Source organism: Citrobacter sp. RHBSTW-00859, assembly GCF_013729795.1.
GTDB classification, from domain to species: Bacteria; Pseudomonadota; Gammaproteobacteria; order Enterobacterales; family Enterobacteriaceae; genus Citrobacter; species Citrobacter braakii.
In genome coordinates this window covers 3146777-3204447 of record NZ_CP056284.1, presented here as the reverse complement: position 1 = coordinate 3204447, position 57671 = coordinate 3146777, and the positions used below count along the sequence as shown (strand labels likewise).

Annotated in this window: 51 protein-coding genes and 1 pseudogene (2 of these 52 running past the window's edge); 28 read left to right on the top strand and 24 right to left on the bottom strand. The window is 52.4% G+C overall.

The features are described from left to right. The 6 genes from msbA to HV302_RS16070 all read left to right on the top strand — a co-directional run. Nucleotides 1-1679, top strand: partial view of a lipid A ABC transporter ATP-binding protein/permease MsbA gene (gene msbA, locus HV302_RS16095; protein WP_047414130.1) — the 3' portion only. The gene continues 70 nt to the left of window position 1, outside the view; the window shows 1679 of its 1749 coding nt (coding positions 71-1749); its start codon lies beyond the left edge, outside the window; it ends in the stop codon at nucleotides 1677-1679. Continuing rightward, nucleotides 1676-2653: a tetraacyldisaccharide 4'-kinase gene (lpxK, locus tag HV302_RS16090; protein ID WP_181626274.1), complete on the top strand. Its 978-nt coding sequence runs from the start codon at nucleotides 1676-1678 to the stop codon at nucleotides 2651-2653. Before msbA ends, lpxK begins: the two co-directional genes overlap by 4 nt. Before the next feature lie 41 nt (nucleotides 2654-2694). After that, complete coding sequence (locus HV302_RS16085) at nucleotides 2695-3927, top strand: winged helix-turn-helix domain-containing protein (RefSeq protein ID WP_181626273.1); 1233 nt, start codon at nucleotides 2695-2697, stop codon at nucleotides 3925-3927. Between the two features lie 51 nt (nucleotides 3928-3978). After that, nucleotides 3979-4161: a protein YcaR gene (gene ycaR, locus HV302_RS16080; protein WP_003035793.1), complete on the top strand. Its 183-nt coding sequence runs from the start codon at nucleotides 3979-3981 to the stop codon at nucleotides 4159-4161. Beyond that, nucleotides 4158-4904, top strand: coding sequence for a 3-deoxy-manno-octulosonate cytidylyltransferase (kdsB, locus tag HV302_RS16075; RefSeq protein WP_016152452.1), 747 nt, complete (start codon nucleotides 4158-4160; stop codon nucleotides 4902-4904). The genes ycaR and kdsB overlap by 4 nt, the downstream gene beginning before the upstream one ends. A 163-nt stretch (nucleotides 4905-5067) precedes the next feature. Beyond that, the gene (locus HV302_RS16070; RefSeq protein WP_016156120.1) at nucleotides 5068-5961 is read left to right on the top strand and encodes a YcbJ family phosphotransferase; all 894 of its coding nucleotides are present in this window, start codon (nucleotides 5068-5070) and stop codon (nucleotides 5959-5961) included. Between the two features lie 35 nt (nucleotides 5962-5996). Here HV302_RS16070 and elyC read toward each other — a convergent pair whose 3' ends face one another. Next, nucleotides 5997-6761 (bottom strand): envelope biogenesis factor ElyC, encoded by a 765-nt coding sequence (elyC, locus tag HV302_RS16065; RefSeq protein WP_181626272.1) that lies wholly within the window; start codon nucleotides 6759-6761, stop codon nucleotides 5997-5999. 135 nt (nucleotides 6762-6896) lie between these two features. Between elyC and cmoM the strand changes: the two genes are divergently transcribed. The 7 genes from cmoM (at nucleotide 6897) to HV302_RS16030 (ending at nucleotide 17570) form a co-directional block, all read left to right on the top strand. Beyond that, a complete protein-coding gene (cmoM, locus tag HV302_RS16060) occupies nucleotides 6897-7700 on the top strand; it encodes a tRNA uridine 5-oxyacetic acid(34) methyltransferase CmoM (protein WP_181626271.1) in 804 nt (267 codons plus the stop codon). Continuing rightward, complete coding sequence (gene mukF, locus HV302_RS16055) at nucleotides 7693-9015, top strand: chromosome partition protein MukF (protein WP_016156123.1); 1323 nt, start codon at nucleotides 7693-7695, stop codon at nucleotides 9013-9015. The genes cmoM and mukF overlap by 8 nt, the downstream gene beginning before the upstream one ends. Beyond that, a complete protein-coding gene (gene mukE, locus HV302_RS16050; protein WP_016152457.1) occupies nucleotides 8996-9700 on the top strand; it encodes a chromosome partition protein MukE in 705 nt (234 codons plus the stop codon). The genes mukF and mukE overlap by 20 nt, the downstream gene beginning before the upstream one ends. Then, complete coding sequence (mukB, locus tag HV302_RS16045; RefSeq protein WP_181626270.1) at nucleotides 9700-14160, top strand: chromosome partition protein MukB; 4461 nt, start codon at nucleotides 9700-9702, stop codon at nucleotides 14158-14160. The genes mukE and mukB overlap by 1 nt, the downstream gene beginning before the upstream one ends. A 256-nt stretch (nucleotides 14161-14416) precedes the next feature. Next, nucleotides 14417-16168: a L,D-transpeptidase gene (gene ldtD, locus HV302_RS16040; protein WP_181626269.1), complete on the top strand. Its 1752-nt coding sequence runs from the start codon at nucleotides 14417-14419 to the stop codon at nucleotides 16166-16168. A 177-nt stretch (nucleotides 16169-16345) separates the two neighbouring features. Then, nucleotides 16346-16894 (top strand): YcbK family protein, encoded by a 549-nt coding sequence (locus HV302_RS16035; RefSeq protein WP_016152461.1) that lies wholly within the window; start codon nucleotides 16346-16348, stop codon nucleotides 16892-16894. Between the two features lie 28 nt (nucleotides 16895-16922). Next, nucleotides 16923-17570, top strand: a complete 648-nt coding sequence (locus HV302_RS16030; protein WP_003035823.1) for an MBL fold metallo-hydrolase — start codon at nucleotides 16923-16925, stop codon at nucleotides 17568-17570. Between the two features lie 54 nt (nucleotides 17571-17624). Here HV302_RS16030 and aspC read toward each other — a convergent pair whose 3' ends face one another. From aspC to pncB, 4 genes are all read right to left on the bottom strand, one after another. Further along, complete coding sequence (gene aspC, locus HV302_RS16025) at nucleotides 17625-18815, bottom strand: aspartate transaminase (RefSeq protein WP_181626268.1); 1191 nt, start codon at nucleotides 18813-18815, stop codon at nucleotides 17625-17627. A gap of 183 nt (nucleotides 18816-18998) precedes the next feature. Next, complete coding sequence (gene ompF / locus HV302_RS16020) at nucleotides 18999-20075, bottom strand: porin OmpF (RefSeq protein ID WP_016156126.1); 1077 nt, start codon at nucleotides 20073-20075, stop codon at nucleotides 18999-19001. Between the two features lie 600 nt (nucleotides 20076-20675). Further along, nucleotides 20676-22076 carry an asparagine--tRNA ligase gene (asnS, locus tag HV302_RS16015; protein WP_016152464.1) on the bottom strand — a complete coding sequence of 467 codons (1401 nt, stop codon included), beginning with the start codon at nucleotides 22074-22076 and terminating at the stop codon, nucleotides 20676-20678. A gap of 165 nt (nucleotides 22077-22241) precedes the next feature. Then, a complete protein-coding gene (gene pncB, locus HV302_RS16010; RefSeq protein WP_047414144.1) occupies nucleotides 22242-23444 on the bottom strand; it encodes a nicotinate phosphoribosyltransferase in 1203 nt (400 codons plus the stop codon). Between the two features lie 265 nt (nucleotides 23445-23709). Between pncB and pepN the strand changes: the two genes are divergently transcribed. Next, entirely contained in the window at nucleotides 23710-26322 is a 2613-nt protein-coding gene (gene pepN, locus HV302_RS16005; protein ID WP_181626267.1) for an aminopeptidase N, read from the top strand. A gap of 103 nt (nucleotides 26323-26425) precedes the next feature. On the opposite strand, the gene ssuB is transcribed toward pepN, so the two are convergent. Genes ssuB through ssuE form a run of 5 tightly spaced genes read right to left on the bottom strand, consistent with a single transcriptional unit; the run spans nucleotide 26426 to nucleotide 30677 of the window. After that, entirely contained in the window at nucleotides 26426-27193 is a 768-nt protein-coding gene (ssuB, locus tag HV302_RS16000; protein ID WP_016152467.1) for an aliphatic sulfonates ABC transporter ATP-binding protein, read from the bottom strand. Next, a complete protein-coding gene (gene ssuC, locus HV302_RS15995) occupies nucleotides 27190-27981 on the bottom strand; it encodes an aliphatic sulfonate ABC transporter permease SsuC (protein WP_181626266.1) in 792 nt (263 codons plus the stop codon). Before ssuC ends, ssuB begins: the two co-directional genes overlap by 4 nt. An 11-nt stretch (nucleotides 27982-27992) precedes the next feature. Beyond that, nucleotides 27993-29138, bottom strand: a complete 1146-nt coding sequence (ssuD, locus tag HV302_RS15990) for an FMNH2-dependent alkanesulfonate monooxygenase (RefSeq protein WP_016156131.1) — start codon at nucleotides 29136-29138, stop codon at nucleotides 27993-27995. Next, nucleotides 29135-30109: a sulfonate ABC transporter substrate-binding protein gene (locus tag HV302_RS15985; protein ID WP_181626265.1), complete on the bottom strand. Its 975-nt coding sequence runs from the start codon at nucleotides 30107-30109 to the stop codon at nucleotides 29135-29137. Before HV302_RS15985 ends, ssuD begins: the two co-directional genes overlap by 4 nt. Then, on the bottom strand, nucleotides 30102-30677 hold the full coding sequence (gene ssuE, locus HV302_RS15980) for an NADPH-dependent FMN reductase (RefSeq protein ID WP_016156133.1): 576 nt from the start codon (nucleotides 30675-30677) through the stop codon (nucleotides 30102-30104). Before ssuE ends, HV302_RS15985 begins: the two co-directional genes overlap by 8 nt. A 242-nt stretch (nucleotides 30678-30919) precedes the next feature. On the opposite strand from ssuE, the gene pyrD reads away from it, so the two are divergent. Continuing rightward, nucleotides 30920-31930, top strand: coding sequence for a quinone-dependent dihydroorotate dehydrogenase (gene pyrD / locus HV302_RS15975; RefSeq protein ID WP_016152472.1), 1011 nt, complete (start codon nucleotides 30920-30922; stop codon nucleotides 31928-31930). Between the two features lie 165 nt (nucleotides 31931-32095). Then, nucleotides 32096-32638: a cell division protein ZapC gene (gene zapC / locus HV302_RS15970; RefSeq protein WP_016152473.1), complete on the top strand. Its 543-nt coding sequence runs from the start codon at nucleotides 32096-32098 to the stop codon at nucleotides 32636-32638. On the opposite strand, the gene HV302_RS15965 is transcribed toward zapC, so the two are convergent. Beyond that, entirely contained in the window at nucleotides 32635-33741 is a 1107-nt protein-coding gene (locus HV302_RS15965; RefSeq protein ID WP_131405776.1) for a YcbX family protein, read from the bottom strand. The genes zapC and HV302_RS15965 overlap by 4 nt on opposite strands. Before the next feature lie 98 nt (nucleotides 33742-33839). Between HV302_RS15965 and rlmKL the strand changes: the two genes are divergently transcribed. The 6 genes from rlmKL (at nucleotide 33840) to rmf (ending at nucleotide 41762) form a co-directional block, all read left to right on the top strand. Beyond that, a complete protein-coding gene (gene rlmKL, locus HV302_RS15960; protein WP_181626264.1) occupies nucleotides 33840-35948 on the top strand; it encodes a bifunctional 23S rRNA (guanine(2069)-N(7))-methyltransferase RlmK/23S rRNA (guanine(2445)-N(2))-methyltransferase RlmL in 2109 nt (702 codons plus the stop codon). 12 nt (nucleotides 35949-35960) lie between these two features. Beyond that, a complete protein-coding gene (locus HV302_RS15955) occupies nucleotides 35961-37868 on the top strand; it encodes an ABC transporter ATP-binding protein (RefSeq protein ID WP_151222800.1) in 1908 nt (635 codons plus the stop codon). 15 nt (nucleotides 37869-37883) lie between these two features. After that, nucleotides 37884-39131 carry a membrane integrity-associated transporter subunit PqiA gene (gene pqiA / locus HV302_RS15950; protein ID WP_016152477.1) on the top strand — a complete coding sequence of 416 codons (1248 nt, stop codon included), beginning with the start codon at nucleotides 37884-37886 and terminating at the stop codon, nucleotides 39129-39131. Nucleotides 39132-39135: 4 nt separating this feature from the next. Continuing rightward, a complete protein-coding gene (pqiB, locus tag HV302_RS15945) occupies nucleotides 39136-40776 on the top strand; it encodes an intermembrane transport protein PqiB (protein WP_003836843.1) in 1641 nt (546 codons plus the stop codon). After that, entirely contained in the window at nucleotides 40773-41336 is a 564-nt protein-coding gene (pqiC, locus tag HV302_RS15940) for a membrane integrity-associated transporter subunit PqiC (protein WP_075847055.1), read from the top strand. Before pqiB ends, pqiC begins: the two co-directional genes overlap by 4 nt. A 258-nt stretch (nucleotides 41337-41594) precedes the next feature. Continuing rightward, a complete protein-coding gene (gene rmf, locus HV302_RS15935; RefSeq protein WP_003035871.1) occupies nucleotides 41595-41762 on the top strand; it encodes a ribosome modulation factor in 168 nt (55 codons plus the stop codon). Nucleotides 41763-41869: 107 nt separating this feature from the next. Here the strand turns inward: rmf and fabA are convergent, their stop codons facing one another. Both fabA and HV302_RS15925 read right to left on the bottom strand, forming a co-directional pair. Next, nucleotides 41870-42388: a bifunctional 3-hydroxydecanoyl-ACP dehydratase/trans-2-decenoyl-ACP isomerase gene (gene fabA / locus HV302_RS15930; protein ID WP_003035875.1), complete on the bottom strand. Its 519-nt coding sequence runs from the start codon at nucleotides 42386-42388 to the stop codon at nucleotides 41870-41872. A 68-nt stretch (nucleotides 42389-42456) separates the two neighbouring features. Continuing rightward, complete coding sequence (locus HV302_RS15925; RefSeq protein WP_080858512.1) at nucleotides 42457-44217, bottom strand: AAA family ATPase; 1761 nt, start codon at nucleotides 44215-44217, stop codon at nucleotides 42457-42459. A gap of 185 nt (nucleotides 44218-44402) precedes the next feature. Here HV302_RS15925 and matP point away from each other — a divergent pair, with 185 nt between their 5' ends. Beyond that, a complete protein-coding gene (matP, locus tag HV302_RS15920; protein ID WP_016152480.1) occupies nucleotides 44403-44855 on the top strand; it encodes a macrodomain Ter protein MatP in 453 nt (150 codons plus the stop codon). Nucleotides 44856-44952: 97 nt separating this feature from the next. Here matP and ompA read toward each other — a convergent pair whose 3' ends face one another. Both ompA and sulA read right to left on the bottom strand, forming a co-directional pair. After that, nucleotides 44953-46011, bottom strand: coding sequence for a porin OmpA (gene ompA / locus HV302_RS15915; RefSeq protein WP_016156137.1), 1059 nt, complete (start codon nucleotides 46009-46011; stop codon nucleotides 44953-44955). Nucleotides 46012-46368: 357 nt separating this feature from the next. Further along, the gene (gene sulA, locus HV302_RS15910; RefSeq protein WP_032931135.1) at nucleotides 46369-46878 is read right to left on the bottom strand and encodes an SOS-induced cell division inhibitor SulA; all 510 of its coding nucleotides are present in this window, start codon (nucleotides 46876-46878) and stop codon (nucleotides 46369-46371) included. Nucleotides 46879-47094: 216 nt separating this feature from the next. Between sulA and HV302_RS15905 the strand changes: the two genes are divergently transcribed. After that, nucleotides 47095-47709 carry a TfoX/Sxy family DNA transformation protein gene (locus HV302_RS15905; RefSeq protein ID WP_016152483.1) on the top strand — a complete coding sequence of 205 codons (615 nt, stop codon included), beginning with the start codon at nucleotides 47095-47097 and terminating at the stop codon, nucleotides 47707-47709. On the opposite strand, the gene yccS is transcribed toward HV302_RS15905, so the two are convergent. Both yccS and HV302_RS15895 read right to left on the bottom strand, forming a co-directional pair. Then, nucleotides 47687-49840, bottom strand: coding sequence for a YccS family putative transporter (gene yccS / locus HV302_RS15900; RefSeq protein WP_181626263.1), 2154 nt, complete (start codon nucleotides 49838-49840; stop codon nucleotides 47687-47689). The two genes, HV302_RS15905 and yccS, sit on opposite strands and share 23 nt — an antisense overlap. Before the next feature lie 18 nt (nucleotides 49841-49858). After that, the gene (locus HV302_RS15895; RefSeq protein ID WP_016152485.1) at nucleotides 49859-50305 is read right to left on the bottom strand and encodes a YccF domain-containing protein; all 447 of its coding nucleotides are present in this window, start codon (nucleotides 50303-50305) and stop codon (nucleotides 49859-49861) included. Nucleotides 50306-50430: 125 nt separating this feature from the next. Here HV302_RS15895 and helD point away from each other — a divergent pair, with 125 nt between their 5' ends. Then, nucleotides 50431-52485 carry a DNA helicase IV gene (gene helD, locus HV302_RS15890; RefSeq protein WP_181626262.1) on the top strand — a complete coding sequence of 685 codons (2055 nt, stop codon included), beginning with the start codon at nucleotides 50431-50433 and terminating at the stop codon, nucleotides 52483-52485. A 32-nt stretch (nucleotides 52486-52517) separates the two neighbouring features. Here helD and mgsA read toward each other — a convergent pair whose 3' ends face one another. Together mgsA and csgI are read right to left on the bottom strand one after the other, a co-directional pair. Further along, complete coding sequence (mgsA, locus tag HV302_RS15885) at nucleotides 52518-52976, bottom strand: methylglyoxal synthase (protein WP_016152487.1); 459 nt, start codon at nucleotides 52974-52976, stop codon at nucleotides 52518-52520. A 93-nt stretch (nucleotides 52977-53069) separates the two neighbouring features. Then, complete coding sequence (gene csgI / locus HV302_RS15880) at nucleotides 53070-53732, bottom strand: curli synthesis inhibitor (RefSeq protein ID WP_019076417.1); 663 nt, start codon at nucleotides 53730-53732, stop codon at nucleotides 53070-53072. Between the two features lie 171 nt (nucleotides 53733-53903). Here csgI and HV302_RS15875 point away from each other — a divergent pair, with 171 nt between their 5' ends. Continuing rightward, entirely contained in the window at nucleotides 53904-54317 is a 414-nt protein-coding gene (locus HV302_RS15875; protein ID WP_016152489.1) for a CoA-binding protein, read from the top strand. A gap of 67 nt (nucleotides 54318-54384) precedes the next feature. On the opposite strand, the gene hspQ is transcribed toward HV302_RS15875, so the two are convergent. Both hspQ and rlmI read right to left on the bottom strand, forming a co-directional pair. Then, nucleotides 54385-54702, bottom strand: a complete 318-nt coding sequence (gene hspQ, locus HV302_RS15870; RefSeq protein WP_016152490.1) for a heat shock protein HspQ — start codon at nucleotides 54700-54702, stop codon at nucleotides 54385-54387. A gap of 57 nt (nucleotides 54703-54759) precedes the next feature. Then, entirely contained in the window at nucleotides 54760-55971 is a 1212-nt protein-coding gene (gene rlmI, locus HV302_RS15865; RefSeq protein WP_049283229.1) for a 23S rRNA (cytosine(1962)-C(5))-methyltransferase RlmI, read from the bottom strand. Nucleotides 55972-56084: 113 nt separating this feature from the next. Between rlmI and HV302_RS28350 the strand changes: the two are divergent. Next, nucleotides 56085-56231, top strand: a pseudogene (locus tag HV302_RS28350) (AraC family transcriptional regulator); the annotation flags it as partial. A 34-nt stretch (nucleotides 56232-56265) separates the two neighbouring features. Next, nucleotides 56266-56547, top strand: a complete 282-nt coding sequence (gene yccX / locus HV302_RS15860; protein WP_003035911.1) for an acylphosphatase — start codon at nucleotides 56266-56268, stop codon at nucleotides 56545-56547. Here the strand turns inward: yccX and tusE are convergent. The 3 genes from tusE to HV302_RS15845 form a co-directional block, all read right to left on the bottom strand. Beyond that, the gene (gene tusE, locus HV302_RS15855) at nucleotides 56544-56873 is read right to left on the bottom strand and encodes a sulfurtransferase TusE (RefSeq protein WP_016152493.1); all 330 of its coding nucleotides are present in this window, start codon (nucleotides 56871-56873) and stop codon (nucleotides 56544-56546) included. The genes yccX and tusE overlap by 4 nt on opposite strands. A gap of 69 nt (nucleotides 56874-56942) precedes the next feature. After that, nucleotides 56943-57494 carry a LuxR C-terminal-related transcriptional regulator gene (locus HV302_RS15850; protein WP_181626261.1) on the bottom strand — a complete coding sequence of 184 codons (552 nt, stop codon included), beginning with the start codon at nucleotides 57492-57494 and terminating at the stop codon, nucleotides 56943-56945. Between the two features lie 10 nt (nucleotides 57495-57504). Continuing rightward, a protein-coding gene (locus tag HV302_RS15845; protein ID WP_181626260.1) for a CfaE/CblD family pilus tip adhesin crosses the window boundary here: on the bottom strand, nucleotides 57505-57671 show its final stretch. It continues 991 nt past the right edge of the window; 167 of the gene's 1158 nt are visible here — the last part of the coding sequence; its start codon lies beyond the right edge, outside the window; the stop codon is at nucleotides 57505-57507.

The window sequence follows — 57671 nt, the reverse complement described above, 5'->3', positions numbered from 1 at the left end:
AATCGGGTCTGATCGTGGCGGGTATAGCGTTAATCCTGAACGCGGCCAGCGATACCTTCATGCTATCGCTCCTTAAGCCATTACTGGATGATGGTTTTGGTAAAACGGATCGCTCGGTGCTGCAGTGGATGCCGCTGGTGGTCATTGGACTAATGGTTCTTCGCGGATTCACCAGCTATGTCTCCAGCTACTGCATCTCATGGGTATCAGGCAAAGTGGTCATGACCATGCGTCGCCGCCTGTTTGGCCATATGATGGGCATGCCGGTCTCCTATTTTGATAAACAGTCTACAGGTACGCTGTTGTCACGTATTACCTATGATTCAGAGCAGGTCGCGTCATCGTCCTCCGGCGCGCTGATCACCGTGGTACGTGAAGGGGCTTCAATTATTGGCCTGTTTATCATGATGTTCTATTACAGCTGGCAGCTGTCATTGATCCTGATTGTACTGGCGCCAATTGTTTCAGTGGCGATTCGTATAGTTTCCAAGCGTTTTCGTAGCATCAGTAAAAATATGCAAAACACCATGGGGCAGGTTACGACCAGTGCGGAGCAGATGCTAAAAGGCCACAAAGAAGTTCTGATTTTTGGTGGTCAGGAAGTCGAAACTAAACGCTTTGATAAAGTCAGCAATAAGATGCGTTTGCAGGGCATGAAGATGGTTTCCGCCTCTTCTATCTCCGATCCTATCATCCAACTGATTGCGTCTCTGGCTCTGGCCTTCGTGTTGTATGCAGCCAGTTTCCCAAGCGTAATGGAAAACCTGACTGCAGGGACAATTACGGTTGTCTTCTCGTCAATGATTGCGTTGATGCGTCCGTTGAAATCGCTGACCAACGTCAACGCACAGTTCCAGCGCGGTATGGCGGCCTGCCAGACCTTATTTACGATTCTGGATAGCGAGCAGGAAAAAGATGAAGGTACGCGCGAAATCGAACGCGCTACCGGCAATCTCGAGTTCCGCAACGTGACATTCACCTATCCGGGACGTGAAGTACCAGCGCTGCGCAACATCAACCTGAATATCCCAGCGGGGAAAACCGTTGCCCTGGTTGGCCGTTCAGGTTCAGGGAAATCCACCATCGCCAGCTTGATCACGCGCTTCTATGATATTGATGAAGGGCAGATTCTAATGGACGGACACGATCTACGTGAATATACCCTGGCATCCCTGCGCGATCAGGTCGCGTTGGTTTCGCAGAATGTGCACCTGTTTAACGATACGGTTGCCAACAACATCGCCTACGCGCGTACCGATTTGTACAGCCGTGAGCAGATCGAAAAAGCGGCGAAAATGGCTTACGCCATGGATTTCATCAATAAGATGGACAATGGCCTGGATACGGTGATTGGCGAAAACGGCGTCCTGCTATCTGGTGGTCAACGCCAGCGTATCGCTATTGCCCGCGCCTTGTTGCGTGACAGTCCGATTCTGATCCTTGATGAAGCAACGTCGGCACTCGATACCGAGTCTGAACGCGCGATTCAGGCTGCTCTGGATGAGCTTCAGAAAAACCGTACCTCCCTGGTGATTGCTCACCGCCTTTCTACCATTGAACAGGCGGATGAAATCATCGTGGTGGAAGACGGTATTATTGTTGAGCGCGGAACCCATAGTGAGCTGATTGAGCAGCGTGGGGTGTATGCACAATTACATAAAATGCAATTCGGTCAATGATCGCTCGAATCTGGTCTGGTGAGTCGCCGCTGTGGCGACTGTTACTCCCGCTCTCCTGGCTGTATGGCCTGGTGAGTGGGGGGATCCGCTTATGTTACAAGCTTGGGATTAAACGCGCGTGGCGTGCACCAGTCCCGGTTGTGGTGGTCGGAAACCTGACCGCGGGCGGCAATGGCAAAACACCAGTGGTGATTTGGCTGGTTGAACAACTGCGTCAACGTGGGATTCGCGTGGGCGTGGTGTCGCGTGGTTATGGCGGGAAAGCGGCTGCTTACCCGCTGTTACTGACCGCAGATACCACTACGGCAGAAGCGGGTGATGAACCTGTGCTGATCGCCCAACGTACCGGCGTGCCCGTAGCGGTATCCCCGGTAAGATCGGATGCGGTCAAAGCCATTTTGGCCCAACACGATGTGCAGATGATTGTGACGGACGATGGGCTACAGCACTACCGTCTGGCGCGAGATGTTGAAATCGTGGTTATTGACGGAGAACGTCGGTTTGGCAATGGCTGGTGGCTTCCCGCGGGTCCCATGCGGGAACGCGCAGGCCGGCTTAAATCGGTGGATGCGACTATCGTTAACGGTGGCGTTGCGCAGCCAGGGGAAATCCCTATGCGACTTGAACCGGGGCAGGCCGTTAATTTACGTACGGGTGAACGCCGCGATGTGTCGCAGCTGTCCAATATTGTCGCCATGGCGGGCATTGGCCATCCACCGCGTTTTTTTGCCACGCTGGAAGCATGCGGTGCCAGCGTGCAAAAAAGTATTGCGCTGGCAGACCATCAGTCTCTGACCTACAGTGACGTCAGTGCGTTTGCAGACGCCGGGCAAACGCTGGTGATGACGGAAAAAGATGCGGTTAAGTGCCGTGCATTTGCCGATGAAAACTGGTGGTATTTACCTGTTGACGCTCATTTGTCAGGCGATCGGCCTGATATGTTGCTGGATAGCTTAATCTCGCTGACTCGCTAACTGATTCACGCTGCGGCAGCGAATCATTTATGAGGCCATAAATGTCGTTGCCGCGTCTTTCTTTGACGGATGCCCGTCATCTTCACCTTGCCGCTCAAGGGCTGCTGAAAAAAACACGCCGTCGGGCAACCCCAGCAGATATTCTTGCTACCATTTCGCGCATGTCGTTACTGCAAATCGATACCATCAATATTGTGGCGCGCAGCCCTTACCTGGTGCTGTTTAGTCGGTTGGGTGATTATTCGCCCCAGTGGCTGGATGACGCATTGCAGCGGGGCGAACTGATGGAATACTGGGCGCACGAGGCCTGCTTTTTGCCGCGTAGCGACTTTATGCTGATACGTCACCGCATGCTGGCCCCGGAGAAAATGGGCTGGAAATATAAAGCGGAGTGGATGAAAGAACATGCGCATGAGATTGAGCAACTGCTCCAGCACATCCAGCATAACGGACCAGTACGCTCTGCCGATTTTGAGCATCTGCGCAAGGGGGCCAGCGGTTGGTGGGCATGGAAACCGCATAAGCGTCATCTTGAAGGCCTGTTCACCGCCGGGAAAGTGATGGTGGTGGAACGGCGTAATTTCCAGCGAGTGTATGATTTAACCCATCGCGTCATGCCGCACTGGGATGATGAACGCGACCGGCTTTCACAGGAAGAAGCAGAAAGCCTCATGCTGGATAACAGTGCCCGCAGTCTGGGGATTTTTCGCGAACAATGGCTGGCAGACTACTATCGCCTGAAGCGTCCGGCGCTAAAAAACTGGTGCAACGTACGTGCACAGCAGCAACAGATTATTCCTGTCGATGTCGAAGGGTTAGGAACCCTGTGGCTGCATAGCCACCTTCAGCCGCTGCTGGAGCAGGCATTGACGGGTAAATTAACGGCAACGCATAGCGCAGTATTATCACCCTTTGATCCGGTGGTCTGGGATCGTAAACGGGCAGAGCAGCTATTCGATTTTAGCTATCGGCTCGAATGTTACACGCCAGCACCGAAACGTCAGTATGGTTATTTCGTCTTGCCGCTGCTGCATCGCGGGCAGTTAGTTGGGCGGATGGATGCCAAAATGCACCGCAAAACGGGCGTACTGGAAGTGATTTCGCTCTGGTTACAGGATGGCGTCAAACCTGGGGTTACTTTGCAAAAAGGATTGTTTCAGGCGGTTGATGATTTTGCCCGCTGGCAGCAGGCAACACGTGTGACGCTGGGACGCTATCCTGAAGGTTTATTTGCTGATGCGCGCCATGGTTGGGAAATAGACCCAGCACGGTAAGCGATTATGTTAATATTTACGGATTCACAATCCGGTCCATCTGGAGGAACTATGGATCATCGTCTGCTTGAAATCATTGCCTGCCCGGTATGCAATGGCAAACTCTGGTTTAACCAGGAAAAACAGGAACTGATTTGTAAACTGGATAACCTTGCTTTCCCACTGCGTGATGGCATTCCCGTGTTACTGGAAACCGAAGCTCGCGTTCTGACTGCTGATGAGAGTAAATCATGAGTTTTGTGGTCATTATTCCTGCGCGTTATGCGTCCACACGTTTGCCGGGCAAGCCGCTACTGGATATCAATGGCAAGCCGATGATCGTGCATGTGCTGGAGCGTGCGCGTGAATCTGGCGCTGAACGTATTATTGTTGCGACCGATCACGAAGATGTCGCTCGCGCGGTAGAAGCGGTGGGGGGGGAAGTATGCATGACCCGCGCCGATCACCAGTCCGGTACGGAGCGTCTGGCGGAAGTCGTCGAGAAATGTGGCTTTAGCGATGATACCGTTATTGTGAACGTACAGGGTGATGAGCCGATGATCCCGGCGGTCATTATTCGCCAGGTCGCTGAGAATCTGGCACAGCGACAGGTCGGTATGGCGACCCTTGCTGCCCCGATTCACAGTGCGGAAGAGGCATTTAATCCGAATGCGGTGAAAGTCGTTCTGGACGCCGAAGGTTATGCGCTCTATTTTTCACGCGCGACCATTCCGTGGGATCGCGACCGTTTCGCTAAAAGCCTGGAAACGGTGGGTGACACCTTCCTGCGACATCTGGGTATTTACGGCTATCGCGCTGGTTTTATCCGCCGTTATGTTAACTGGCAGCCTAGCCCGCTTGAGCATATTGAAATGCTGGAGCAACTACGTGTGCTGTGGTACGGCGAAAAAATTCATGTTGCCGTCGCAAAAGAAGTACCCGGTACCGGCGTAGACACTGCCGAAGATCTTGAGCGCGTTCGCGCCGAAATGCGTTAGTTTTTCTCACGACACTCCCCCTGATGACGCGAATTTTTGGGAGGAGTGTCATATCGTTACGCTTTCCCGCCATTTTTCTTTTCATCAATTGATCTCATCCGGGTGACATCTGTCTGCACGACGCTCATTATGAAAGCAGTAGCATTTATGAGGGCAATCCGAAATGGAACAGTTGCGTGCCGAACTCAGTCATCTGTTGGGTGAAAAACTCAGTCGTATAGAATGCGTGAATGAAAAAGTGGATACGGCCCTGTGGTCACTGTACGACAGCCAGGGAAATCCGATGCCACTGATGGCGAGAAGTTTCACCACACCGGGTATGGCGCAGCAGTTGGCATGGAAAACCTCCATGCTGGCGCGCAGTGGTACGGTGCGTATGCCCGTCATTTATGGGGTCTTAACCCACGAGGAACATCCCGGTCCTGATGTGCTACTGCTTGAGCGTTTACGTGGAGTGCCGGTGGAAGCGCCTGCCCGAACGCCCGAACGTTGGGAACATTTAAAAGATCAGATCGTAGAAGGACTGCTGTCATGGCATCGGCAGGATAGTGCTGGCTGCGTGGGAATGGTGGATAACACGCAAGAGAATATCTGGCCATCCTGGTATCGTCAGCGGGTTGAGGTGCTGTGGACCACGTTAAATCAGTTCAACAATACCGGGCTAACGATGCAGGACAAGCGGATCCTGTTTCGCACGCGTGAGTGTTTGCCTGCCTTATTTGAAGGATTCAATGATAACTGCGTGCTGATCCACGGTAATTTCAGTTTACGTAGCATGCTCAAAGACGCCCGTAGCGATCAGCTTCTGGCTATGGTGGGACCGGGGTTGATGCTGTGGGCGCCAAGGGAATATGAACTGTTCCGCTTGATGGATAATGCGCTGGCGGAAAGCCTGCTTTGGCAATACCTGCAGCGCGCGCCAGTGGCGGAGTCATTCATCTGGCGGCGCTGGTTGTATGTGTTATGGGATGAAGTGACGCAATTGGTCAACACCGGACGCTTTAATCGTTCCAACTTTGACCTGGCAACGAAATCATTGCTGCCGTGGCTCGCATGATAAACATGTGAACACCTTATCAGGCAACATTCCTGTCAATGTTCCGATCCTTTCAGCCACTGCCAGATACGTCCCAGGGTTTCGTAACCAACGCGATCGCTGTGCATCAACCAGACGGGTGAGGGTATAGCGCGCTCCCACGGATTAAGCGGTGAATCAATTGCTAACTGATTGGCTGGCGCTGGCAGCGGATGCAAGCCGGCCTGCTGGAAGAAGATCATCGCCCGCGGTAAGTGGGAGGCAGAGGTTACCAGCAGGAACGGCGCATTGCCGATGGTCTTCTTTACCGCTGCGGCTTCTTCTTCGGTATCTTTGGGGTGATCCAGGGTGATGATTTCATCGGCTGGCACCCCCAGCGACTGCGCTACGCGGGCGCCAGCTTCTGCGGTACTGACGTTATTCGTCTTTGCAGCAGCGCCGGTAAAGATGAGCTTCGATCCCGGGTTTGCGCGCCATAGGCGAATACCTTCATTCAGACGTGGAAGGCTGTTGCTGATCAGATTTGAACTCGGCGCCCACAGCGGATTCCAGGTATACCCTCCGCCCAGCACCACAATATATTCCACTTTTTGCGAACCTTGCCACGTTGGATAACTGTCCTCAATCGGTTTCAACAGTCTGTCGGCGACGGGCTGTAAACTAAGGAGTAACAGTGCCAGCCAACTCAGGCTAATACACACTTTCCCTGTTTTTTGAAAGCGACTGAACCAGACCAGCGCCAGGCCAATACCCATCATAATTAGCATCAGTGGCAGCGGCAGCATCATACCGCCAATCACTTTCTTCAGCGTAAAAAGCATCCTTTTTGGTTCCTTTTTTAACCATACAGCAGGGGATCTGCAGGGATATTACACCAGGAAGGTTCATTCTCGGCGTGGGTGTGACAAAATAGCGGTTTTACTTAGTCACCCTAAAGCCAGTATGCGGAGAGCCCGATGCGGGATCGCAATTTTGATGACATTGCAGAGAAGTTTTCCCGTAACATTTACGGCACCACCAAAGGTCAATTAAGACAGGCTATCCTTTGGCAGGATCTGGATCGATTACTGGAAACGTTCGGTGAGCAAAAACTGCACATTCTGGATGCCGGTGGTGGTGAAGGGCAAACGGCCATCAAAATGGCGCAACGAGGACATTTCGTCACATTATGCGATCTGTCTGGCGAGATGATCGCCCGAGCGCAACAGGCGGCAGAGGCAAAAGGTGTGAGCGGGAACATGCATTTTATACAATGCGCCGCTCAGGATGTTGCTTCGCATTTGGAAAGCCCGGTTGATCTGATATTGTTTCATGCTGTGCTGGAGTGGGTGACAGATCCGGTCAGCGTGTTGCAGACTCTGTGGTCAGTATCGCGTCCAGGCGGCGCGCTGTCGTTAATGTTCTACAATGCTAACGGTCTGTTGATGCATAACATGGTCGCAGGGAACTTTGACTATGTGCAGGTGGGGATGCCGAAACGTAAAAAACGCACGCTTTCACCGGACTACCCACGCGATCCGGGGCAGGTCTACCAGTGGCTGGACGAGATCGGTTGGCAGATAACCGGTAAAACGGGCGTCCGTGTGTTTCATGATTATCTGCGAGATAAACATAAACAGCATGACGACTTTGAAATGTTACTTGAGTTAGAAACGCGTTATTGCCGCCAGGAACCGTATATCAGCCTTGGGCGCTATATTCATGTCACCGCGATTAAAAGTTCGGCCCGAGCCGCAGATGCAAGGATAATTTATGAGTGAATTTTCCCAGACAGTCCCCGAACTGGTTGCCTGGGCCAGAAAAAATGACTTCTCCATCTCTCTGCCGGTAGACAGACTTTCGTTCCTGCTGGCGGTCGCGACCCTGAACGGTGAGCGACTTGACGGCGAGATGAGTGAAGGTGAGTTGGTGGATGCGTTCCGCCATGTGAGTGATGCGTTTGAGCAAACCAGCGAAACCATCGGCGTACGCGCCAACAACGCGATCAACGATATGGTGCGTCAACGTCTGCTGAACCGCTTTACCAGCGAGCAGGCGGAAGGCAACGCTATATATCGTTTAACGCCATTGGGAATTGGCATCACGGATTACTACATTCGTCAGCGCGAATTCTCTACGCTGCGTCTTTCAATGCAGCTGTCGATTGTTGCTGGTGAACTAAAGCGCGCGGCGGATGCGGCAGCGGAAGGTGGCGATGAGTTCCACTGGCATCGCAACGTCTACGCGCCATTGAAATACTCGGTGGCGGAGATTTTCGACAGTATCGATCTGACCCAGCGCATCATGGATGAACAGCAGCAGCAGGTAAAAGACGACATCGCACAGTTGCTTAATAAAGACTGGCGGGCGGCGATCTCCAGCTGTGAACTGCTGCTCTCTGAAACGTCTGGTACGCTGCGTGAACTGCAGGATACGCTGGAAGCGGCGGGGGATAAGCTACAGGCTCACCTGTTACACATCCAGGACGCCACGATGACGCATGACGATTTGCATTTCGTCGATCGGCTGGTGTTTGACTTACAAAGTAAGCTCGACCGCATTATCAGTTGGGGTCAGCAGTCCATTGATTTATGGATCGGCTACGATCGTCACGTGCATAAGTTTATCCGTACCGCGATCGATATGGATAAAAACCGCGTCTTTGCCCAGCGTTTGCGCCAGTCCGTGCAGACATATTTTGACGATCCGTGGGCGCTAACCTATGCCAACGCCGATCGTCTGCTGGATATGCGTGACGAAGAGATGGTGCTGCGTGACGAAGAGGTCACCGGCGAGCTTCCGGAAGATCTGGAATATGAAGAATTTAACGAGATCCGTGAACAGTTGGCGGCGATCATCGAAGAACAGCTAGCTATCTACAAATCCAGACAAACACCACTGGATCTCGGTTTGGTCGTGCGCGAGTATCTGGCGCAATACCCACGTGCGCGTCATTTCGACGTCGCGCGCATAGTTATCGATCAGGCGGTACGCCTTGGCGTAGCGCAAGCAGACTTCACCGGACTGCCAGCCAAATGGCAGCCGATTAATGATTACGGAGCCAAGGTACAGGCGCATGTCATTGACAAATATTGAACAAGTGATGCCGGTAAAGCTGGCGCAGGCGCTGGCGAATCCGTTATTTCCGGCGCTGGACAGCGCCTTACGTTCGGGCCGCCATATCGGTCTGGATGAACTGGATAATCATGCCTTCCTGATGGATTTTCAGGAATATTTTGAAGAGTTTTACAGCCGCTATAACGTGGAATTGATCCGTGCGCCGGAAGGGTTCTTCTACCTTCGCCCGCGTTCAACGACGCTCATTCCCCGTTCGGTCCTGTCTGAACTGGACATGATGGTCGGTAAAATTCTTTGCTATCTCTATCTCAGCCCGGAACGCCTGGCGAACGAAGGGATTTTTACCCAGCAAGAGTTGTACGACGAGCTGCTAACGCTGGCTGATGAAGCGAAGCTGCTGAAACTGGTGAACAACCGTTCAACCGGTTCAGATGTTGATCGCCAGAAGCTACAGGAAAAAGTTCGTTCTTCGCTAAACCGTCTGCGCCGTTTAGGCATGGTGTGGTTTATGGGTCACGACAGCAGCAAATTCCGTATTACGGAATCAGTCTTCCGCTTTGGCGCGGACGTGCGCAGCGGTGACGATCCGCGCGAAGCGCAGCGTCGCTTAATTCGTGATGGCGAAGCGATGCCGGTCGAGAACCGCCTGCAGCTCAACGATGAGCCCGAAGAGAATCAGCCGGACAGTGGAGAAGAAGAATAATGATTGAACGCGGTAAATTTCGCTCACTTACGCTGATTAACTGGAATGGTTTTTTTGCCCGTACGTTCGACCTTGATGAACTGGTTACCACGCTGTCCGGCGGTAACGGTGCGGGTAAGTCCACCACCATGGCGGCATTTGTTACAGCGCTCATTCCGGACTTAACCCTGCTGCATTTCCGTAACACCACCGAAGCCGGTGCAACCAGTGGTTCACGTGATAAGGGCCTGCACGGTAAGTTGAAAGCGGGCGTCTGTTACTCAATGCTCGACGTCCTCAACTCGCGCCATCAGCGCGTGGTGGTGGGGGTGCGTTTGCAACAGGTTGCTGGTCGCGATCGTAAAGTGGATATCAAACCGTTTGCCATTCAGGGGCTGCCGATGTCGGTGCAGCCAACCCAACTGGTGACGGAAACGCTGAATGAACGCCAGGCGCGCGTGCTGTCCCTCTCTGAGCTGAAAGAGAAGCTTGATGAGATGGAAGGTGTGCAGTTTAAACAGTTCAACTCAATCACCGATTATCACTCACTGATGTTCGATCTGGGCATCATCGCCCGTCGTCTGCGTTCCGCGTCTGACCGTAGTAAATTCTATCGTCTGATTGAAGCCTCGCTGTACGGCGGGATCTCCAGTGCCATTACCCGTTCACTGCGTGACTACCTGCTGCCGGAAAACAGCGGCGTACGTAAAGCCTTCCAGGATATGGAAGCTGCGCTGCGTGAAAACCGCATGACGCTGGAAGCGATTCGCGTAACTCAGTCTGACCGCGATCTGTTTAAGCATTTGATCAGCGAAGCGACTAACTATGTGGCCGCGGATTATATGCGTCACGCCAACGAACGTCGTATCCATCTTGATAAAGCGCTGGAATATCGTCGTGAGCTGCATACTTCACGTAAGCAGCTGGCCGCGGAGCAGTATAAGCACGTGGATATGGCGCGCGAACTGGGCGAGCATAACGGCGCGGAAGGCGATCTGGAAGCTGATTACCAGGCCGCGAGCGATCACCTGAATCTGGTGCAAACCGCTCTGCGTCAGCAGGAAAAAATTGAACGCTACGAAGCGGATCTCGAAGAACTGCAGGTCCGTCTCGAAGAACAAAATGAGGTGGTCGCGGAAGCCGTTGACCGCCAGGATGAAAACGAAGCCCGCGCAGAAGCCGCGGAACTGGAAGTGGATGAGCTGAAAAGCCAGCTTGCCGATTATCAGCAAGCGCTGGACGTCCAGCAAACGCGAGCCATCCAATATACCCAGGCGATCCAGGCGCTGAATCGGGCGAAAGAGCTCTGCCACTTACCGGATCTGACCGCCGACAGCGCTGCTGAATGGCTGGAAACCTTCCAGGCTAAAGAGCAGGAAGCCACTGAAAAACTGCTGACGCTGGAACAAAAAATGAGCGTGGCGCAAACCGCGCACAGCCAGTTCGAACAGGCTTATCAGCTGGTGGCGGCTATCAATGGCCCGCTGGCGCGTGGTGAAGCCTGGAGCGTGGCGCGTGAACTGCTGCGGGAAGGCGTTGAACAGCGCCACCTGGCGGAACAGGTTCAGCCGTTGCGTATGCGACTCAGCGAACTGGAGCAGCGTCTGCGCGAACAGCAAGATGCCGAGCGTCTGCTGGCTGAATTCTGCAAGCGTCAGGGTAAACAGTTCGATATCGATGAGCTGGAAGCGCTGCACCAGGAACTGGAAGCACGCATCGCCGCCTTGTCGGACAGCGTCTCTTCTGCCAGCGAACAGCGTATGACGTTGCGTCAGGAGCAGGAACAACTGCAGTCTCGTATCCAGCACCTGATGAAACGTGCGCCTGTCTGGCTGGCCGCGCAGAATAGCCTGAATCAGCTTAGCGAGCAGTGTGGCGAAGAGTTTACCTCAAGCCAGGACGTGACTGAGTATCTGCAACAACTGCTGGAGCGCGAGCGTGAAGCCATTGTTGAGCGTGATGAAGTCGGTGCGCGCAAAAATGCAGTTGATGAAGAAATTGAACGTTTAAGTCAGCCGGGCGGGGCGGAAGATCAGCGTCTGAACGCGCTGGCGGAGCGCTTCGGTGGCGTTCTGCTGTCAGAAATCTATGACGACGTTAGCCTTGAAGATGCGCCGTACTTCTCTGCGCTGTACGGTCCTTCGCGTCATGCCATCGTGGTGCCGGATCTGTCGCTGATTACCGAGCAGCTTGAAGGGCTGACGGATTGTCCGGAAGATCTCTATTTCATCGAAGGGGATCCGCAGTCGTTTGATGACAGCGTTTTCAGCGTTGATGAGCTGGAAAAAGCGGTAGTGGTGAAAACCGCCGAGCGTCAGTGGCGTTATTCCCGCTTCCCGACGGTGCCGATTTTTGGCCGTGCAGCGCGCGAAAGCCGTATTGAAACCCTGCATGCCGAGCGTGAAGGGCTGTCTGAACGTTTCGCAACGCTCTCCTTTGACGTCCAGAAAACCCAGCGTCTGCATCAGGCGTTCAGTCGTTTCATTGGCAGTCATTTGTCGGTGGCGTTTGAAGCCGATCCGGAAGCGGAAATTCGCCAACTGAATGGCCGTCGCGTTGAACTGGAACGGGCGCTGACCAATCATGAAAATGATAATCAGCAAAGCCGTATGCAGTTTGAGCAGGCGAAAGAGGGGGTCTCCGCTCTTAACCGCCTTCTCCCGCGTTTGAATCTGCTGGCGGATGACACGCTGGCCGATCGCGTGGACGAAATTCGTGAGCGCCTGGATGAAGCCCAGGAAGCAGCGCGTTTTGTACAGCAACATGGCAACCAGTTAGCCAAACTGGAACCGATTGTTTCGGTCCTGCAAAATGACCCTGAGCAGTTTGAACAACTGAAGGAAGACTACGCGTATTCCCAGCAGATGCAGCGCGATGCGCGTCAGCAAGCTTTTGCTCTGACCGAAGTGGTGCAGCGCCGGGCGCACTTTAGCTATTCCGACTCTGCTGAAATGCTTAGCGGCAACAGCGATCTGAACGAAAAACTGCGTGAGCGCCTGGAACAGGCGGAAGCTGAACGTACCCGCGCCCGTGAAGCGCTACGCAGTCACGCTGCACAGTTAAGCCAGTACAACCAGGTCATGGCGTCGCTGAAAAGCTCCTATGACACCAAAAAAGAGCTGCTTAACGATTTACAACGTGAACTGCAGGATATTGGCGTTCGTGCGGACAGCGGTGCCGAAGAGCGCGCGCGTATTCGTCGTGATGAACTGCATGCGCAGCTCAGCAACAACCGTGCGCGCCGTAACCAACTGGAAAAAGCGTTGACCTTCTGCGAAGCGGAGATGGAAAACCTGACCCGCAGGCTGCGCAAGCTGGAACGTGATTATTTTGAGATGCGCGAGCAGGTGGTTACCGCGAAAGCCGGATGGTGTGCGGTGATGCGGATGGTGAAAGATAACGGCGTTGAACGCCGCCTGCACCGTCGTGAGCTGGCGTATCTTTCCGGTGATGAACTGCGCTCGATGTCGGATAAGGCGCTTGGTGCGCTGCGCCTGGCGGTTGCGGATAACGAACACCTGCGTGATGTACTGCGCATGTCTGAAGATCCAAAACGTCCAGAGCGTAAAATTCAGTTCTTTGTCGCGGTTTATCAGCATCTGCGTGAGCGTATTCGCCAGGATATTATCCGTACCGATGATCCGGTTGAAGCGATCGAACAGATGGAGATTGAGCTGAGCCGTCTGACGGAAGAATTAACGTCCCGCGAACAGAAACTGGCGATCAGCTCTCGCAGCGTGGCGAATATCATTCGTAAGACCATTCAGCGCGAACAGAACCGTATTCGCATGCTGAACCAGGGGCTGCAAAGCGTGTCGTTTGGCCAGGTAAACAGCGTTCGTCTGAACGTCAACGTACGCGAGACGCATGCTACCTTGCTGGACGTACTTTCCGAACAGCATGAGCAGCACCAGGATCTGTTTAACAGCAATCGTCTGACCTTCTCTGAAGCGCTGGCGAAGTTGTATCAGCGTCTGAATCCGCAGATTGATATGGGGCAACGTACGCCGCAAACCATTGGTGAAGAACTGCTGGATTACCGTAACTATCTGGAAATGGAAGTTGAAGTTAACCGTGGCTCTGACGGCTGGCTGCGTGCTGAATCTGGCGCGCTGTCAACCGGTGAAGCGATCGGGACCGGGATGTCTATTCTGGTGATGGTTGTGCAAAGCTGGGAAGACGAAGGGCGTAGACTGCGCGGGAAAGATATTTCTCCTTGCCGTCTGCTGTTCCTGGATGAAGCTGCGCGACTTGATGCACGCTCTATCGCGACTCTGTTTGAACTGTGCGAGCGTCTGCAAATGCAGCTGATTATCGCAGCCCCAGAAAACATTAGCCCGGAGAAAGGCACCACCTACAAACTGGTGCGTAAAGTCTTCCAGAACACCGAACACGTTCACGTGGTCGGTCTGCGCGGGTTTGCGCCTCAGTTACCTGAGCCGCTGCCTGGCACCGAAGATGCCTCCTCGCAGGCAAGCTAAATAAAAGGCGGCTAAATGGCCGCCTTCATTTTTTCCGGAAATTCTCAATAACTGGTGTAATTTCTTTAAACTTCTTTACATTAGGTTAGGCAAAAATTTTTTCATGTTTATATACTAAAGGTAAGCCTAACGCGTCACAGGCTTGCTCGTCATACTTCAGCTTGTATTGGCGTTTTACAGGTTCGGCCCCGCCAAAATAAGGGGAAGACATACGGCCTGGCTACTCAAAGTATGATAAAAAAACAGGGGGCAAGGGATGTTGCTTAATAAAATGTGTGGTCGTCGGCTGTCGGCAATTAGTTTGTGCCTGGCCGTAACATTCGCTCCACTGTTCAATGCGCAGGCCGATGAGCCTGAAATGATCCCTGGCGATAGCTCAGCGACCGTCAGTGAACAGCCAACAGCGTTATCGCAGCCGCAGGCTCAATCTTCCGCGACGGCTATCATGGCAGGTATCCAACCACTGCCCGAGGGCGTGTCAGTTGATAAAGCCCGCGCCGAATTACAATCTCAACTTCCAGCGGGCTTCACACCGGTTTATATGAGCCAACTGGAACTGCTGTATGCCGCACGCGAAATGAAACCGATGTGGGATAATCGTGATGCGGTAAAAGCCTTTCAGCAACAGTTAGCTGAAGTGGCGATTGCCGGCTTTCAGCCGCAGTTCACCACCTGGGTCGCTTTACTGACTGACCCTGCAGTAACCGGTCAGGCGCGAGATATCGTGCTCTCAGATGCGATGATGGGGTATCTGCACTTTATTGCCAACATCCCCGTCAAAGGCAATCGCTGGCTCTATAGCGATAAGCCCTATGCGCTGACGACGCCGCCGATTTCCGTGATCAACCAATGGCAAGTCGCGCTGGATAACGGTCAACTGACTTCGTTTGTCGCCAGCCTGGCACCGCAACATCCGCAGTACGCAGCAATGCATGATTCGCTGCTCAAGCTGGTGGGCGATACGCGGCCCTGGCCGCAACTGACCAGTACCGCGACGCTGCGTCCGGGGGAGTGGAGTAAGGATATCCCTGCGCTGCGTGAAATTTTGCGCCGTACCGGGATGCTGGAGTCTGTTGTCAGTACGGCTGCCAAAGAAGGCCGTAGCGCTTACGATCGTGAACTTGTTGACGCGGTTAAGCGTTTTCAGACGTGGCAGGGGCTTGGGGCCGATGGCGCGATTGGCCCTGCCACGCGTGACTGGCTGAACGTGACGCCCGCTCAACGTGCGGGCGTACTGGCGTTAAATATTCAGCGCTTGCGCCTGCTGCCGGGTACGCTGTCTACCGGTATCATGGTGAATATTCCTGCCTACTCGCTGGTGTATTATCAAAACGGCAATCAGGTACTGGCCTCGCGCGTTATCGTCGGACGTCCCGATCGTAAAACGCCGATGATGAGCAGTGCGCTGAATAACGTGGTCGTTAACCCGCCGTGGAATGTGCCGCCGACGCTGGCCCGGAAGGATATTCTGCCTAAGGTTTGGAATGACCCGGGGTATCTTGAGCGTCACGGCTATACCGTAATGCGCGGCTGGAACAGCAAAGAGACGATAGATCCGTGGCAGGTTGACTGGGCCACCATCACCGCCTCCAATCTGCCGTTCCGCTTCCAGCAGGCTCCGGGAGCGCGTAACTCGCTCGGACGCTATAAATTCAATATGCCGAGTTCGGACGCTATTTATCTGCACGATACGCCGAACCACACTCTGTTCCAGAAGGATTCGCGGGCGTTAAGCTCCGGCTGCGTGCGCGTGAACAAGGCATCTGAGCTGGCGAATATGCTGCTACAGGATGCGGGGTGGAATGATACGCGCATCTCGGATGCCCTGAAGCAAGGGGACACAAGGTACGTGAATATTCGCCAGAATATCCCCGTCAACCTCTACTATCTGACCGCATTTGTTGGCCCGGATGGTCGCACGCAATATCGTACAGATATTTACAATTACGATCAGACAGCGCGATCCAGTGCACAAATTGTGTCAAAAGCTGAACAATTAATCAGATAAATGAAGCAGTTCGAGGAAAATAATTGTCGTAAGTTATGCTGGAAACGGGGCGAAATGGCTGCAAGCCCCGTATTTCCTGGGGTTGGGAGCCTTGACGTGGACTACTTAGCCAGATAAGGTTTCCCGCGTGCGCTAGAGCATACATACGATAACATTGACCTTGTAGACCTTAAAACCATGGACAAATTTGACGCTAATCGCCGCAAACTGCTGGCGCTTGGTGGTATTGCCCTCGGCGCTGCCATCCTGCCTACGCCTGCGTTTGCTACACTCTCTACCCCACGTCCGCGCATTTTGACTCTGAATAACCTGCATACCGGTGAGTCAATAAAAGCAGAGTTTTTTGATGGCAGGGGCTATATTCAGGACGAATTAGCTAAACTTAATCACTTTTTCCGTGATTTTCGTGCGAATAAAGTGAAATCCATCGATCCGGGATTGTTCGATCAACTCTTCCGTCTGCAGGGCCTGCTGGGCACGCGTAAACCCGTACAGCTTATTTCTGGTTACCGCTCTATTGATACCAATAATGAATTACGTGCGCACAGCCGCGGTGTGGCAAAGAAAAGCTACCACACGAAAGGGCAGGCCATGGATTTCCATATTGAAGGCATCGCATTAAGTAATATTCGCAAAGCTGCGTTATCTATGCGCGCAGGTGGTGTAGGATACTACCCACGCAGTAACTTTGTGCATATTGACACCGGACCGGCGCGTCATTGGTGATCCATAAGCTTAATGAAACAGGAGCCGTATGAACTATCGTATTATTCCGGTCACTGCATTCGCCCAGAACTGCTCGTTAATCTGGTGTGAGCAAACCCGTCTGGCTGCGCTGGTCGATCCCGGCGGCGATGCTGAGAAAATCAAACAGGAAGTCGATGCCAGTGGCCTGACGCTAATGCAGATCCTGCTCACCCATGGTCATCTTGATCACGTAGGTGCGGCGGCTGAACTGGCACAGCATTATGGTGTACCGGTTATTGGTCCGGAAAAAGAAGATGAGTTCTGGTTACAAGGACTTCCTGCTCAGAGTCGCATGTTTGGCCTGGGCGATTGTGAGCCGCTGACGCCCGATCGCTGGTTGAATGAAGGCGACCGGGTAAGCGTGGGTAACGTGACGTTGCAGGTACTGCATTGCCCGGGCCACACGCCGGGACATGTGGTCTTCTTTGATGAACAATCAAAGCTACTGATTTCTGGTGACGTGATTTTCAAAGGCGGCGTAGGGCGCAGCGATTTTCCTCGCGGAGATCATAGTCAATTGATTGATTCGATTAAACGTAAACTGTTGCCGTTGGGCGATGACGTGACGTTTATTCCGGGTCACGGCCCACTTTCGACGTTGGGCAACGAACGGCTACATAATCCGTTCCTGCAGGATGAAATGCCTGTCTGGTAACACCGCAGATAAATGAAAAAGGCCGCTATTGCGGCCTTTTTAGTACGCGATAGATTACAGTACTGCGACAATCGCTTCGCACAGCGGCGCCATGTTATCTGGCGTCATTCCTGCTACGTTCACACGTCCGGAAGCGACGGCATAGACACCAAACTCTTCACGCAGACGCAGAACCTGCTCTTTGGTCAGGCCGCTGAATGAGAACATGCCGTTCTGTTTGATGATAAAGCTGAAGTCGCGATTCGCACCTTTCTCCTGCAGCGTATTCACAAACAGCAAACGCATGCGTTGGATGCGTTGACGCATATCAGTCAGTTCCTGCTCCCAGATAGCGCGCAGGGCATCGTTGCTCAGGATGGTTGCCACAACCGACGCACCGTGTGCTGGTGGGTTGGAATAGTTGGCACGAATGACGGATTTCATCTGGCTAAACGCGCGGTCGACGGTTTCAGCATCGGCTGCAACCAGAGTACAGGCGCCTACGCGCTCATTGTACAGACCAAAGTTCTTGGAGTAGGAGCTGGCGACGATCAGCTCTTTGTGCAGCGCAACGAATGCGCGCAGACCTTCTGCATCTTCTTCCAGACCGCGGGCAAAGCCCTGGTATGCGAAGTCAAACAGCGGCAACCAACCTTTTTCGACAGAAAGCTGAGCCAGCATTTGCCACTGCTCCAGCGTAGGATCGATACCGGTCGGGTTATGGCAGCAGCCGTGGAATAACACCACGTCGCCAGCCTGCGCTTCGCTGAGGCTTGCCAGCAGCGCATCAAAGTCTAATGAGTGGTTCGTGGCATCGTAATAGTTGTATTCACGAACTTCCAGACCGGCAGAGTTAAAGACGCTCTTATGGTTTGGCCAGCTTGGATTGCTCACCCATACGCGTTTAGCTGAGGTGTTTTTTGCCAGGAAATCAGCGGCCACACGCAGTGCGCCAGTGCCGCCAGGGGTCTGTGCTGTACGCGCACGTTTGTCGTTGATAAGCGAACTTTCTTTACCAAACAGTAATTCCTGAGTGCAGCGACCAAACTCTGGAATACCGTCGATGCCAAGGTAATTTTTGGTGGTTTCATTTTCCAGAATATATTGCTCGGCTTTTTTAACGCTGGTCAGTACCGGCGTTTTGCCTGTCTCATCTTTATATACACCGATCCCAAGGTTTATTTTTCCTGGGCGGTCATCGGCACGAAACAAATCAGCCAGACCCAAAATGGGGTCGGCAGGAGCGGCAGTAATGTTCTCAAACATGACGAGGTTCCATAGTGATTACAGAAGGGAAGTCCGCTATCAGGTTAACGGTAGATTTACAAAATGCCAACCGTTACTGACGAAAAGCCGAGGTGTTTTTTTAAGACGCAAGAATCCGCTAGCAGAGATAAAAAAACAGGACCGAAGTCCTGTTTTTTAGGCATTTAACAAAGAGGTCTGCTATTAGAACTGGTAAACGATACCCACTGCAACGGTGTCGTCAGAGCCTACGCCCAGTTTGTTGTCAGAATCGATCTGGTTGATGATGTAATCAACATAGGTGGACATGTTTTTGTTGAAGTAGTAAGTCGCACCCACTTCGAAGTAGTTCACCAGATCTACGTCGCCGATTCCTTCGATGTCCTTACCTTTAGATTTGGTATAGGCGAGGGACGGACGCAGGCCGAAGTCGAACTGGTACTGAGCAACCAACAGGACGTCTTCAGTTTTGTTAGCATAACCGTTAGCGATACGGGTTGCGTTACGGGTTTCGCTGTAGTTCGCCGCCAGGTAGATGTTGTTAGCATCGTATTTCAAGCCGGTCGCCCACTGCTCAGCTTTGTCGCCGTGGCCACGCAGAAGTGGGTTTTGCTGGGCATCGGTACGATCAGCCGCGCCATACGCACCTACGATACCAAAGCCTTCGAATTCGTAGCTAACAGAACCGCCAACGCCATCACCGTTAGAGCGACGAACGTCATCACGCTCGTTTTTGCCCAAGTACTGAACAGCGAAGTTCAGGCCTTCAACCAAACCGAAGAAGTTAGAGTTACGGTAAGTTGCGAGACCGCCGTTACGCTGAGAGAAGAACTGGTCGGAAGCAGCAGTATCACCACCGAATTCTGGCAGCATATCGGTGTAACCCAGAGCATCGTAAACGACGCCGTAGTTACGACCGTAATCGAAGGAGCCTGCATCACCGAATTTCAGACCGGCAAACGCCAGACGGGTTTTGTTGCCATTCTGAGCATCATCACCGCCTTCAGAGTTATTGCCGCTGAACTGGTATTCCCACTGGCCGTAACCAGTCAGTTGGTCGTTAATCTGAGTTTCCCCTTTGAAACCAAGACGGGCGTATGTCTGATCGCCATTAGGTGCGTAGGCATTGTCACCGTTGTGCTTGGAAAAATAGTGCAGACCTACTGCTTTACCGTACAGGTCTACTTTGTTGCCATCTTTGTTATAGATTTCTGCAGCGTTAGCTGCCCCGGCTACCAGCAGAGCAGGGATAACCACTGCCAGAATATTGCGCTTCATCATTATTTATTACCCTCATCGGTTTTTATATGACACCTGCCACTGCCGCCAATAATTTCCGTCAATAAAAATTTACGGAACTATTGATGAGAGTTTGGTGTCTTTATGTGTCTGACAGGCATCTTTCCATTCAAACTATCGTTTCGCTACCGTCAAAGTGCTACAAATATAAAGATTTGGTTTCAAAAAGAAAAAGTGTGTAACAAAATGTTATTTTTGTGCAACTTTGTGAACAACTTCAAATTTCAGATGTCCGTGCGCTAAAAATCACCACTTCTATTTCTATTTATATGATTTTCTTATATTTAATTTAGATAAACTCCTTTTTTCTCTGTTCTGCCATAAAGTTCATGGTTTACAGATGGCTATTTCTGGACGTCTGGAATGCCGTGCAAATGGTTAAAAAATGTACTATTTAATCAGAAAATGCTAATCCACAATAAAAATGATGATTATTTTTTGTTCAAATATGTTGCGGTGAAATATTACGTAACAGGAAGGGGGAAGGCGAAGGGTTGTGTTAAACGCGGGAGGGGGATCCCAAAACGTGAAGCGGTGACAAAAAAAGCCAGCAATGCTGGCTTTTGTATCAAAAATGCAGGGTTAGAACGTGGCGTTACGCGGGGTTCGCGGGAACGGAATAACGTCACGGACGTTCTGCACGCCGGTAACGTAAGCGATCAAACGCTCAAAGCCCAAACCGAAGCCGGAATGTGGAACGGTACCGTAGCGACGCAGGTCGCGATACCACCAGTAATCTTCTTTATTCAGACCCATTTCCAGCATACGGGCATCCAGGACGTCCAGACGCTCTTCACGCTGAGAACCACCGATGATTTCACCGATTCCTGGAGCCAGTACGTCCATTGCTGCAACGGTTTTACCGTCTTCGTTAAGGCGCATATAAAACGCTTTGATATCTTTCGGGTAGTTTTTAACGACGACCGGCGCTTTAAAGTGCTCTTCAGCAAGGTAACGTTCGTGCTCAGAAGACAGATCCACACCCCAGTAAACCGGGTTTTCGAACTGTTTGCCGCATTTTTCCAGAATGCTTACCGCGTCGGTGTAATCCACCTGCGCGAAGTCAGCCTCAATGAAACGTTCCAGGCGTGAAATCGCGTCTTTGTCGACACGTTCGGCGAAGAATTTCATATCATCCGCACGCTCAGCCAGTACGGCTTTGAACGCGTACTTCAGCATCGCTTCAGCCAGGCCTGCAACATCGTTCAGGTCGGCGAAAGCCACTTCCGGTTCCAGCATCCAGAACTCTGCCAGGTGACGACTGGTATTAGAGTTTTCTGCACGGAACGTCGGGCCAAAGGTATAAATTTTGGACAGAGCACAGGCGTAGGTTTCGCCGTTCAGCTGACCGGAAACGGTCAGGAAGGCTTCTTTACCAAAGAAGTCTTTGTCGAAATCGACTTTGCCCTGATCGTTACGCGGCAGGTTTTCCAGATCCAGCGTAGACACGCGGAACATTTCACCGGCACCTTCGGTGTCGGAAGCGGTGATCAGCGGAGTCGATACCCAAAAGAAACCCTGCTCGTGGAAGAAGCGATGCAGCGCTTGCGCCAGCGTATGACGTACTCGCGCGACAGCACCAATCATGTTGGTACGTGGACGCATGTGCGCCACTTCACGCAGATACTCAATGCTGTGACGCTTAGCCGCCATTGGATAGGTATCAGGATCTTCAACCCAGCCGGCTACTTCAACCTCAGTGGCCTGAATTTCAAAGCTCTGTCCTTGTCCAGGTGATGCAACGACTTTACCCGTTACGATAACTGAACAACCCGTCGTCAGGCGCAGTACGTCCTGATTGTAATTGGGCAGAGAATTATTGATGACGGCCTGTACAGGATCAAAGCAGGAACCGTCATAAACGGCGAGGAAGGAGATGCCAGCTTTTGAATCTCGGCGGGTACGCACCCATCCGCGCACGGTGACTTCGCTGTCAACGGCTACGCGGCCCTGGAGTACGTCGGCTACAGGCACAACGCTCATAATATTCTCTCTGTTAATAGTCGGATATATAAACACATGTCCACCCGTAATGGGGGGATACCTATGTTACCTGGCATCTGCAATCAGACAAGCAGAATTCGTAGCTGGAGTGAAAGATTTCGGAAATTAGCGTGAAAAGGGAGCCAAACTGGCTCCCTGAAAGGTTTAACTGGCTTTTTTAATATGCGGCAAATCGAAGGCTTTGCGTAGCGCGCGCACGAACGCTTTATCGTGGCAGATGGTTTTACCCGGGCTATCAGATAACTTCGCCACAGGTTTGCCGTTACATTCCACCAGCTTGATTACAATATTGAGCGGCTTAACCTGGGGAATATCACAGGTTAAACGTGTGCCAATACCAAAACTCAACTGCACACGAGAAGAGAAGTGGCGGTAGAGCTCAATCGCTTTTTTCAAATCGAGGTTATCTGAAAACACCAGCGTTTTGCTCAGCGGATCAATGCCCAGTTTTTGATAATGGGCGATGGCTTTTTCACCCCATTCCACTGGGTCGCCTGAGTCATGGCGTAAACCCTGATAGCGGGTTGCAAACTCGACGCCAAAGTCGCGTAAAAACGCATCCATGGTGATGCAATCGGTCAGCGCAATGCCGAGTTGGTCAGGGTATTCATTTAACCAGGCGGCCAGGGCAACGCGCTGGCTGGTGGCAAGCTCAGGGCTGATTTGCTGATGAGCCTGGAACCACTCATGCGCCTGCGTGCCCATTGGGGTTAATGACAGGCGGCGGGCCAGATCGTAGTTACTGGTGCCGACAAACCAGGGCTCTCGCTGCAGGCGTTTAACAATAGCCTGCTGTACTTCACGTGAAAAACGACGACGCGTACCGAAATCCATCAGATGGAAGCGGGACATATCGACATCTTTCGTTAAAGCAGAGAATTCTACTAGTTTGCTTTCCAGCTCATCGAGTGCCTGCGGGACGCCTGATTCGGGCGAACGGTAACGGTGTACCATCTCGCTGATAACCGCTAGCAGCGGGACTTCCCACATGATCACTTCACGCCACGGCCCGGTTAAGCGGATGTTCAGCTTACCGTTATCATTGGTGACGCAAACCTGTTCCGGGTTATAGCGGAAATCACGTAACCAGGTGAGGTAATCAGCTTTAAAGAAAGGCAGGCCGGAGAGCCACTGGTACTCGTCCTCCTGCAGTCGCAGGTGTTGCATAGCATTCACCTGCTCACGAATAGAATCGGCATAAATACCGAGCAGGTCATCGCCACGGCAACGAAATTCAGCCGCTACTTGTACATCATAGTAGTGGTGAAAAACGGCTTGCTGCATATGCAACTTATAAGCGTCTGTATCCAGCAGCGAGTGCAGAACAGGAGAAGCGAATTGTGTCATAGGTGCGCAGTAGCATCCTCTCACGGGAGCGTTTAGTACAATAAACAACTAAGAAAACCGCTGGAGTATACCTTGTTTAGCGATTTATTGAACCCCGATCACACCATAAGCTGTCTTTCTGGTCGAGGGCAATTCGTGCCGCGTGTTATAAAAATGTAGCAAAAAGGGTGTTTGTGCCTGAAAAGATGAACATTCTGCGTAGCGCGATTTACGCAACAGGAATAGACTGAAGCCGAGACTCTACCAAAGATGCTAAAGGTTTTTTATGACACAACAGCCACAAGCCAAATACCGTCACGACTATCGTGCGCCGGATTACCAGATTACTGATATTGACTTGACCTTTGACCTGGATGCTGAAAAAACCGTGGTCACCGCCGTGAGCCAGGCTGTCCGTCATGGCGCGTCCGATGCGCCCCTGCGCCTGAATGGCGAAGATCTGACCCTGGTGTCGATCCACGTGAACGACGAGCCGTGGGCAGAGTATAAAGAAGAAGAGGGCGCTCTGGTCATCAGTCAACTGCCAGAACGTTTCACGTTGCGTATCGTGAATGAAATTAGCCCGGCGGCCAATACCGCGCTGGAAGGACTGTACAAGTCCGGCGACGCGCTGTGCACCCAGTGTGAAGCGGAAGGGTTCCGCCATATTACCTGGTATCTCGACAGGCCGGATGTCCTGGCGCGTTTTACCACCAAAATTATCGCCGATAAAACCCAATATCCGTTCCTGCTCTCCAACGGTAACCGTGTGGCGCAGGGGGAACTGGAAAATGGTCGTCACTGGGTACAGTGGCAGGATCCGTTCCCGAAACCGTGTTATCTGTTTGCGCTGGTAGCCGGTGATTTCGACGTCCTGCGCGACACCTTTACCACCCGTTCCGGGCGTGAAGTGGCGCTGGAACTGTACGTCGATCGCGGCAACCTGGACCGCGCGCCGTGGGCGATGACCTCACTGAAAAACTCCATGAAATGGGATGAAGAGCGCTTTGGCCTCGAATATGACCTCGACATTTATATGATTGTCGCGGTCGATTTCTTCAACATGGGGGCGATGGAGAATAAAGGTCTGAACATCTTTAACTCCAAATATGTACTGGCACGTACCGATACCGCCACCGACAAAGACTACCTCGATATTGAGCGCGTCATCGGTCACGAATATTTCCACAACTGGACCGGCAACCGCGTGACCTGTCGCGACTGGTTCCAGTTGAGCCTGAAAGAGGGATTAACCGTGTTCCGCGATCAGGAGTTCAGTTCCGATCTCGGCTCACGCGCGGTAAACCGGATCAGCAATGTGCGCACCATGCGCGGCCTGCAGTTTGCCGAAGATGCCAGCCCAATGGCGCATCCTATCCGTCCGGATATGGTCATTGAAATGAACAACTTCTATACCCTGACCGTGTACGAAAAGGGCGCTGAAGTTATTCGTATGATCCACACCCTGCTCGGTGAGGCTAACTTCCAGAAAGGGATGCAGTTGTATTTTGAGCGTCATGACGGCAGCGCTGCAACCTGTGATGATTTCGTGCAGGCGATGGAAGATGCGTCCAACGTCGATCTTTCGCATTTCCGCCGCTGGTACAGTCAGTCCGGTACGCCGATTCTGACCGTGCATGATGACTACAATCCATCCACTGAGCAGTACACGCTGACTATCAGCCAGCGCACGCCGGCCACGCCGGATCAGGCCGAAAAACAGCCGCTGCATATTCCTTTCGCCCTCGAGTTGTATGACAACGAAGGGAAAGTGATCCCGCTGCAAAAAGGCGGGCACCCGGTGAATTCCGTACTCAATGTCACCCAGGCTGAGCAGACGTTTGTCTTTGATAATGTCTACTTCCAGCCGGTTCCGGCACTGCTGTGCGAATTCTCCGCACCGGTAAAACTGGAATACAAATGGAGCGATCAGCAGCTGACTTTCCTGATGCGTCATGCGCGTAACGATTTCTCTCGTTGGGACGCGGCGCAAAGCTTGCTGGCGACCTATATTAAGCTCAACGTAGCCCGCCATCAGCAGGGACAGCCGCTGTCGCTGCCGGTACACGTGGCCGATGCATTCCGGGCGATTTTGCTGGATGAGAAAATCGATCCGGCACTGGCGGCAGAGATTCTGACGCTGCCTTCGGTGAATGAAATAGCTGAACTGTTCGACATTATCGATCCGGTGGCGATAACGGAAGTACGTGAAGCGTTAACTCGCACGCTGGCGGCCGAACTGGCGGATGAATTCCTCGCCATCTATAACGCTAATCATCTTGATGAGTACCGCGTTGAGCATGCCGATATTGGCAAGCGTACGCTTCGTAATGCCTGCCTGCGTTTCCTGGCCTTTGGCGAAACCCATCTGGCCGACACGCTGGTCAGCAAGCAGTACCGTGAAGCAAACAATATGACCGATGCGCTGGCGGCGCTGTCCGCGGCAGTCGCGGCGCAACTGCCTTGCCGCGACACGCTAATGCAGGAGTATGACGATAAGTGGCATCATGACGGTCTGGTGATGGACAAATGGTTTATCCTGCAATCCACCAGCCCGGCGAGAAACGTGCTGGAAACGGTACGTGGCTTACTGAAGCACCGTTCCTTCAGTATGAGTAACCCGAACCGAATCCGATCTCTGATTGGCGCCTTTGCGGGCAGCAACCCGGCGGCATTCCATGCGGAAGATGGCAGCGGCTATCAGTTCCTGGTCGACATGCTGACTGAACTCAATAGCCGTAACCCGCAGGTGGCGTCACGTCTGATTGAGCCGCTGATTCGCTTAAAACGGTATGATGCAAAACGTCAGACGCAGATGCGCGCGGCGCTGGAACAGTTGAAAGGTCTGGAGAATCTCTCCGGCGATCTGTTCGAGAAGGTAACCAAAGCGTTAGCCTGAAACGTTGACCTGTCGTTTTGTAAGCCGGAATAGGCGGTAACGCCGCCATCCGGCAAAAGGCCCGGTGGCGCTTGCGCTTACTGGGCCTGATTTTTCTGAATGCTTATCCATGCCGGCGGATCGGCTGTTCCGTTTCGCTACGCTGCATTACCCGGTTCAACACTTCTGCTTCCAGCTCTGCCAGACGCACCGAACCAATCCGGCGTGGTCGCGCAATATCCACCGTTAAATCCAGTCCGATTTTTCCATCTTCAATAAGCAACACGCGATCGGCCATTGCCACCGCTTCACTGACGTCATGGGTGACCAGCAGTACGGTAAAGCCGTGCTCTTGCCATAAAGAGACAATCAGCTCCTGCATTTCAAGGCGGGTTAAGGCATCCAGCGCACCGAGGGGTTCATCCAGCAACAGCAGACCGGGACGATGAATTAATGCCCGCGCCAGGGCCACGCGCTGTTTTTGTCCACCGGACAGGGCAGCAGGCCATTCCTGAGCACGATTCTCCAGCCCAACTGCGGCCAGCGCGTCCCGGGCCGCATCGCGCCAGTGACCTTTCAGACCCAGACCCACATTATCGATAACCGTCTTCCAGGGTAGCAGACGCGCATCCTGAAACATCATTCGCGTATCCTCCTGAATTTCTGCCAGCGGGGTGGTTCCGGCAAGTAATGCACCTGAGGTGGGAGACTCCAGCCCAGCCAGCAGACGCAGTAGCGTGCTTTTTCCTCCTCCGCTGCGGCCAACCACGGCAACAAACTGTCCGGCCTGAATGTGCAAATCTAACTGATTGAGCACCGTATTGGCGGCGTATTGTTTCGTCACGGCACTCAGTAAAAGCGGCGTGCCTTGGTTCAGGCGTGCGGTATTCATACGGTAGCCTCCTTCACATGGTAAGCCGGGTTCCAGCGCAGCCAGATCCGCTCCAGCCATTGGGCGCTGACGTCGGCAAGTTTGCCGAGCAGGGCGTAGAGAATAATGGCCACCACGACCACATCGGTTTGCAGAAATTCGCGGGCGTTCATTGCCAGGTAACCAATGCCGGCATTGGCTGAAATGGTTTCCGCGACAATAAGCGTCAACCACATCAGCCCGAGAGCAAAACGCACGCCAACCATAATCGAGGGCAGGGCGCCGGGGAGGATCACATGAATAAATAGTGAAAAACCAGACAGCCCATAGCTGCGAGCCATCTCTATCAGACCGCGATCGATATTGCGGATCCCATGCCAGGTGTTGATGTAAATCGGAAAAAGCGTGCCCAGCGCGACGAGAAAGATCTTGGCGGATTCATCAATGCCGAACCACAAAATCACCAGTGGGATCAGCGCCAGATGCGGCACGTTACGCAGCATCTGCACCGAAGTATCCAGCAGGCGTTCTCCCCACCGCGAAAGACCGCTAATCAGTCCCAGCGTCAGGCCAATCGATCCGCCGATGGAGAAGCCTACCAGCGCGCGCCAGGAGCTGATCGCCAGATGCTGCCAAAGCTCGCCGCTGGCGGAAAGCGTCCAGAAGGCTTCGACAACGCCCTCCGGAGAGGGCAGGATGCGGGTGGACAACCAGCCCATTGATGATGCGAGCTGCCAGAGCGCGACCAACCCAACCGGTAAAAACCAGGGCGCGAGGCGCAGTAACCACCTGTTTTTCGGCGTTGCCATCAGCAGGCTCCTTAGCTTTGCGCGATTTTGCGTGGGATAAATTCGTTTGCCACCGCTTCGCCTTGTTGATGCTGGCGCTGCGGCTGCGGAATTTCTGGTATAGCGACATCCAGATGTGGGAACAGCAGCTCGCCAACCTTGTATGCCTCTTCCAGATGTGGATACCCGGACAACACAAAACTGTCGATTCCCAGTGCGGCATACTCGTTGATACGCGCCGCGACCGTCGGACCATCTCCGACCAGCGCGGTACCCGCGCCACCGCGCACCAGTCCTACTCCTGCCCACAGGTTCGGGCTGATTTCCAGTTTGTCGCGTTTACCGTTGTGCAGTGCAGCCATTCGCTGCTGACCAACCGAATCTGTTCTTGAGAAGGCGGCCTGGGCTTTGGCAATGGTGTCGTCATCCAGATGGGCTATCAGACGATCCGCTGCCTGCCACGCCTCTTGCGTTGTCTCCCGGACGATCACATGTAGACGAATACCAAAGCGGATCTTGCGCCCGAGCGCCGCCGCTTTGGCCCGCACCTGTTCAATCTTCTCTTTCACCTGTTCTGGTGGCTCGCCCCAGGTCAGATAGAGATCAACCTGCTCGGCAGCAAGATCTTGTGCGACATCAGACGAACCGCCGAAATAAAGCGGTGGCCGGGGTTGTTGTACAGGAGGGAAAAACAGTTTCGCGCCGCGGACATGAATGTGTTTGCCGTTGAAATCCACGGTTTCACCTTGCAGCAAACGCCGCCAGACCTGAGTGAATTCAGCAGAGGCTTCATAGCGCTCGGTGTGATCAAGGAACACGCCGTCACCCGCCAGCTCTTGTGGATCGCTGCCGGTTACCAGGTTGAATAACGCCCGGCCGTTAGAGAGTCTGTCGAGCGTCGCGGCCTGGCGGGCGGCGACCGTCGGCGAGGTTACGCTTGGACGAAGCGCGACCAGAAACTTTAATCGCTGGGTGACTGGGATCATCGACGCGGCGACCAGCCAGGCATCTTCACAGGAGCGACCGGTTGGGATCAGAACGCCAGTAAATCCCAGACGATCGGCTGTTTGCGCAATTTGTTGCAAATAACCGTGATCGACCGGGCGAGAACCTTCTTCCGTTCCCAGATAATGACCGTCACCGTGGGTGGGTAAAAACCAGAACATGTTCAGACTCATAATTTTTCTCCTGCCTGCTGAGTGGGTTGCCAGATACGCTGGCGAATATCGATTTTTTTCGGCACCAGACGGTTGTCATAAAACAGATCGGCGGTTTGTTGTTGTAGGGCGGCAACAGAGGCGCTGACGGGCGTAATGGTGGTTGGCGGACGGTGATCCAGATAAGACGCAATTACCGGCTCGGGCAGGCCCATGGTTTTAGCCAGCAGAGTAATACTTTGCTGGCGTTGGCTGAGAGTTAACGCATCCGCCTGGCTAAAGGTATCCAGCACGCCAAGAACAAAAGCGCTATTTTTTTCGGCATAAGGACGTGCAGCGAGATAAAACGAACCGGTCTGCTTGAGGTCTGAGCCGTCTTTCAGCACGCGCACATCACCTTGCAGTAATGCGGCCGAATAGTAGGGATCCCAGATAGCCCACGCATCCACGTTTCCTTGCTGGAAGGCCGCTCGCGCATCGGCGGGGGTCAGATAAGTCGGTTGAATATCGGTAAATTTCAACCCTGCCTGTTGCAGCGCCCGGAGCAGTAAATTGTGGGCGCTGGAACCTTTCTGGAAGGCGACTTTATGCCCTTTGAGCTGCGCAACGCTCTGGATCGGGCTATTTTTCGGCACCAGAATCACTTCGGCTTTCGGTTTGGGTGGTTCGACGCCCACATAAACCAGATCGGCTCCGGCGGCCTGGGCGAAAATTGGCGGAATGTCACCGGTACTGCCGAGATCGATACTGCCGATATTGAGTGCTTCCAGCATTTGCGGTCCAGCCGGGAACTCAATCCACGAGATTTTGGTCTGTGGGTAGCGTTTCTCCAGTAGCTGATGACTTTTTGCCAGCACCATGCTGACGCTTCCTTTCTGGTAGCCAATGCGCAGGGCATCCGGAGCCGATTCTGCGGCATGCGCCAAGGATGACAGTGACAGCAGCCCGGTTAATGCCAGCCATGAGGTGTGACGCTTGAGCAGATTAAGCATGGGCGGCACCTCGCAGGGCGTTCAGTTGCGGGAGTTGGACATCGCGACGATGCAACGCCAGCCAGAAAGTGTCGAGCGCACTGTCCAGGCGCTGCTGCAGGTTGGGCGTAAACTGCGGTTTATGCTGATAATCGATGACCTGCGAATCATCGGCAAACACGCCGTGCAGGATCTCCTGAGCCTTTAACGCGCTCAGCACCGGTTTCAGCGCGTAATCGACGGCCAGTAAATGCGCCACACTGCCGCCAGTCGCCAGCGGCAAAACCACTTTTCCTTCCAGCGCCCGCTCGGGGAGCAGATCGAGCAGCGTTTTCAGTGCGCCAGAGTAAGCGGCTTTGTAGACCGGCGTTGCGACAATCAGCCCGTCAGCATCCTGCAGTTGTTCGATAAATGTTTTCAGCGCCGGACTGTCAAAACGGGCATAGATCAGGTCTTCCGGGGCAAAGTTGTGCAGGTTCCAGTGAAAGACTTCGACATCCTGGCCGTTCAATTTTTCTCGGGCATATTCCAGCAACGCGCTGGAGCGAGAGGGAAAGCGTGGGCTTCCCGCCAGAGTGATGACGCGCATAATTTTATTCTCCCCTTATAATCAATTGTTTGCTTTTGATTAACATTGATAACAATTTGTGCAGTCTGGCAGAGAGACTTTGTTTATCGAAATGATTTATACGGGATAGAAAAGTTGAAAAATGAATAAAAAGGAGGAAGCAGGAAAACGATTGCTATTTATTGCCGCAGGTCAATTCCCTTTTTGCTCGCGATCGCACATAATACGCCCCCGGTTTGCACACCGGGAATCCAGGAGAGTTCATGTACTACCCCTTCGTTCGTAAAGCCCTTTTCCAGCTCGATCCAGAGCGCGCTCATGAATTGACATTCCAGCAATTACGTCGCATTACCGGCACGCCGCTCGAAGCGCTTGTCCGCCAGAAAGTACCCGCAAAACCGGTTACCTGTATGGGGCTGACGTTTAAAAATCCACTCGGGCTTGCTGCCGGACTGGATAAAGACGGGGAGTGCATTGATGCGCTCGGCGCGATGGGATTTGGTTCCATTGAGATTGGTACCGTGACGCCGCGTCCTCAGCCGGGTAATGATAAACCACGTCTGTTTCGTCTGGTCGATGCAGAAGGTTTGATCAACCGCATGGGGTTTAATAACCTGGGGGTTGATAACCTGGTTGAGAACGTCAAAAAATCGCATTTTGACGGTATTCTGGGGATTAATATTGGTAAGAATAAAGATACTCCGGTAGAGAACGGCAAAGATGACTATCTGATTTGTATGGAAAAAGTCTATGCTTATGCTGGTTATATCGCGATTAATATCTCTTCACCGAATACGCCGGGATTACGTACGCTGCAATATGGTGAGGCGCTGGATGATCTTCTGACGGCAATTAAAAATAAGCAAAATGATCTGCAAGCGATCCACCATAAATATGTTCCAGTGGCGGTTAAGATCGCCCCGGATCTTTCTGTGGAAGAACTGATCCAGGTTGCTGATAGTTTAGTTCGTCATAATATTGATGGCGTAATTGCGACTAACACCACTCTCGATCGTTCTCTCGTTCAGGGAATGAAAAATTGCGATCAAATGGGTGGCCTGAGCGGTCGACCGTTACAATTAAAAAGTACAGAAATTATTCGCCAGTTGTCTCAGGAATTAAAAGGTCAGCTGCCGATTATTGGGGTTGGTGGTATCGACTCAGTAATCGCGGCGCGTGAGAAAATAGCTGCCGGTGCTTCCCTGGTACAGATTTATTCGGGCTTTATTTTTAAAGGCCCACCGTTGATTAAAGAAATCGTCACCAATATCTGAATGCTACCTTAATCACAATCCAGGGCTTTATTTCTGGCCCTGGTTGTTTTATATTCCTTTACTGTTGCTTATTTAAACATTCTGAGCTTTTATTATTAAGGCAATAAACGAAGCGGCAAAAGGATACTGTCGTAATGGTGATGATTAAGGAAAGGAGAGAAACTGATGCGAATTAAACCCGACGATAACTGGCGCTGGTATTATGATGAAGAGCACGATCGTATGATGCTCGATTTAGCCAATGGCATGTTATTCCGTTCGCGTTTTGCTCGTAAAATGCTCACTCCGGATGCATTTTCTCCGTCGGGTTTTTGTGTTGATGACGCCGCGCTTTATTTTTCGTTTGAAGAAAAATGTCGCTACCTGGATTTAGCCAAAGAGCAAAAGGCGGAACTGGTGCTTAATGCGCTGGTGGCGATTCGTTACCTTAAACCGCAAATGCCAAAAAGCTGGCACTTTGTCGCACACGGTATTAACTGGTCGCCAGTCGTGGGGGATGCTGCTTGTGTGGATTTAAGCGATACGGATGAACAGGTAAACCTGTTAGTGGTTGAACCGGGTGAAAATGCCGCGCTTTGTCTGCTTGCACAACCTGGTGTGGTTATTGCCGGGCGAACAATGCAACTTGGCGACGCGATTAAAATAATGAATGACCGACTGAAACCGCAGGTTATTGCCGACAGTTTCAGCCTTGAACAGGCGGTTTAACTCTCCAGCCTGATTGTCGTTTTGGGAACGCAACTGCAGCACAGAATCGTCCCGTCATCCCCAATCGCTGATTTTTTCAGCGGACTAACTTCGCCTTCCAACAGTCGAATTCGACAGCATCCGCAAATTCCTGCCCGGCATGAATAGGGCACCCTGATACCCTGGTTTTCCAGCTGTTCAAGCAATACCTGCTGATTATTTCCGCGAAAGGTCTGGCCCTGCCAGTCAATAAGTACCGTGGCATCGGGCTGTTGTTCCAGTGCTGTATCGTCTGACTCCGTCGCACCGTAAGCTCTGGCGGGACCGGTTGCCAAAATTTCTACCTCATCGCCGACGCGAATAACGCCACTGTTGCGTGCGATAAGATTCTGGCCGAAATCAACGTCGCCGTTATCCACCGCTGTCCGGAAGGTTTGCAGCGTGGCGAGCGGCTCGCCAGACGGATGTTTCTGGCCTTTTTCTGGGCTAACGGTAGTGAAAATGCAGCGGCTACAGGGTTTTGCCACATCAAAAATGACGTCGCCAATGCGAATCACTTTCCAGGTGTCTTCTGCCCAGGCGTCAGCCCCCGAAACCACCAGATTGGGGCGAAACTGTTCCATTTTGACGCTTGCCGGACAGCGCTGTTGCACATCGCGCAGAGATGCTTCGTTGGCCAGCAGGTAGGGATAACCATCGGCAAAGGACAAAGGAACATCAGCGTGGCGCTTCACCCGGCGTGTCAGTTGCGGACCCACCCAGCGCAACTGCACGTCACGGGAGAAAAAGCCGCTCAGCCACAGGTTGATAGCCGCTGGCGCAATACGCGCGGTAAAATGATTTCCCCACACTTCAGTCGGCGCATCCTGGGTGGCGAAGTCTGCGAATCGCACGAGCGCGCTGCTGCCGTCTGGAGCCGTGAGATGAAGTCCATCGTGGAAAGGGGAAGGGGTAAAGCGGACCATTTGCGGGAACTGTCGGGCGGTAATGAACGTCCCGTCGGGTTCGGTAATCATAAATATACGATCCAGGGCGAGACCGCTCACGTCTGCCAGGGCGTGCGTGAGTCCAATTCCACGCATTGATTTAACCGGATGAATAAAAAGTCGGGTCAACGTTACCACTGCACAGCCCCTTGAACGAAAATAAGCCTTCAACTTTATGACATACAGCCCATATTAGCTATAATGCGCAGCAATTTTCTAGGAGTAAAAGTGACATTATGAATTCTCTGTTTGCCAGTACGGCCCGTGGGCTGGAAGAGCTGTTAAAAACTGAACTGGAAAACCTCGGCGCGCTGGAGTGTCAGGTCGTTCAGGGTGGGGTCCATTTTAAGGGCGACACGCGGCTTGTTTACCAGAGCCTGATGTGGAGCCGCCTGGCCTCGCGCATTATCCTGCCGATGGGAGAGTACAAGGTCTACAGCGATCTTGATCTGTACCTCGGCGTTCAGGCAATCGACTGGACAGAGATATTTAATCCTGGTGCTACGTTTGCCGTCCATTTTAGCGGCCTGAACGAGACCATTCGTAACAGCCAGTACGGCGCGCTGAAGGTCAAGGATGCGATTGTCGATGCCTTTACCCGCAAAAATCTGCCGCGTCCGAATGTGGATCGTGAATCTCCGGATCTGCGAATCAATGTCTGGTTGAACAAAGATACCGCCAGCATTGCGCTCGATCTGAGCGGTGACGGTTTGCATCAGCGCGGTTATCGCGATCGCGCGGGTCAGGCGCCGATTAAAGAGACGCTGGCCGCCGCTATTGTTATGCGTTCTGGCTGGCAGCCGGGCACACCGTTACTCGATCCGATGTGCGGCTCCGGCACGCTGCTGATTGAAGCGGCGATGTGGGCAACCGATCGCGCGCCGGGCCTGCACCGCGGGTACTGGGGCTTTAGCGGTTGGGCACAGCACGATGAAGCCGTCTGGCAAGAGGTTAAAGCCGAAGCTCAGGTGCGTGCGCGTAAGGGGCTTGCTGACTATACTTCGCACTTCTATGGCTCCGACAGCGATGCGCGCGTGATTGAAAAAGCGCGTAGTAACGCCCGCCGCGCAGGTATTGCCGATCTGATGACATTTGACGTTAAAGATGTCGCCAAACTGAGTAATCCACTGCCGAAGGGACCGTATGGTACGGTGATCAGTAACCCGCCCTACGGCGAACGTCTGGATAGCGAACCGGCGCTGATTGCCCTGCATAGCTTGCTGGGCCGTACGATGAAAAACCAGTTTGGCGGCTGGAATTTGTCGCTGTTCAGCGCCTCTCCGGATTTGCTCAGCAGCCTGCAATTGCGCGCTGATAAGCAGTTCAAAGCGAAAAACGGTCCGCTGGATTGCGTACAGAAAAACTATCACGTTGCAGAGACCACTGCGGACAGCAAGCCAGCCACGGTCGCGGAAGATTATGCCAATCGCCTGCGCAAGAATATCAAGAAGCTGGAAAAATGGGCTCGTCAGGAAGGAATTGAATGCTATCGCCTGTATGATGCTGACCTGCCGGAATACAACGTTGCAGTGGACCGTTACGGTGAGTGGGTCGTGGTTCAGGAATACGCTCCGCCGAAGACGGTCGATGCGCAAAAAGCACGTCAACGTCTGTTCGATATCATTGCCGCAACGTTGTCGGTCCTGGAAATCGCGCCAAATAAACTGGTGCTGAAAACTCGTGAGCGGCAGAAAGGGAAGAACCAGTATCAGAAGATGAATGAGAAGGGTGAATTCATTGAGGTAAGCGAGTACAACGCGCGCCTGTGGGTCAACCTGACAGACTATCTTGATACCGGTTTGTTCCTCGATCACCGTATTGCGCGCCGTATGCTGGGCCAGATGAGTAAAGGTAAGGATTTCCTTAACCTGTTCTCCTACACCGGCAGTGCCAGCGTTCATGCCGGACTGGGCGGTGCGCGTAGTACCACGACAGTTGATATGTCGCGTACCTACCTGGAGTGGGCTGAGCGTAACCTGCGCTTGAACGGCCTGAGTGGTCGCGCTCACCGTTTAATTCAAGCCGATTGCCTGGGCTGGCTGCGCGATGCCAATGAACAGTTTGATCTGATTTTCATCGATCCGCCGACGTTCTCTAACTCAAAACGTATGGAAGACTCTTTTGATGTACAGCGCGATCATCTGGCGCTGATGAAAGATCTGAAACGTCTGCTGCGTAAAGACGGTACGATCATGTTCTCCAACAACAAGCGTGGGTTCCGTATGGATCTCGACGGTCTGGCTGAACTGGGATTAAAAGCACAAGAAATCACCCAAAAAACGCTTTCCCAGGATTTTGCCCGTAACCGTCAGATCCACAATTGCTGGCTGATTACCGCAGCCTGAAAGGATAAATAAATGTCATTGATCAGTATGCATGGTGCATGGCTGTCGTTCAGCGATGCGCCGCTTCTTGATAATGCAGAACTGCATATCGAAGATAACGAACGCGTCTGTCTGGTTGGCCGTAATGGCGCAGGTAAGTCGACGCTGATGAAGATCCTCAACCGTGAACAGGGTCTTGACGACGGGCGTATTATTTATGAGCAGGACCTGGTTGTGGCGCGTCTGCAGCAGGATCCGCCGCGTAATGTTGTGGGCAGCGTCTATGACTTCGTTGCCGAAGGTATTGAGGAACAGGCTGAATATCTGAAGCGTTATCACGATATTTCGCGCCTGGTGATGACCGATCCCAGCGACAGAAACCTGAATGAAATGGCGCGGGTTCAGGAAATGCTCGATCACCATAATCTGTGGCAGCTCGAAAGCCGCATTAATGAAGTGCTGGCGCAACTGGGACTGGATCCTAACGCCGCGCTTTCTTCGCTTTCGGGCGGCTGGCTGCGTAAGGCGGCGCTGGGCCGCGCGTTAGTGAGCAACCCGCGCGTACTGCTGCTGGATGAACCAACTAACCACCTGGATATTGAAACTATCGACTGGCTGGAAGGGTTCCTGAAATCCTTCAATGGGACTATTATTTTCATTTCCCACGACCGTTCATTTATTCGCAATATGGCGACGCGTATTGTCGATCTCGACCGCGGCAAGCTGGTGACCTATCCGGGGAACTACGATCAGTATCTGCTGGATAAAGAAGAAGCGCTGCGGGTGGAAGATCTCCAAAACGCGGAATTTGATCGCAAGCTGGCTCAGGAAGAAGTCTGGATCCGTCAGGGCATCAAAGCGCGTCGTACCCGTAATGAAGGCCGCGTGCGGGCGCTGAAAGCCATGCGTCGCGAGCGTGGCGAACGTCGCGAAGTGATGGGCACGGCGAAGATGCAGGTCGAAGAGGCGAGCCGCTCTGGCAAGATTGTCTTCGAAATGGAGAATGTTGATTACCAGGTTGATGGAAAGCAATTGGTAAAAGATTTCTCCGCGCAGGTGCAACGTAGCGACAAGATTGCGCTAATTGGACCTAACGGCTGCGGTAAAACAACGCTGCTGAAGCTAATGTTAGGTCAGCTTCAGGCTGATAGCGGACGCATTCACGTCGGCACGAAGCTGGAAGTGGCGTATTTCGATCAGCACCGCGCCGAACTGGATCCGGATAAAACCGTGATGGACAACCTTGCTGAGGGTAAGCAAGAGGTGCTGGTTAACGGTAAACCTCGCCATGTGCTGGGCTATCTCCAGGATTTCCTGTTCCATCCGAAACGGGCGATGACGCCAGTACGTGCGCTCTCTGGTGGGGAACGCAATCGCCTACTGCTGGCGCGTCTTTTTCTCAAACCCAGTAATCTTTTGATTCTCGATGAACCAACGAACGATCTGGACGTCGAAACGCTGGAACTGCTTGAAGAGCTGATTGATAGCTACCAGGGCACCGTGCTGCTGGTGAGCCACGACCGTCAGTTTGTGGATAATACCGTAACCGAATGCTGGATCTTCGAAGGCGGTGGTAAAATTGGTCGTTATGTCGGCGGTTATCATGATGCCCGCAGCCAGCAATCGCAGTATGTGGCGTTTAAACAGCCAGTTGCGAAAAAAACAGAGGAAACCGTTGCTCCTAAAGCAGAAATTGTCAAACGCAGCACGAGCAAACTAAGCTATAAACTGCAGCGCGAACTGGAGCTGCTCCCCGCGCTGCTTGAAGAACTGGAAGCTAAACTGGAAGCATTACAAGCTCAGGTAGCTGACGCCGCTTTTTTCAGTCAGCCGCATGAGCAAACGCAACAGGTATTAGCTAATCTGAACGAAGCTGAACAAGAACTTGAGCAAGCCTTTGAGCGCTGGGAGTATCTTGAGTCTTTGAAGAACGGCGCATAATTTAAAGGAGCACATATGTGCGAACATCACCATGCCGCGAAGCATATTCTGTGCTCGCAGTGTGACATGCTGGTGGCGTTACCTCGCCTTGAGCATGGTCAGAAAGCGGCATGTCCACGATGTGGCACTACGTTAACGGTTGAGTGGGACGCGCCACGGCAGCGTCCTACCGCCTATGTGTTAGCAGCATTATTTATGCTGCTTTTGTCAAACCTCTTTCCCTTTGTGAATATGAATGTTGCGGGGGTGAGCAGCGAAGTGACGCTGCTGCAAATCCCCAGCGTTCTCTTTTCGGAAGATTACGCCAGCCTCGGTACCTTCTTTATCTTATTCGTTCAGTTGGTTCCCGCTTTTTGCTTGTTGACCATTTTGCTGTTGGTGAATCGGGTTCATATGCCTGAGCGGCTTAAAACATGGCTGGCGCGTATTTTGTTTCAGTTAAAAAGCTGGGGAATGGCAGAAATTTTCCTCGCGGGCGTGCTGGTGAGCTTTGTTAAGCTGATGGCCTACGGCGATATCGGCGTGGGCAGCAGCTTCATCCCGTGGTGCATGTTTTGTATGCTCCAGTTGCGGGCTTTTCAGTGTGTGGATCGCCGTTGGCTGTGGGATGATATTGCCCCTATGCCAGCCATTAAGCAGGAATTAAAGCCTGGTGTGCCCGGCATCCGACAAGGATTGCGTTCCTGTTCCTGCTGCACCGCTATTCTTCCGGCAGACGAGCTGGTATGCCCACGCTGTCAGACGAAAGGTTATGTGCGGCGTAAAAACAGTCTGCAATGGACATTGGCATTACTGTTTACGTCGATCATGCTTTATCTTCCTGCCAATATTCTGCCGATCATGATCACCGATCTGCTCGGGTCAAAGCTGCCTTCAACGATACTCGAGGGCGTGGTTTTAATCTGGAGCGAAGGCTCTTACCCGGTGGCTGCGGTTATCTTTATCGCCAGTATTATGGTGCCGACGTTGAAAATGATCGCCATTGCCTGGCTGTGTTGGGATGCCAAAGGGCACGGCAAACGCGACAGTGAACGAATGCATTTAATTTATGAGGTTGTAGAATTTGTCGGTCGCTGGTCAATGATCGACGTTTTTGTAATTGCCGTACTCTCTGCGCTGGTGCGCATGGGAGGGTTAATGAACATTTATCCTGCAATGGGTGCTTTGATGTTTGCTTTAGTCGTCATTATGACAATGTTTTCTGCGATGACATTTGATCCCCGTCTGTCGTGGGACCGTGAACCAGATCATGAGGAGTCCTGACAGCATGGAATCTAAAAGTGGGGAAGCCAAAGTGCAAAAGGTAAAAAACTGGTCGCCCGTGTGGATATTCCCTATAGTCACTGCCCTCATTGGCGCGTGGGTCCTGTTTTATCACTACAGTCATCAGGGGCCACAAGTCACGCTGATTACCACCAATGCCGAAGGTATTGAAGGGGGCAAAACGACGATTAAGAGCCGCAGCGTGGATGTCGGCATCGTCGAGAGCGCAACCCTGACTGATGATTTGACCCATGTGGAAATTAAAGCTCGTCTTAACTCCGGAATGGAAAAGCTGCTGCATAAAGATTCTGTCTTTTGGGTGGTGAAGCCGCAGGTTGGGCGTGAAGGTATCAGTGGGCTCGGCACGCTATTGTCCGGGGCTTATATTGAACTGCAGCCTGGCAATAAAGGCAGCAAGCTGGAAAATTACCAACTGCTGGATTCACCGCCGCTGGCGCCGCCAGATGCGAAAGGGATCCGTGTGATTCTGGACAGCAAAAAAGCCGGTCAGTTGAGCCCGGGCGACCCGGTTCTGTTCCGTGGTTATCGTGTAGGTTCGGTTGAAACCAGCACATTTGATGCGCAAAAGCGTACGATTAGCTACCAGCTATTTATCAATGCGCCTAACGATCGTCTGGTGACCAGCAATGTGCGTTTCTGGAAGGACAGTGGGATCGCCGTGGATCTTACTTCGGCAGGTATGCGCGTGGAAATGGGATCTCTCTCCACGCTGTTTGGCGGTGGCGTAAGTTTTGATGTGCCAGAAGGGTTGGAACAAGGCGAACCGGTCGCACAACAGTCTGCGTTTAATCTTTATGACGACCAAAAAAGTATTCAGGATTCACTGTATACCGATCATATTGATTACCTGATGTTCTTTAAAGATTCAATTCGTGGCCTGCAGCCCGGCGCGCCACTGGAATTCCGTGGCATCCGTTTGGGTACGGTAAGTAAAGTACCTTTCTTCTCACCGAATATGCGTCAGGTCTTCAACAATGATTACCGCATTCCGGTGCTGGTACGTATCGAACCAGAACGTCTGAAGGCACAGCTGGGAGAAGATACTGATGTTGGCGCTCATCTGGCTGAATTGCTTAAACGCGGATTACGGGCATCGCTGAAAACCGGGAACCTGGTGACTGGCGCTCTGTATGTCGATCTCGACTTCTACCCGAAAGAACCGCCGATTACCGGTGTGCGCGAATTTAACGGTTATCAAATTATTCCGACCGTGAGCGGTGGTCTGGCGCAGATCCAGCAGCGACTGATGGAAGCGCTGGATAAGATTAACAATCTGCCGTTGAACCCGATGATTGAGCAGGCGACCAATACGTTGTCGGAAAGCCAGCGTACGATGAAGCATCTGCAAACCACGCTGGACAACATGAATAAGATCACGTCCAGTCAGTCGATGCAGGATCTTCCGGCGGATATGCAGAACACGCTGCGCGAACTGAACCGTAGTATGCAGGGCTTCCAGCCGGGTTCCGCCGCCTACAACAAGATGGTGGCGGATATGCAGCGTCTTGATCAGGTGCTGCGAGAACTGCAACCGGTACTGAAAACGTTGAACGATAAGAGCAATGCGCTGGTATTTGAAGCGAAGGACAAAAAAGATCCAGAGCCGAAGAGGGCGAAACAATGAAAAAGTGGCTAGTGGCGATGATGGCGGTCTGGCTGACGTCATGCAGCTCCAGCGGAGAAAATAAAAGCTATTACCAGCTTCCTATCGCGCAAGGGGGCGTACAGAGCTCAGCTAACCAGGGTAACCGTCTGCTGTGGGTTGAACAGATTGCGGTCCCGGACTATCTGGCGGGTAATGGGGTGGTTTACCAGACCAGCGATGTGCAATATGTGATAGCGAATAATAATCTCTGGGCCAGCCCATTAGATCAGCAATTGCGCAATACCCTGGTTACGAACCTCAGTATGCAGTTGCCTGGCTGGGTTGTCGCTTCGCAGCCGCTGGGAAGCACTCAGGACACGTTGAACGTTACCGTGACCGGCTTCCACGGTCGGTACGATGGTAAGGTCATCGTGAGCGGTGAATGGCTGCTGAATCACCAGGGGCAGTTGATCAAGCGTCCATTCCACATCGAAGCTGTACAGACTAAAGACGGCTACGATGAGATGGTGAAGGTTCTGGCCAACGCCTGGAGCCAGGAAGCGACGGCAATTGCTCAGGAGCTGAAACGCATCCCTTAAGCTTAAATAATTGTAAATTATGCCGCCCCTGGTTCATTGCCCGGGGCGGTTTTTTTTATTTTTTTAGCCGTGGAGATAGCTGTTCTGACAGACTATTTTTGTACAAATGATTTTGCGGGTAGCTCACAAATATGACACTGGCGTGAATTTTGCGCATTGACGAGCCTGATGTTTAGGGGTATTCGTTTTAGTGTGATTGCACACTTAGTAATCACTGTTTTCTTTTCCACCAGACCCAAAAGATGAGGGAAACGAGGCATGAAGAGACAAAAACGAGATCGCCTGGAACGGGCACATCAACGTGGATATCAGGCCGGCATTGCCGGACGCTCAAAAGAAATGTGTCCCTATCAGACGCTGAATCAGAGGTCATACTGGCTGGGAGGCTGGCGAGAAGCCATGGGGGATAGGGTTTTAATGGCCTGATTCTGTCTCTTTAGATAAAAGAAACCTCCGCAGAGCGGAGGTTTCGCCTTTTTGCCCACCAGACAAAACGAATAGACGTTAATGTCTGGCTGCTAAGCTGACCTTGATTAGAACGCGGAAGTGTCCTGGAACAGACCCACTTTCAGATCGTTTGCGGTATAGATCAGACGACCATCAACCAGCACTTCACCATCAGCCAAGCCCATGATCAGGCGACGATTAACGATGCGTTTGAAGTGAATGCGGTAAGTCACTTTCTTCGCAGTCGGCAGAACCTGGCCGGTGAATTTAACTTCGCCTACGCCCAGCGCGCGGCCTTTACCTTCGCCGCCCAGCCAGCCGAGATAGAATCCAACCAGCTGCCACATGGCATCCAGACCCAGGCAGCCCGGCATCACCGGATCGCCGATAAAGTGGCATCCGAAGAACCACAGGTCCGGGTTGATATCCAGTTCAGCTTCAACATAACCTTTGTCAAAGTTGCCGCCGGTTTCGGTCATCTTGATGACACGGTCCATCATCAGCATGCTTGGTGCAGGCAGTTGTGGCCCTTTTGCGCCAAACAGCTCACCGCGACCAGAGGCAAGAAGGTCTTCTTTTGTATAGGATTCGCGTTTATCTACCATGTTCTCTGTAAGCCTTATTTTATTGAAGCACGCAGGATAGCTAACACGTGTACGCTGAACAAGTCCGATCAGTTCGGAATAATCCAGTTCAGCCAACGTAGCGGCCAGGGAAAACGGTGACGACCTTCCTGCTGCGTTGCCGTAGCAATACGCTCCTGGATAGTTTGCATCAGCGTTGTTTGGCCTTCACCATCCCACACCAGATTTAATAACAGTGGCAGCGCATCGGTCACGTCGTCCACCGCCCATATAGTGAATTTTTCTTCTTCTACGGCCTGTAGCAGAGCGGGCTGCAGGCTCAGGTGTCTGACATTCGCTGAAGGAATGATAACGCCCTGTGTGCCTGTCAGCTCACGCTGCTGACAGATGGCGAAGAAGCCTTCAATTTTCTCGTTCAGACCACCAACAGGTTGTGCCCGACCAAACTGATCGACAGAACCGGTAATGGCGATGCTTTGATTAACAGGAACGTCGGCGAGGGCGCTAATCAATGCGCAAAGTTCTGCCATGGACGCGCTGTCGCCGTCCACTTCGCTATAGGATTGCTCAAAGGTCAGCGAGGCAGAGAAGGGGATTTGCTGTTCAAGCTGGAGTTCCGACATCAGGAACGCCTGCATAATCATCATACCCTTCGCATGAATATTTCCGCCAAGCTCGGCTTTGCGCTCAATATCCGTAAATTCGCCGTCGCCAATATGAACCACACAACTGATACGAGAAGGCTCACCAAACGCGCGGGGGTGGCCAGGAAACTCAATCACCGACAGGGCGTTGATTTGGCCAATACGCTCGCCTTCCGTCTCGATCAGGATCTGTTCCTGCAGGATCTCATCCTGCATTCGTTCGGCGAGGAAACCTTCCCGCCATTCACGCTGGGTCAGCATCAGGCTGAACTGCTCAGCGTTGCAGGTTTCGCCCTCGCATAACGGGGCCACTTCTTTGAACTGCCGGGTGATCCACAGCGGGTTAAGCGGCAATGTATCCTGTTCGCCGGTATAACGAACGGCTTCACGGATCAGCACTTGCCAGGCATCAGGGGCCGGGTAGGGCAAATTGTTGCGCGTAGCGGTATGTGTTACCCACTGACACCACTGCGTCATGGTTTCGGCATCCACTATCTGCAGATTATCTTCAAACTCGCTATAAATAGCCTGCTCAGCCAGCTCCGGCTCCATGTCCTGGAAGTCTGCCAGTGATTCACGTTCACCGACTAATACCACTTTGAGTTTAAGCGGCATAGGTGGAACGGAGACGGGCAGCGGGCGAGACTCATCAAAAGCTACCCAGTCAAAACGCTCGTGGCTGACAATGGCTTTCAGGCGCATCCACAGCAGCGGTTGGGCCAGTAGCGTGCGCAACGAAATAACCAGCACACCACCGTTGGCCTGATGCACAAGGCCTGGCTGTAGGGTAATTTCGCCATTGAACTGACGCAGACAGCCAAACAGTTGTTCGGCTTCAACCCAGTCAGCGCAGACTACCTGGGTTAATGTCGCAAAATTGTCTTCTGCTGTCTCAGCTGCACGATAGCGGATAGTGTGACCGGAGATATCATAATGACCTCCGGTGAGACTTCCGGCATCCGAGTGCAGAGGCCGCGCGGCCTGTGCAATAAGGTTGATGTACTCAAGCTCTTCCGGTGCTTTTACCAGCATGAACGAAGACGTCGTCCAGTGCTGAAGAAGCTGCTCCAGCGCAAATTGTAAACGTGGCTGAGTATCACTAAGTAAGGTATCGGTGTCGTCAGTGACGTGCGGCTGTGCAAATACTTCCTGATAACTATCGGTGTCAGGAACCAGATCACGCCATGCAAGTTTCGTAATGGTCAAAGTTGATGTTTTTTAGTCTGTTGTAAAAAACGAGATTATACCGTAACCATCATCACTGCACACGTGGAAAGCGCTGTGAAACGAATGCGATGACGCGCGACAGTTCACAGGCTGGATATTCTTTTCTTCAGATGCCGAAAAAGCTGATATTCTGATAAGAGTTACACGGTAACATTGAGATCGCAATGAAATATCAACAACTTGAAAACCTTGAAAGCGGCTGGAAATGGAAGTATCTGGTGAAGAAGCATCGTGAGGGGGAATTAATCACCCGTTACGTAGAGGCCAGCGCTGCCGAAGAAGCCGTTGATTTGTTGCTAACCCTCGAAAATGAACCGGTTCGGGTCAATACCTGGATTGAAGAACACATGAACTCTGCGCTGCTAAATCGTATGAAACAAACCATACGGGCGAGGCGTAAGCGGCACTTTAACGCGGAGCATCAGCATACGCGAAAGAAATCTATCGATCTGGAATTTATGGTCTGGCAGCGCTTAGCGGGGCTTGCGCAGCGGCGCGGCAAAACGCTTTCTGAAACCATTGTGCAACTGATTGAAGACGCAGAGCATAAAGAGAAGTACGCGAATAAAATGTCGACATTGAAGCAGGATTTACAGGCGCTGCTGGGAAAAGAATAACCACAGAATGGCTAAATGTGTTGTGTACAGGCGTGCTTTGATTGATAAAAAGTGAAAAAAAACCCCGCAAAGCGGGGTTTTTTCATAAGACGAAAACTTAAGCCTGAGGCTGAGTTACAACGTCTTTGATACCTTTAACTTCGATCTCAACACGACGATCCGGAGCCAGGCAGTCGATCAGTGCAGCGCGAGCTTTCACGTTGTCACAAGTGTTGCCAGTAACTGGGTTGGATTCGCCCATGCCACGTGCAGAGATTTTGTCAGAAGGAATACCTTTAGAGATCAGGTAATCAACAACGGACTGAGCACGTTTCTCGGACAGACCCTGGTTGTAAGCGTCAGAACCGATGCGGTCAGTGAAGCCCAGAACCACTACGGAACCGTCTTTCGGATCCAGGTTGCTCAGCTGGCTGTACATCTGATCCAGAGCCTGCTGGCCTTCTGGTTTCAGAGTTGCTTTGTTGAAGTTGAACAGAACGTCAGACTTCAGAGTGAAGTGTTTGGTCTGTACTTCTGGAGCCGGAGCCGGAGCAACAACTACTGGAGCTGCTTCTTCCTGCTGACCGAAACGGTAGGAAACACCAACGCTCAACAGACCGTTATCCGGACGACCGCCAACGGTGTTCGCGTCACCGATGTTGTTGGTCCACTGGTATTCCAGACGGGTAGCGATTTCAGGAGTAATTGCATACTCTACGCCACCTGCGAATACTGGGGAAACACCAGTGTCGTGGTCTTTGAAGCCTTCGTTGTTTTTAGCGTCTGCACGCCAAACCATACCACCCAGACGGGTATAAACGTCCAGATCGTCAGTGATTGGGTAACCCAGTTTAGCGGTCAGCTGAACGCCCTGAGCTTTGAAAGCGCCATTATTGTGGGTAGCATCGGTGGCGCCTTTGTACGGCATACGACCTAACCAGTCGTAACCCATTTCGAAACCAACGTACGGGTTAACCTGGTAACCACCGAATGCACCAGCACCCAGTTGGCTTTCGTGGGTAGGACCGGAGTTGTTGATCTGGTTGTTGCCAATATCATGGTACTGAGACCAGCCCAGTTTAGCACCAGTGTACCAGGTGTTATCTTTCGGAGCGGCCTGCGCCACGGTAGCGAAACCAGCCAGTGCCACTGCAATTGCGATAGCTGTCTTTTTCATTTTTTGCGCCTCGTTATCATCCAAAATTCGCCATGAATATCTCCGAAGAGAGATAACACGGTTAAATCCTTCACCCGGGGACCAGTTCAATAGTTACTCTACCGATATCTGCGGCTTATGCCGAGCACCCCTGGCGATGTAAAGTCTACAACGTAGTTGAAAACTTACAAGTGTGAAGTCCGTCAGGCATATGAAAAAAAAAGGCTTGTGTACACATTATTTAACATTTATAGATGAATAAATGTACTGAGGATTTCCTGAAAACCGCTTCAGACAGGCCTTCAGCCGGAAAACGCGTTACAGCTCAATGGCAAATTAAAACATGAAAAAAAATTCCAGGATAATTCCTAATTTTACTCAATGATACAAATTCGAGTGAATTTTTAGCCCGGAATGCTGTCTCCCCGCAAGTGTCTGAGCGCGAACAGGACGCATGATAAATCCCATCGCATTACCTTCATCTGCCGCTTTTACCAGCTCGGCATGTTCATCTTCGGTTAATTCTTCTGTCAACCAGCCGATGACGACGCTGTAGTTACCCGTGCGCAGCGCACGAACCATCGATTCTAGCGTATTGCAGGGGGAGAGCTGGCTGATTTGCATGACTTTGGTCAATGGAAGCCCGGCCGACTGCACCCACTCACGGCTTAATTTTTGCTGAGGCGTCAGCCACAGCTGCCAGCGTGATTGTTGCCCTAACTGTTGCAGCAGGGGAAGCAGCAGGAGCTGCGTCATCATGGGCTGGTCCTCGCGATAGACCACTTCACTGATAAGCCCAGCGGTAGCGTTCTCTGCTGAAACGCGCGCAATGCTGCTCGATGCGGAAGAGAACGACGAAGAACGATTTGCATAACCTGAAGTGTACATAATCAATCCAGCCCTGTGAGTTACTGTATGGATATACAGTAACCCCGCCATCAATAAAGATCAACCTAATTTTCGGAAACAGGTTCGCAATTTTTAGTCATCATCACGGGAAAAATAAAATTCATCTTGCCCCATACGCATAAGTTGCCTATTTTCGTCATTAACGGATCTGCTACTGCAAATTATTTGCTTACGTTATGATTTAAAAGGATTTTTATGAAAGAAAAGTCTTATGCAAGAATCTATAAATCACAAGAATATCTGGCTTCTCTGGGAACAATTCACTACCGCTCACTGTTTGGCGGCTATAGTCTGACGGTTGGTGATACGGTCTTTGCCATGGTTGCCAGCGGTGAGTTATATCTTCGCGCCTGTGAGCAGAGCGCCCAGTACTGTGTAAAAAATTCTCCTGTCTGGCTAACATTTATCAAGCGCGGACGTCCGGTTGTACTCAATTATTACCAGGTGAACGATACCCTGTGGCAGAACCAGCAGCAGTTAGTGTCGCTATCACAATTTTCACTCGATGCAGCCGTTAAGGAAAAACAGAGTCGCTTTGCACAACATCGCCTGCGGGAATTACCGAATATGACGTTTCATCTGGAGACCTTGCTAAATGAAGCAGGAATTAAGGATGAGGGGACATTGCGATCGTTGGGAGCTCAGATGTGCTGGTTGAAACTTCGGCAAAATAACCCTGCCTTAACGGTAAAAATACTCTATGCCCTTGAAGGAGCGGTTGACGGGGTGCATGAAGCCGCGCTCCCGGCGACGCGTCGCCAGGAGCTGGTGGAGTGGGTGAGTTCTCTTACGCCGGAACCGGGGTATTAGATGGCAGCACAGCAATTTGTTGCTGTAATCGCCGAATCTCTGGGAGCAGGGCAATCAGTAACCCAACTTGCTGTACGACCAGCGGCTCTTTACTGTCCGGACGTGGCTCGAGATGCTGAATTCGCTGCTTCAGATCTTCCAGTGCCTGGTATACGCGCTGCTCATCAGCAGGTTGATGGTGAAGCGCATCATCTACATAGCAGACGGCATCATCCAGCAATGCCAGGACGTCAGGATTGGTTAACTGCTCGCGATGTGCGCCGAGGGCGGAAATATAGCTGGTAAACGTATGGTTAAGACACAGCAAGCGGAACGCCGTTTCGCGTGTTTGGGCCGTGACATCCGGTTCACTCGACATGTTCGACACCACCGAAGCAAGTTCCGCATCACGATTGTGCGCGTCACGGCGGGCGATACGGTATGCCAGACGATTATCACGCCCCTGATGATATTGTTCGAGAATAGCATCAAGATAACGACAGTTAGCGTCAGTGGCCCGTTCAATCACTCGCGGCAGATTCCGAAAACGCCAGTCTGGCCAGATAAAGCTGACAGCAGCCCAGGCGATGGCACAGCCGATCAACGTATCGATGACGCGCGGAAGTGCAACTTCAAAACCTTCACCGAGCAGGTTAAAGCACAGCAGCACCAGCAGCGTGATAAACATGGTGGCATGCGCGTACTGGACGTTACGAAAGGCAAAAAATAACACGCCGGTGATCACCAGAAGGATCAATTGCCCTTCGAGAGAAGGTACAAACCACAGGATCGGTAACCCAATGGCGATCCCGACTAATGTGCCGATTATCCTTAGTGCCAGACGATGTCGGGTGGCGTTGTAGTTTGGCTGGCAGACAAACAGACTGGTCAACAGGATCCAGTACCCGTGGTTCATTCCGGTTATCTGGATAATGGCATAGCCGAGGCAGAGCACCAGCGACATGCGAACAGCATGACGAAACAGGGCGGACTCAGGCGTGAAATTACGGCTCAGACGCAACCAGATATCACTGAACCCATGCGGGCTGTCATCGGCAAGCTGATTTTCAGACTCATTGCGCGAAAGTACCTGAGCCTGTATGGATTCAATGGTAGCCAACTGGGCATCAATGGCCCGCAGGTTTGACAGCAAAAATCCTAACGTGTTGAGCAGGTCTGAAGGCTCACCACTCGCGCGCATGCGCTCAAGTGCAGCATCAATATGGGTGAAGACGCGCTCAAAGTGCGGATCGTGCTGATAAGGCGTGCGTAATAAAATACAGCGAGACAGTTGCGAACACGCTTGCCCCTGCATCGACATCAGGCGCTGGAAGCGAAACATCACGTCGCTGTGGCGGAAATGGTCGCGCAGCGTTTGGTACTGAATATGCGAGGAGCTTGCGCGTTCGTGAATATCCTGCGCCACAAAATAGTAATGTAGCGTGCGACGTGTTCCTCGCTGTCCGCGGTCGCCGCGCAGGCGGGTCAGCAGTGACACCTTTGTCTGGTTTAGGGTCGCCATCAGTTGCCCATTCGCAAGAGCCAAATCATACAGCGGCGCCTGGCTTTCATCTTCTATGTCGGGATCAAAAAGACGCGATTTCAGTTCCAGATAGTGCGCTAACTGTTCATAGCTACGCGCCAGATTGTCCTGCAACGGGCGAATAGGGAACAGAAGATGTCCGGTCAGGGTTAACAGGTTGTACCAAATGGCGCCCGCGAGCAGCAGGATTGGTTGCTGATACCACTGATCGTAAAGCGAGGTGCCGAGCATCGTGTAAATGGCGATCAGCAACGCGCCAAAGGCGATGGTTGCATAGCGCTGCCCTAATCCCCCCAGCAGTATAAAGCCGCTGGTGGAGAGCGTTAACCCAAGGGCAAACAGCCATGGCCATGGGAAGAGCAGTTCGACTGAGGCCGAGGCAATGAAAAAGCACACCAGCGTGATGATCAAATTGCGCAGGCGGCCTGCAAGACGATCGTCCAGGTCAGTAAGCGCGGCAGCGACCATACCCAGCGTGAGCGGGATGGTCAGCTTAACGTCACCCAGCCACCAGGGCAGCGCTGTTGTGCCGCAAAGCGCGATAAAAATCCGCACGTAGTACAGCCAGGTGCTGTTCCAGGTATAGCGTTTGAGCAGAGGACTTAACATAAAGGCCATCGGTCCTGATTATTCGAAGCGACGACGCGCGTTGGCTTCACGCGCTGCGCGTGCAACTTCAACTGACACTACCCGGCGACCCACCGGCCACAGTGCAATCGCCGCGATTTTGAAATTCGCAATGCCAACCGGGATACCAATAATCGTAATGCACTGGGCAATACCGGAGACAATGTGCATCAGGCACAACCACCAGCCGAAGAAAATCAGCCAGAAAATATTGAGCACGGTGCCTCCGGTATTCAACAGGACGTTTTTGCCCGCTGGATTAAGCTCATCGACATGAATCGCTTCGTTACCGTAGGGAAACAGCGAGAGTCGGGTAATTTCCCAGCATGAGCGGGTCAGGGGGAGAGTAAAAATCAGCACAATACTGACCAGCGTAGCCAGTAACCAGGCTAAGGTGGTGGCGAATCCCCCGAGCACAAAATTTAAAATATTCAGAACAGTACGCATAAACCCTCGGTTAACTCTGGTTTTCTGTGAATTCGGCAATTGTAACGTTTTTTTGGGCTGGAGCACGTTTTCTCTGGCGGTTACACTGATAAGCAAACCTCTTCGTGTGGATCCGCTTGAGTCTTATGGAACTGAAAGCAACTTCTCTTGGAAAACGTCTGGCACAACACCCTTACGATCGGGCTGTTATTCTCAATGCCGGGATTAAGGTTTCCGGCGATCGTCACGAGTATCTTATTCCCTTCAATCAGTTACTGGCTATTCATTGTAAACGCGGCCTGGTATGGGGTGAGCTGGAGTTTGTGCTCCCGGATGATAAGGTGGTTCGTCTTCACGGCACTGAATGGGCTGAAACCCAGCGCTTCCATCACCATTTGAATTCGCTCTGGCAGCAGTGGAGTCAGGAAATGAGCGACGTCGCTGCGGGAGTTTTACAGCAGCAGTTGGAGGCGATCGCCACCCGCACCAGTGAGAATAAATGGCTGACGCGCGAACAGACGTCAGGACTACAGCAGCAGATCCGCCGCGCCTTTGCCGCATTGCCGCTCCCGATCAACCGGCTGGAAGAATTTGAAAATTGCCGTGAGGCGTTACGTCAATGCCAGGCATGGTTGAAGGACATTGAAGCTTGTCGCTTACAGCACAACCAGGCGTATACCGATGCCATGCTGGAAGAACATGCCGATTTTTTCCAGCAAATTGAGTCCTCGCCGCTGAATCCGGCCCAGGCGCGGGCGGTGGTGAACGGCGAACAATCATTACTGGTTCTTGCGGGGGCCGGAAGCGGCAAAACATCCGTATTGGTCGCCCGTGCGGGCTGGCTACTTGCGCGAGGGGAAGCGGCGGCCGAACAAATCCTGCTGCTGGCGTTTGGACGCAAAGCGGCCCAGGAGATGGACGATCGCATCCGTGAACGTCTGCATACGGAAGAGATCACCGCGAGGACGTTTCATTCACTGGCGTTGCACATTATTTCGCAGGGGAGCAAAAAAGTCCCGACGGTTAGCAAGCTGGAAAATGATGTTGCCGCGCGTAGCAAACTTTTTATCACGACCTGGCGTCAACAGTGCAGTGAGAAAAAGGCACAGGCCAAAGGCTGGCGGGAATGGTTAGAAGAAGAGATGCAGTGGTCTGTACCCGAAGGTAACTTCTGGGATGACGAAAAATTACAGCGCCGGCTGGCTTCCCGGCTGGATCGTTGGGTTAGCCTGATGCGTATGCATGGCGGAGCGCAGGCGGAGATGATCGCCAATGCTCCGGAGGAGATTCGCGATCTGTTCAGTAAACGCATTAAGCTGATGTCTCCCCTGCTCAAGGCCTGGAAGGGCGCCCTGAAGGATGAGAATGCCGTCGATTTTTCCGGGTTGATTCATCAGGCCATTGTCATTCTGGAAAAAGGCCGGTTTATCAGTCCGTGGAAACACATTCTGGTCGACGAATTTCAGGACATTTCTCCTCAGCGTGCCGCCCTGTTAGCCGCACTGCGCAAGCAAAACTCACAGACTACGCTGTTCGCCGTAGGGGATGACTGGCAGGCGATTTACCGGTTTAGCGGAGCACAGCTTTCGTTGACCACCGCATTCCAGCAAAACTTCGGTGAGGGCGACCGTTGTAATCTGGATACGACTTACCGTTTTAATAGCCGCATTGGTGAAGTCGCAAACCAGTTTATCCAGCAAAACCCTCATCAGCTTACGAAACCGCTCAACAGTCTGATGGTAGGCGATAAAAAAGCCGTCACGTTGCTCGATGAAAGCCAGCTGGATCTGCTACTGGATAAGCTGTCGGGATTTGTGAAGGCAGAAGAGAGAATTCTGGTGCTGGCGCGATACCATCATCTGAAACCTGCCAGTCTGGAGAAAGCAGCTACCCGCTGGCCTAAGCTACAGCTGGATTTCATGACTATCCATGCCAGTAAAGGACAGCAGGCAGATTACGTTATTGTTGTGGGGCTTCATGATGGGAATGACGGTTTTCCCGCCCCGGCCCGCGAGTCGATTATGGAAGAGGCGTTGCTTCCGGCGGTGGAGGATTTCCCGGATGCTGAAGAGAGACGCTTGCTGTATGTGGCGCTAACGCGTGCACGGCATCGGGTATGGCTGCTGTTTAATAAAGAAACACCGTCGTGCTTTGTTGATGAACTTAAACAACTGGATGTTCCGGTAGCAAGAAAACCCTGAATAGCAGGCGGCAATTGCCGCCTGCCCGGCGTTTATTTGAGGCGCTCTGCCAGATAGCGGGCGTAATCTGGGATCAAGATGTCCGTTGCATCGTTGAAGTTTGGCGACTGGATAATAAAATCGGCGGTCGACACGTTGGTGGCAACCGGAATGTTCCATACCGTCGCCAGACGCAGCAGGGCTTTGACATCAGGATCGTGAGGTACGGCGTTAAGCGGGTCCCAGAAGAAAATCAGCACATCAATTTTCCCTTCTGAAATCAGCGCACCCACCTGCTGGTCACCCCCCATCGGACCGCTCAGCATGGCGTTGACGTCCATTCCCGTTGCGCGTTGGATTAAGTTTCCCGTCGTTCCTGTGGCGTACAGAACGTGCTTTTCCAGCAACGGCTGGTGGCGTTCCACCCAGCTCATCAACATCTTTTTACAGTGATCGTGTGCAACCAGCGCAATATGTTTACGCGCTGGCAATGTGCGAGTTGTTAATTCCATAGTACAGCTCCCAAGTTAACCTGGTTACAGAGTACTGGAAGCTCTTGACGCTGCAAGAGAAAGACAAAAAAAATGCGTATGCGAACATAAATGTCATGAAGGAGGCTGTTTCTGAGCCCATTGCAAAAAGTTACTTCGCGTTTGTGCGTCGGCCTGCTGGTACCAATATTTTAAGCGCTGTTCGGTCAGCGTTTGCGACTGAGGCGGCACGCGATCCAGTTCAGATACCCCGGAAAGCAGCGAGCTGTCATCGGCCATCATCGTAGCAAACTGCGGTAATGACGCATGTTTAGCCGCTTTGTTATAGCGTTCAGTTTCCATTTCATAATTCACGATTTTCGCTGTGGATGTGATTGACAGAATATCCAGCTTGACGGGGATAGGCATGGAGTCCCCATCCAGCAATTCCACACGTGGAACGTCATCAAAATGCGCTGTATCCCGCTCATTGTTCAGACGCGGGAGGTGGAAATTAACCTGGCTGACGAGTTGCGTATCAAAGCTGATGACCAGCGGAGGCGAAATATACAGACGTTCTTCGTGGCTGGACAAGCGAATGGTTTTTTCTACGCGAAATACGAGCTGGTGGCGACCATTTTCCAGCTCGATACTGTCGGCGCCACGCAGTAATGAGCTGGAGACTTTTTTTCCGTCCAGCACCAAAAGGTCAATATCATTAGACAGGCGTAATGAGGTAGCAAAAACGGTTACCGGCAAACACAGGGCAATTAAGGCTGTCACAATGCCGGCTTTCATAGGTTTCTCCTGTCCAGAAAATAGCTGCAAACATGTATCTAAATTTTTCGATAATCACGTTTACTAACATATAGACATATTTTTGAGTTTAGCTCTCATACGCCAGTATGGGATGAATGGTTGCGGGGGCAGGTTTGTCGTACACTTTGTTAAACAGCCTGGAGGAAAACGATGAAAGAGACCGATATTGCTGGCATTTTGACATCTACCCGTACGATTGCACTGGTTGGCGCAAGCGATAAACCCGATCGCCCAAGCTATCGCGTGATGAAGTATTTACTCGATCAGGGCTATCACGTTATTCCCGTTTCACCGAAGGTTGCCGGGAAAATGCTGCTGGGGCAGCAGGGCTATGCAACGCTGGCGGATGTGCCAGAGAAAGTGGATATGGTCGATGTCTTCCGTAATTCTGAAGCGGCGTGGGGCGTCGCTCAGGAGGCTATCGCCATTGGCGCAAAGACACTATGGATGCAGCTTGGCGTAATTAACGAGCAGGCGGCCGTGCTGGCGCGTGATGCGGGGCTGACGGTGGTGATGGATCGTTGCCCGGCGATTGAGATCCCGCGACTGGGACTGGCGAAGTAAAGTTTGACTGTCGCCGGATGAAACGCACAGGCCCGATAAGCGAAGCGCCATCGGGCCTGTGTTAATATCAATTACGCAGGCGCGGAGCCTGAAGCTGTTTACGGATTGTGCGCGCCAGTTCATCCATTGACGGTTGCTCCGGATGTTCTTCCTGTAGCTCGCTACTCAGTTGCGCTTCGGCCAGATACGTATGCACTGGCAGACCATTATCGTCTTCCATCACCACGTGATACCAGGGAGCGGCGCGAAGTTCGCTGTTAACCGCCAACTCATCGGCTGACGGCTCATCAAGCGAATATTCCGGGTCGATATCCACGACCACTCCGAGGTAACCTAACAGGGAATGGCGGACCTGCTGGCCGATACCGAATTTGCTGGCAATCATAGTCACCTCCCGGGAAATAGATACCCTCTATGTAAGGGTAATATTCCACTTTTCAAGTTACATGATGCGACAGGCAAACCCTTTCAGATACAGCCCTTCCGGGTAGGTAGCGATCACCGGATGATCGGCGGCCTGACGGAACTGCTCTATAAATTGTACATCACGACCAGCATCTATTGCGGCATCAGCGATGATTTTCTGAAATAAATCGGTCGTCATCAGCCCGGAGCAGGAAAATGTCAGCAGTACGCCGCCTGGGTTCAGCAACTGAATAGCCAGCATATTGATGTCCTTATAACCGCGGCAGGCGCCCATCAACTGGCTTTTGTTTTCGACAAATTTCGGCGGATCCATCACGATGACATCAAATTTCTCACCGCGATCGCGATAGGCGCGCAGCAGTTTGAACACATCATCTCGCACGAACTCGGCTTTACTCAGATCCAGCTTGTTCAGTTCCACGTTCTGGCGGGCAATATCGAGTGCTTCCTGAGAGGTGTCGACGCTGACCACCTGACGGCATCCGCCCATTAATGCTGAGACCGCAAAGCCGCCGGTATAGGAGAAACAGTTCAGGACACGCTGGTTTTCCACATAACGACGCGTCGCCAGGCGGCTATCGCGTTGATCGAGGTAATAGCCGGTTTTGTGACCGTGCTGAATATCAACCAGCAGCTTCATCCCGTGCTCTTCGATAGGCAGCAGAGCAGGCGGCAGTTCGCCCGTGACGGGCCCTTGGGTCAGCGCCATACCTTCTTTTTTACGCACGGCCACATCGCTACGGTCATAAATAGCGCAGTCCGGGAAAACAATTTGCAGAGCACTAATCAGCGCGGCGCGTTGGTATTCAGCACCCGCGCTGAGCAACTGTAATACCAGGAAGTTGCCGAAGCGGTCAATAGTGACACCTGGCAGGCCGTCGGATTCTCCGGCGATCAGACGGTAGCTGTCCAGACCGTCCTTTTTCGCCAGCCAGTCACGCCATGTCAGCGCCTTCTGCAGACGACGGGTAAAGAAATCAATGTCGATGGATTCAGACTTATCGAAGGTCCAGACGCGCGCACGGATCTGCGACGCCGGAGAGAACGCACCGCGCGCTATCCATTTCCCCTGGTGGTCAACAATATCAACGGTTTCACCGAGGTTGGCTTTACCTTCCATACGTGCGACAGCACCGGAAAATACCCATGGATGGCGGCGAAGTAATGATTTTTCGCGCCCCTTGGCTAACACTAAACGAGGATAATGTGGAATTGTAGATTCAGTCATGCGGAGCAACCTCTCACAAACAGTGACGCGGGTTGGATGAAAGTACCAACCTGAAACCATTAAAATAAAATGGCGCGTAGAGTAGCACAGATGATGAGGTCAATCATCAGCGTCTGGCGCTACTGCATGATGGTATGGCGGGAGCTCTGCTTATCGAGCGACGGTTTAATCTCACTGAACAGGTGCGACAACTTATTCAGTTTTCCCCTGCTAATCTATGGACAGCTCAGGAGATTGCCGGTTATCTGTCCATCGGTACCTGTTCTTTCATTTATGTTGATAAGGAGAACCGCAATGTCGAAAGTCTGCATCATCGCCTGGGTCTATGGCCGGGTTCAGGGGGTAGGATTTCGCTACACCACCCAGCATGAAGCGCAACGGTTGGGGTTGACCGGTTATGCGAAGAATATGGATGACGGCAGCGTAGAAGTTGTCGCCTGTGGTGAAAGCGATCGGGTGGAACAACTGATGAAGTGGTTGAAAGCCGGGGGACCGCGCAGCGCCAGGGTTGATCGGGTTCTCAGCGAACCGCACCGCCCTGGCGACGAGCTAAAGGGATTTAGTATCCGCTATTAAATACATTTCACCGGTTTCGGCAGGCCGGCAATTTTAGTTGCCTGCTTAGCTGGGCCTTTCGGAAACAGGCGATAGAGATAACGGCTGTTGCCTTTTTCTTCGCCAAACTTGTTGGCCATCGCTTTTACCAGCATGCGGATAGCGGGGGAGGTATTAAACTCCAGATAAAACTCGCGAACGAAACGCACCACTTCCCAGTGTTCGGGGGAGAGAACGATACCTTCGTTTTCGGCGATTTTCTCCGCTAGCGGCTCGCTCCATTGCGTGGTGTCTTTCAGATAGCCTTCGCTATCGGTCTCAATTTCATGGCCTGCAAAAATGAACATAGTGCTCTGTCGATAAAGTAAAAACCGCCCTTAGTTTAGCAAATAAGGGGCGGCGTGAGAAACCTCGACCTACAGAAGAAGCTGTAGCAGATTGTTGGCATTAAGCTTCTTCAGCGCGTTGCATTTATACGTCGAAACCTGTTTTTCGCTAATCTGCGTCATATGCGCAACATGTTTTACCGATTGACCGTTAACCAGCCTGTCGAGAACATTGAACTCCATGCCAGTCAGGCAGCAATTCAGACTGCGTACCCGACGGGGCTCTTTAGCAAGCAGATACGCAGCATCCACGACGGCAATTCTGTCATCAATGATATGTAAGGTCAGCGTGGTAAAACGCTTTCGTAAATGCGTGGCCAGTGCCCAGCCTTTTTCATTGCACACCAGATAAACCGTTCCCTCCCAGCGCCTGGCCTCCAGTTGAAGCAGAATGTCGACTAGCGCCAGATGCGTCCTCGCGACGGAAAAGCGGCAACGCACAACGAGGGTGTCGCAGGCCAACAGCGAACGGCGCCACTGTAACGCGCCGCTCTCAACTTGAGTGTGAGCGTTACGGCGCAGAAGGGCGTAGCGCAACCCTTCGGCATAAAAACGATTATTATCAAGAATGACGTAATTCACGGCGGCCTCTTTATAACGTACTGGGTGTGTAGATGATGCGTAGCGTGCCGGTGTAATCCCCGGCGTTTTTACTGCTGGCTGCAAACGCTGGGGTTTTCAGAACAATAGGGGCAGGTACGCACAGTACGCTCTCACGTCCGCCGGGCAGGACGACCTGACGCAGATGCTGCGGATCGT

Bases quoted from the DNA above. Each gene is read 5' to 3' on its own strand.
- mgsA (WP_016152487.1), bottom strand. From the start codon at position 52,976: ATGGAATTAACAACTCGCACATTGCCAGCGCGTAAACATATTGCGCTG.
- pepN (WP_181626267.1), top strand. From the start codon at position 23,710: ATGACACAACAGCCACAAGCCAAATACCGTCACGACTATCGTGCGCCG.
- pyrD (WP_016152472.1), top strand. From the start codon at position 30,920: ATGTACTACCCCTTCGTTCGTAAAGCCCTTTTCCAGCTCGATCCAGAG.
- rlmI (WP_049283229.1), bottom strand. From the start codon at position 55,971: ATGACTGAATCTACAATTCCACATTATCCTCGTTTAGTGTTAGCCAAG.
- csgI (WP_019076417.1), bottom strand. From the start codon at position 53,732: ATGAAAGCCGGCATTGTGACAGCCTTAATTGCCCTGTGTTTGCCGGTA.
- mukB (WP_181626270.1), top strand. From the start codon at position 9,700: ATGATTGAACGCGGTAAATTTCGCTCACTTACGCTGATTAACTGGAAT.
- aspC (WP_181626268.1), bottom strand. From the start codon at position 18,815: ATGTTTGAGAACATTACTGCCGCTCCTGCCGACCCCATTTTGGGTCTG.
- ldtD (WP_181626269.1), top strand. From the start codon at position 14,417: ATGTTGCTTAATAAAATGTGTGGTCGTCGGCTGTCGGCAATTAGTTTG.
- HV302_RS15895 (WP_016152485.1), bottom strand. From the start codon at position 50,305: ATGCGTACTGTTCTGAATATTTTAAATTTTGTGCTCGGGGGATTCGCC.
- yccS (WP_181626263.1), bottom strand. From the start codon at position 49,840: ATGTTAAGTCCTCTGCTCAAACGCTATACCTGGAACAGCACCTGGCTG.
- HV302_RS15955 (WP_151222800.1), top strand. From the start codon at position 35,961: ATGTCATTGATCAGTATGCATGGTGCATGGCTGTCGTTCAGCGATGCG.
- zapC (WP_016152473.1), top strand. From the start codon at position 32,096: ATGCGAATTAAACCCGACGATAACTGGCGCTGGTATTATGATGAAGAG.
- fabA (WP_003035875.1), bottom strand. From the start codon at position 42,388: ATGGTAGATAAACGCGAATCCTATACAAAAGAAGACCTTCTTGCCTCT.
- ycaR (WP_003035793.1), top strand. From the start codon at position 3,979: ATGGATCATCGTCTGCTTGAAATCATTGCCTGCCCGGTATGCAATGGC.
- ssuC (WP_181626266.1), bottom strand. From the start codon at position 27,981: ATGGCAACGCCGAAAAACAGGTGGTTACTGCGCCTCGCGCCCTGGTTT.
- pqiB (WP_003836843.1), top strand. From the start codon at position 39,136: ATGGAATCTAAAAGTGGGGAAGCCAAAGTGCAAAAGGTAAAAAACTGG.
- yccX (WP_003035911.1), top strand. From the start codon at position 56,266: ATGTCGAAAGTCTGCATCATCGCCTGGGTCTATGGCCGGGTTCAGGGG.
- HV302_RS16085 (WP_181626273.1), top strand. From the start codon at position 2,695: ATGTCGTTGCCGCGTCTTTCTTTGACGGATGCCCGTCATCTTCACCTT.
- ompA (WP_016156137.1), bottom strand. From the start codon at position 46,011: ATGAAAAAGACAGCTATCGCAATTGCAGTGGCACTGGCTGGTTTCGCT.
- lpxK (WP_181626274.1), top strand. From the start codon at position 1,676: ATGATCGCTCGAATCTGGTCTGGTGAGTCGCCGCTGTGGCGACTGTTA.
- asnS (WP_016152464.1), bottom strand. From the start codon at position 22,076: ATGAGCGTTGTGCCTGTAGCCGACGTACTCCAGGGCCGCGTAGCCGTT.
- pqiC (WP_075847055.1), top strand. From the start codon at position 40,773: ATGAAAAAGTGGCTAGTGGCGATGATGGCGGTCTGGCTGACGTCATGC.
- rlmKL (WP_181626264.1), top strand. From the start codon at position 33,840: ATGAATTCTCTGTTTGCCAGTACGGCCCGTGGGCTGGAAGAGCTGTTA.
- ompF (WP_016156126.1), bottom strand. From the start codon at position 20,075: ATGATGAAGCGCAATATTCTGGCAGTGGTTATCCCTGCTCTGCTGGTA.
- mukE (WP_016152457.1), top strand. From the start codon at position 8,996: ATGTCATTGACAAATATTGAACAAGTGATGCCGGTAAAGCTGGCGCAG.
- mukF (WP_016156123.1), top strand. From the start codon at position 7,693: ATGAGTGAATTTTCCCAGACAGTCCCCGAACTGGTTGCCTGGGCCAGA.
- pqiA (WP_016152477.1), top strand. From the start codon at position 37,884: ATGTGCGAACATCACCATGCCGCGAAGCATATTCTGTGCTCGCAGTGT.
- HV302_RS15905 (WP_016152483.1), top strand. From the start codon at position 47,095: ATGAAAGAAAAGTCTTATGCAAGAATCTATAAATCACAAGAATATCTG.
- sulA (WP_032931135.1), bottom strand. From the start codon at position 46,878: ATGTACACTTCAGGTTATGCAAATCGTTCTTCGTCGTTCTCTTCCGCA.
- HV302_RS16070 (WP_016156120.1), top strand. From the start codon at position 5,068: ATGGAACAGTTGCGTGCCGAACTCAGTCATCTGTTGGGTGAAAAACTC.
- rmf (WP_003035871.1), top strand. From the start codon at position 41,595: ATGAAGAGACAAAAACGAGATCGCCTGGAACGGGCACATCAACGTGGA.
- HV302_RS16030 (WP_003035823.1), top strand. From the start codon at position 16,923: ATGAACTATCGTATTATTCCGGTCACTGCATTCGCCCAGAACTGCTCG.
- tusE (WP_016152493.1), bottom strand. From the start codon at position 56,873: ATGTTCATTTTTGCAGGCCATGAAATTGAGACCGATAGCGAAGGCTAT.
- ssuE (WP_016156133.1), bottom strand. From the start codon at position 30,677: ATGCGCGTCATCACTCTGGCGGGAAGCCCACGCTTTCCCTCTCGCTCC.
- cmoM (WP_181626271.1), top strand. From the start codon at position 6,897: ATGCGGGATCGCAATTTTGATGACATTGCAGAGAAGTTTTCCCGTAAC.
- ssuD (WP_016156131.1), bottom strand. From the start codon at position 29,138: ATGAGTCTGAACATGTTCTGGTTTTTACCCACCCACGGTGACGGTCAT.
- elyC (WP_181626272.1), bottom strand. From the start codon at position 6,761: ATGCTTTTTACGCTGAAGAAAGTGATTGGCGGTATGATGCTGCCGCTG.
- HV302_RS15985 (WP_181626265.1), bottom strand. From the start codon at position 30,109: ATGCTTAATCTGCTCAAGCGTCACACCTCATGGCTGGCATTAACCGGG.
- matP (WP_016152480.1), top strand. From the start codon at position 44,403: ATGAAATATCAACAACTTGAAAACCTTGAAAGCGGCTGGAAATGGAAG.
- HV302_RS15875 (WP_016152489.1), top strand. From the start codon at position 53,904: ATGAAAGAGACCGATATTGCTGGCATTTTGACATCTACCCGTACGATT.
- kdsB (WP_016152452.1), top strand. From the start codon at position 4,158: ATGAGTTTTGTGGTCATTATTCCTGCGCGTTATGCGTCCACACGTTTG.
- hspQ (WP_016152490.1), bottom strand. From the start codon at position 54,702: ATGATTGCCAGCAAATTCGGTATCGGCCAGCAGGTCCGCCATTCCCTG.
- pncB (WP_047414144.1), bottom strand. From the start codon at position 23,444: ATGACACAATTCGCTTCTCCTGTTCTGCACTCGCTGCTGGATACAGAC.
- ssuB (WP_016152467.1), bottom strand. From the start codon at position 27,193: ATGAATACCGCACGCCTGAACCAAGGCACGCCGCTTTTACTGAGTGCC.
- helD (WP_181626262.1), top strand. From the start codon at position 50,431: ATGGAACTGAAAGCAACTTCTCTTGGAAAACGTCTGGCACAACACCCT.
- HV302_RS16035 (WP_016152461.1), top strand. From the start codon at position 16,346: ATGGACAAATTTGACGCTAATCGCCGCAAACTGCTGGCGCTTGGTGGT.